The sequence below is a fragment of the Pseudomonas sp. NPDC088890 genome (assembly GCF_044900155.1).
Taxonomy (GTDB): Bacteria; Pseudomonadota; Gammaproteobacteria; order Pseudomonadales; family Pseudomonadaceae; genus Aquipseudomonas; species Aquipseudomonas urmiensis.
This window is the reverse complement of sequence record NZ_JBJDNG010000014.1, coordinates 30,499-88,169: the sequence shown is the minus strand read 5'-3', so window position 1 is coordinate 88,169 and position 57,671 is coordinate 30,499. Positions and strand designations below refer to the sequence as shown.

Sequence of the window (57,671 nt, the reverse complement as noted above, 5' to 3'; positions counted from 1 at the left end):
GGAACACCACTTTGTCAGCGTCCTTGGAGTTGGCGATGAGCTGCGCCGACTTGAAGCTTGTCATGGTCTTGCCCGAGCCGGTGGTGTGCCAGATGTAGCCGCCTAGGCGGTTTGGGTTTTTCCAATCGGTCTTGGCCACCTTGTCGGAAATGGCGTGCGCGGCGTAGTACTGGTAGCTGCGCATTACCTTCAGCACGCCGTCGGCCTCGTCGGCTACGGTGTAGAAGCCGATCAGCTGGTGCGCCATCGGGATGGACAGCAGGCTGGAGGTGAAGCTCTTCCAGTTGTTGATGGGCTCGTTGTTGAAGTCAGCCCAGTGGAAGGCGTAGTCCTTGTTGAACTTGCCGTCCGGACCAGGGTTAGCGAAGTACAGCGCCTCACCCGGCTCCATGGCCACAAAGATCTGAACCAGCGAGAACAACCCGGTGAATACGCCCTCGCGCGCATACTTCTGAGTCTGGTTGTAAGCCTGGCTGACCGGCACACCGCTCTTCTTCAACTCGATGTGAATCACCGGCATGCCGTTGATGAGCAACAGCAGGTCACCCCGGCGGTCATGCTGTAGCTCAGAAGCGCGGGCGTAGCGTGGCTGCTGGGCAATCTGGTAGCGACTCTGCCCGGCGGCAATCTCGTGTCGATCATATATCTTCAGGCTCACCTCCTTGCCGAAGTGCAGCATGTCGGCCGGGTTGTCCCTCGTGATGGCCACTGTCTTGCCGTTGATGAAGCCGTTGAGCTTCAGCGGCGTGCGCAGAGCGACGATCTGCTCCACCACCTGCTGCATCTCGCTTTCGGTCAGAGGCACCTCGTTGAGTCGGTCCTTGCTCCGGTTGTTCTCGAAGAGGATCTGCCTCCAGTTCGCCAGCAGGTCTGCCTCGCTAGGGCACTTGATAACCTCTAGCTCACCCCAGCCGCGCTGACGCAGCTCGCAGATGACAGCCGCTTCGAAGTCGGACTCTTTGGTAAAGTTAGTCATAAGTGATGGGCTCAAAATCAGGCGAACATTTCTTCCATACAAGCGGATTCGATCTGCTTGAGTTTCTGGAGCTGGACCGCATGCTTGGAAACCAAGGCATCCAGCTGCTTGAAATAGGCACCAATCTTATTTTGTTCCTGCTTGTCTTTCGGCCTATGAACGGCTATACCCTCAATGTCGGCCCCGTTGTACGAAGGAAGAGCGCCGACCTGTGCGTATTTTGGAAGATAGATCGTATCGAACAATGCCTTGCCAAAATCTTCATCCCAAGTGGAATCAAAGATGTATGCCATTGAATTGTTGTCGATGAAAAAGGGAGTCCTAACCATTCTCTTGCGATTTAGCATGAGCGCAGCCCCAACCTTGGCAAATACTACTGCAGGAACATCGCATATTGGCACCCATCTCCTTCGGCGCAGCTGGGCATCACTTACATAGTTGTTGGCGACGAGCATCTCATGCTCGTTTCCAGTCAGGCTCATGTCTGAAATCTTGAAGAATGGAATACCGACCTTGCCTCCCTGTTCAGCCTCAGGAAAACCAATCCCCGACTGCGTTCTTCCGATTTGGCCCAAACGCTCAGTCATCCAATCATCTGAGAACCCCTTGAAGCGCAGTTCCGGTATCGCAGCGCCAGCACGCGGAAACATCCTCTGAAGCATTGCCTTCTTTAGTTTGACGAGTTTGTCATACTTGCGCTGGTGTAAGGAAATCAGTGAACTGAGATTAGAGAAGTATGAGGTGATTCTCTGTTGCTCTGCTACAGAAGGGACAGCGAATTTAACGCGAACAAATGAATCCCAGTACAGCCGTTTTCTGAAGTCCGTGACGCCATAAGACAGCTTGTTCATTTGGGCCACAACTTGAGGGCGCCTCAAACCGCAGTCCATGAACAACGGGTAGGTGGTTTCATCTGGCGCTGCTGTGAGATAGGCCGGGCTGACCATCCCCTCAATTTGCGCGACGCCAAGGGCCCCCTGCCACGCGCGCATCATGTTCAATACGAGATCCCCCGATTGAACGCGCTTGTACAGCGACTTGTCTTCGCTTCGACGCACCTTCTTTCCGAGGGTTTCGGTGCTCAATTCGCCATTCGATATCCCGCTATGAATGGAGACTGACAAGATGGGCAGAGAGTCATTACCACGTTCGTTTCGCTCCGTGTATATCTGCCCAAGCTTCTTCCGCTCCCATGCCGCGTCAAACCCCTTGAAACGAATCCTTGGTACGCCGCCTGCGGTCCGATTGATCATCTCAGTCCCCGGCCAGCAAAGTCTTTAGTTCCTCAATGCCCTTGAGGTCGAATTCGCCGCCATCCAGTTCTCCGAGCATGCCCACCAAGGCTTCCTCGGCTTGCTGGATGTCACGAGCGTTGTCTGCATAAGTGATCTGGTACTTCTCAACCAAAGCTTGCAACTTGGCCACGAGGCTAGATGTTACCAGGCCAGGCAAGCGATGCAGCTCGTCCACCAGTGGTGAAAGCCACTTGCTTTCGAGCAGGGCAATAATCTGTGCGTCGTTTAACGACTCGATGGTGGCCTTGGTCTTCAGGTGTAGCTCAGCTGCGTCCTTCTTGATGGCCGCTTTCAGTGACTTCTCTTTGGCCAGCACTTTGGCCGCCTGGATGATCTTGGCCTCATAGGACTCGGTGTCGAAGGTACCTGATTCTTGGGCCTCGGCTGCCAACTCTTTAGCTTCCTTGGCCACGGCCGCTGCAGCGAACTTGTCGCCGGCTTCGTTGAACGTGTCTTTGGCCTTGTCGTCGTCGCTGAAGCTCTCTAGCAGTTCGTCCAGCTGTGCTACTACCTCGGCCAGTTCGACCTCCTTCTTGCGGAGTGCGTCCACTTCCTTTTTGTGGTGTGCCAACTGCACAAGGTCAAAGGGCAGGATGCGACCTTTCCATCCGTCTTGCACCTCCACGTCCTTCCCATCCTTCTTCTTGACGACGAAGTTTGGGTCGACTACGCGGGTAGCACCAAAGCCCTCGGTCTGAAGGATTTCGAAATCCACCGCGATAGGTTGCCAGTGGTCATCGAGGACCTGATACGCCTGGTACTTGTCGATGAGCGTCACCGTGCCGAACTTGGCCAAGCGAGCAAACAGTTCCTCGCAGATCAGCGCTTCCTGACGAGGGACCTGCAGCGTCAGCATCCTGCCGATCAGCTCGCTGCGCAGCCAGGGCTTGAAACCGTCGAACGCGCGAGTGAAGGCGTCGTCGAACTTCGTCACGTCAGGGTGCTTGCGCACGGCTGCAGCTAGGTCATCCGCCTTCGGTTGGGCGTACGGCGTGCCGTCCAAGGTGAACAAAGCCGCGCGCAGGTTGGGGAAGGCACTCCAGTAATCGGTCAGCACATCCAGTTCGCGCAGCGGGATGCCGCCGAACATCGAGGCGTAGAGATCCCAATTTTCGAGTGGCTCGCACGAATCCACGTACCGCGGAATGTTGAGGTTGTAGTCGTTGGTCTCGCCTTGCAGCTCGGTCTTAGGCACCAAACGGCTGAAGCCGGGCACGGTGGCGCGGGCGATCACCACATCGGTGATTTTCTTGATGTCGCAAGCGCGGAGCTTGTTGTTCTTGCCCTCTTTGGCGAAACCCTTGGAGGCATCCACGAACAGCACATCGCTACCTTCGCGCTTTTGCCTAAGCACGAGGATGACAGTTGGGATACCAGTGCCGAAGAAGATGTTGGATGGCAGCCCGATGATGGTTTCGAGGTGGTCGTTCTCGATCAGCTGTTTGCGGATGACGCCTTCCTCTCCGCCCCGGAACAGCACGCCGTGCGGCAGGACGATGGCCATGATGCCGTTGGGCTTCAGGTGGTACAGGTCGTGCAGTAGGAAGGCGTAGTCGGCCTTGGACTTGGGGGCTACACCGAAGCGGGCGTAGCGCGGGTCAGCGTCCTTGTGTTGTGGATCCCACTTCTGCGAGTAAGGCGGGTTCGAGACCACCGCATCCAGGTACAGCGGATCGTAACTGTTGACCGGGTCTTGCTCGTCGAAGTACGGCCAGTCGTCTTCCAGCGTGTCAGCGTTGCGGGTGACGATGTTGCCCGGAAGGATGCCGCGCATGACCAGATTCATGCGCGTGAGGTTGTAGGTGTTCTCCTTCAGCTCTTGAGCGTAATACTTGATGCTGTCTTTGTCGCCCATGTGCTTGGCGATGGCTTGGCCGATGTTGAGCAGCAGCGATCCCGAGCCGCTGGTGGAGTCGTAGATCTGGATGGTTTGGCGATCCTTCAGATGATGCGCGATGACCTCAGACATCAGCACGGACACCTCGTGCGGGGTGTAGAACTCGCCCGCCTTCTTGCCCGCATTGGCGGCAAACATGCCAATCAGGTACTCATAGATGAAGCCGAGCACGTCGTAGCCCTGCTTGCCATCCATGGGGATGTCTTTGATTAGCTGGAGAAGCTCGCTGATCGCCTTGGTCTGTTTCGCTGCGGTATCGCCCAGCTTGCTCAGCCCGGTCTCCAGCGTCTTGAAGATGCCATCGAACAGGCGCTTGTGGTTCGGGTGGATCAGGCGGCCAAAGGCCGACAGGGCTTCGCGAACATCAGCAACATTGAAGTCGCTGGTTTGCTCAAGCCACGTCGAAAACAGGTGCTTGTGGGCGATGAAGTAGCCCAGGTTGGACTTGAAGTGGTCAACGGTTTCCGTGTCCTCGTCAGTCACCGCACTAAAGTCTTCGTCCGTGAAGCCCTCGGCGGAGGCGAAGGCCAACAGCTTGTCGGAGAGATACTTGTAGAAGATGAAGCCAAGGATGTAGTCCTTGTATTCGTTAGCCTCGATCTTGGATCGCATCTGGTTGGCAGATTCCCAGATCTTGGCTGCGAGCTGTTGCTTGTTCACGGCGAGTACTTTTAGCTAGTTGATCAGGCAAATTGAATGAAATTTTCTGCCTTAAGCAGGGCTGAGCCAGCAAAAGGATGGAATTTCAATAGTGCGGCGGAGTATCGCACCCACAGGGTGTACAGAAAAGCTATGAATACGGTTAGCGGGTGGGTGCCGTACCAAACTGCAGATGGGCGGAAGCAGACCTCCGTCGCCAAGCGGACTTCCTAACGTTCCCAGACCCTCGCCCCACTTCATCCCTCCAAGGATACTGAGTCTTATCAGGGGTCTAGGCTGCGCGGCCTGTCGGGGACCTCTAGCGCGGGACTGGCTGCTCCTTACGTCCGGGGGCAAGGGCATCTCATGATCTGGCCTCCTGAGCACTGTTACCGGTGGGCGGGTGGAGGCTGCATTGGCTGACGAGGACAGTGTCGCGAGATCCTGAGCCGGGTGAGCGCGGCGATGTGATCACTGGGGCATGCTTGACTGCCGCACACCAAAGCACTCAAGGAATGCCCCGTGCCCATCAAAACCGACGTTTGGACCGTTGGTTCAACCCCCCAAAAGCTCTACCAAAGCCAGTTACCAAGCGAGCAGCTTTTAGAGGACATGATCGTCCACTCGCCAAACATCCTGTCCGAAGAATGGATGCTGATAGGAAGGCAAGAATCCACCGGCATGGGCGGCCGGATCGACCTGCTCGCCGTCGCCCCCGATGGCAGCCTTGTACTGATCGAGCTCGAGCGAGACCGTACGCCGCGTGAGGCACAGACGCTTGATTACGCAGCCTGGGTAGATGGGCTGACGGGAAATGATATTGCTGCGGTCTATCAACGATTCCGCCCTGGCCGCAGCCTTCATGTCGACTTCCAAACCCGCTTCGGGCGTGTGCTGGACGACGATGAGCTGAACGCTAGCCATCAATTGATCATTGTCGCCACTGAGCTGGATGCGAGTACTGAACGAATCGTGCAGTACCTCAGTAAGCGGGACATTCCGATCAACGTGCTCTGCTTCCAGGTTTTTCAGGCCGGGGAGCAGCAATTGCTGAGTAGGTCTTGGCTGCTCGATCCCGTTCAAACACAGGTAAATGCCGCATCGACCAGTGCCATAACCGAAATTGCGACCATCGCGTCTACCTACCAATGCCATGTCGGTCACCTCATCTGCCGTTCTCCGATCCTCCCCCCACGTCATCCCGCCAAGAATGTTGAGTGTTATCAGGCATCAAGGCCCCTGCGACCTGTGGGGTGTCCTCTAACGCGGAACTAGCGGCTCCTTACGACCGGGAGCAAGGGCGTCTCATGATCTGGCCTCCTGAGCACCGATACCGGTGGGCGGGTGGAGGTTGCATTGGCTGACGAAACCAGCGCCTGAAGATCCTGAGTTGGATGAAGGCAGCGATGTGATGACCGGGGCATGCCTGACTGTCAGTCAGGTGCAGTCCATTCCCTGGTCTGCGGCACCATCATCTACAGCGCTGTTGCTGGTGACATCGGCGTTTGTCACGCCGATTGTCACGAGGGGGAATGCCGCAAAGCCTTGTGCGATCAGGGCTGCAGCAGCGGTAGAAGTGCCCGTCTCTTTCCAGAAGAAAGAGACGGGCACAGGTTGGCGCAGTATTCGGCCAAGCGGATAGGTTGCTGCAGGGCAGCGAGGTACGGTGTATCTGGCGCACGAGCGCTATATGTGTAAGAGCATCCATCACATGGGTAGTGACCGTACGAGCTGCCGGATGCGAATCGCCCTTGGGAAGAACCACCGCGTGAGCGGCGTGACCTTCAAGGTTCGGGTCACCTTGGGTGCTGTCATCGACAGCGCTTGCACGGTCAGTTCTACGCCTGTGTATAAACCCGGTCAAGGGCCGAAATTCAGCGCTCTTGGGGACGTGAAAAGCGGTTATCCATCGGTGGAGTTCTGTGGTAAATCCCGGACAAAGCCGTGGCTTTTAGCTCTTCAAAGTGAGGTCCATCCAAACAGGGCGGCTTTGCAGCCCTGTTTGGATGGACCCGTGTTAAAAAGCGGATAAGCGAGGCTGCCTGCCCCGAATCTTGAGCGCTCAAAGGTTGCTGCTGCCGTTCTTGCGCTGTACAGAGCTAGCGGATCGGCACCACGTTCTTGTCTCTGACTTGGCCGTATGCAGAGGCGAGCAGGCTGCCGGTGGCGGCTTTCTGGATGTGCTCACTCCACCAAGCCATCATGGGTCGCCGACGCTCAATGTAGTCGGCTCGGTTGTAGGCGCTGCGCACCTCATCCTTGTCGACATGCGCCAGTGCGACCTCAATGAGTTCCGGGTCCCACCCATGTTCATTCAAGATGGTGCTGGCCATCGAGCGCATGCCGTGGCTGACCAACCGCTCTTGGAAGCCCATACGTTTCAATGCCATGTTGGCAGTCTGGCTATTCGCGTGAGTGCGTGGATTTCTGTCTGCCGGGAAGACGTATTCGCGATGGCCGCTGTGAGTCTTCAATGACTCCAACAACGCGACGGCGTGATCACTCAACGGGATGCTGTGTGGGCGGCGCTTCTTCATCCGCTCCGGTGGGATCGTCCAGACACGCCTTTCAAAGTCGATGTCTGCCCACCGAGTGGTCGCCGCCTCGGCGGGGCGAGTCATCGTATGCAACTGCCATTCGATCAGGCAGCGGGTGGTGCGTTTGATGCTAGCGTTCGCGATCTCCAGCATGAGCTCGGGGAGTTCTTCTGGCGGAAGCGCGGCCATGTTCTCTTTCTTGGGCTTCTTGAATACCGCCCTGATGCCGGTGAGTGGGTTGGCGAAGATCAGGCCGGAGTTTACGCCGTAGGTCATGATCTCGTTTAGCCGCTGGCTAAGACGCTTGACCGTCTCCAGGCTGCCTTTCGCTTCGATTGGACGAAGCAATGCGATCACCATCGGCGCGGTGATTTTTGTGAGTGGTGTCGTCTTCAAATCGGGGAACACGTGCAGCGTGAGCGACCGCCAGATGTCCTCGGCGTAGGCTGGGGTGACCGAGTCTTCCTTGAGCTCGAACCAAGCGGTAGCCACGTTTTCGAAGGTGTGTTCCGTTTCTGCGCGCTTGGCTTCATTCTGCGTGTTGCGCTGCACCTTCGGATCGATGCCCTGTGCGAGCAGCTCGCGCGCTTCGACTGCCTTCTTTCGTGCATTCGCCAGTGACAGTTCGGGATAGGTCCCGAAGCCGATGTTGATGCGCTTCTCGGTCACCGGTTCGCGGTAGTTGAAATTCCACAGCAACGAGCCGTTGCTGCGTACTCGGAGCTGCAAACCGTCACCGTCCGTGAGGACATAATCCTTGGACGCGGGTTTGACTCGCTTGAGCTCTCATCGGAGAGGCAGAGGTTTTGAGCAGGCATGAGATTGTCCTCAGCCGCTGACTCGGTACTCCAAAGACCACTACCGGATGGGCTGGAATACCGCTTGGAATACCCAAATGGCTCGAACTCAAAAATGTTAAAAGACCGAAAAGCGCTGGAGGCCGCGTATTTACTAAATCCCACCCACAAAAAAAGACGCCCTAAGGCGTCTTCTTTCTTGGAATGTGGTGGAGCCGGGGGGATTTGAACCCCCGTCCGCCAGTACTCCGCTGTCGGTACTACATGCTTAGCCGTCTCTACTGAGTTAATCCGCAGCCGCCCGAGTGGCAGGGTGCTTTGGACGAGTTGGGTAAGTTTTAGTCGCTTTGCCCCCAACGTGCTACACGACGATCCTGTTCTGTATGACAATCACTTCGGGTTTACAGGCATCCCCTAGTGATTGCTGGAGCCGAAGCTACCAGGAGAGCGGGCTCAGCTGCTTACGCAGCGAGAGCGTAACCCTCGTAGTTTTCGTCATTGGCAACTATAGAAAGTTGCAACAGTGGATTTACGAGTTCTGTTACCAACTCGGCATGCACCTAGAGTTTCGTGACCGGCGTCGAATCCTAATCGGCCCCACACTCAGCTCTAGCTGAACGTGCTTTTCAGCACGCAAGGCGGAGTATACGCCTTTGCGCGGGCGACGTCGACAACTGGTCCTGTCGTCGCCCGTGCCGGGCCTCACGCGCCGCCGCTACCGCCGCTGGTGCCGCTGCCTTTGTCGGTTTTCTCCAGGCGTTCGAGCACTTTGCTGGTAATGGCGATGCATTCTTTGGTATCGCCGGAGGCCTGGGCGGCCTTGGCTTTGTCGACGTGCTCGGTGAGGGCTTTGTCGAGGCCTTCGGAGGTGGCGCCGGCGGTGGCCATGCTGTCGTCGATTTTCTGCAGGTTCAGGGCGCACAGGTCGTCGGCGGCGAACACGGGGGAAGCCAGCAGGGTGGCCGCCGCGAACAGGGCTGAGAGAGCAGTACCTTTCATGGGTGTCTCCTTCTGCAAGGCCTCTGGAAGGTGGGCCTGAAGGGTGGACTGTGGCGTTTGGGCGTGGGTTCAATCCAAGTGCTGGCTGGCGGATAGGGCGCGCTGTCAGGGCTGGGCGTTGGGGTAGAGCTTGCCCAGTTCGATGTCATCGGCCACGGCTTTGGCGAAGGCGCTGAGGTAGCGGGCTGCGCCGAGGGCCATGTGATCGCCGTTGATCTCGGCTTCGAGGGTGAGGTGGCGGATCAGGCCGAGCATGGTCGAGAGTTCTTCGAAGGCGCGTTCGGCGGGGACGCCGGGCAGGATGCCGTAGAGGTCGAGGAAGGTTTCGCTACCGGCGGTTTTCCAGTTTCTGAGGTCGTGGGTCATCTGATCATTCCTTGATAGCTGCAGGGGAGGGGGTGTTCGGGTTGGGGGTGGTCCGGGTGCAGGTGTCAGAGGGGGTGAGCAGTTTGAGGTGGGGTGGGTCGGGGACGAGTTTTTTCATGGTGCAACTCCTAGGGTCGGTCAGGAGCTCCCAGCGAAATCCCTCTCACAGGATTAGGGTGGCAGCTGTTCGCGGGGTGAGAGACCGGAGACCTAGGAACCCGGCCAGGACGAATCCTGCCCGCGCACAGCTGCCATATGGCTACAGCTAGGTCTCAGGCTCTCACACCCGGTCGCCTAAAACGACGACCCGAGGAAATTAGCCCTGATGCTCGTGCTCAACAACAGCGAAACGGCTGTAGCGGTCGTAGGGTAATTCCCAAGCGTGGTTGAGCTGAAGTATTTGGTTGCAGGTTCGGAAATGTCTTACGGCTGGAGGCCGTAGGCGAGGGCTTTGCCCTCGATCGCAGGCAAGCCAGCTCCCACAGGGTTCGCGGCGGCTATGGATGAACTGTTCATTCAGATCCACAGGGTTCGCGGCAGCTATGGATGAACTGTTCATTCAGATCCACGGGGTTCGCGGCGGCTATGGATGAAGTGTTCATTCAGATCCACGGGGTTCGCGGCGGCTATGGATGAAGTGTTCATTCAGATCCACGGTGTTCGCGGCGGCTATGGATGAAGTGTTCATTCAGATCCAAGGGGTTCGCGGCGGCTATGGATGAAGTGTTCATTCAGATCCACGGTGTTCGCGGCGGCTATGGATGAAGTGTTCATTCAGATCCCCGCAAAGGGCCCGGGGCGATCATGGATGATGTGATCATTCAGGTCGCCCCACAAACACCGCGCTCGATCAGATACTCCGCGCCCGGGTCACGCGGTCTACCAGATAGACCAGCCCGTGATAGTCGATCCCGCTGTGGCTCGACAGGCCAATCTCGCAGGTGCGGCTGGTCGAGATGCCTTCGCTGCAGTACTGCACCGCATCCTTGAGGCTGCGCAGCGAGTGGGCGTTGAGCTCTGGGGTGGTGAAGCCTTTGTCGCCGGCGAAGCCGCAGCAGTGAATGCCTTCGGGGATCACCACCTGTTTGCTGCAGCGCCGCGCCAGGTCGATCAGCGCCTGGCTTTCGCCCAGGTGCTGGGTGCTGCAGGTGACATGCACGGCCACCGGCTCCTCCTGGGGGGTGAACTCCAGGCGCTCGAGCAGGTGGGTGCGGATGAAGCGCACCGGGTCGTACAGGTCCAGGCGGGTTTCGCCCAGGTCTTGCACCAGGCGCAAGGTGCAGGGGCTGGTGTCGCAGTAGATCGGGTCAAGCCCGCCGCGGCTGGCATGCAGCAGGGCGTTGATCAGCTCCTGGCGTTTGTGCTCGGCCTGCTCGGCGTAGCCTTTGGAGGCGAACGGCTGGCCGCAGCACAGGCTGTCGGCGTTGTCGGGGAACACCACCTGGTAACCGGCTTTCTCCAGCAGGGCGCGGGTCTTGTCGAGCAGCGAACTTTGCTCGCGGTCGGCGTAGGCCGGGCCCATGACCCGCGATACGCAGGCGGCCAGGTACACCACCCGTGGCCGGGCGTCGTTGCTTGCCGGGCCGAAGTCGATGGCGCGCAGTGGCTGCGGCATCGCTGGGGTCCACTGCGGCAGGCGGCCGTTGCTGGCTTTGCTCAATGAGGCGCTGATCCGCCCCAGACGTGGCGCACCGAGTAGCTTGCGTGCGCCGTTGGCGGCGGCCAGGGTGAAGCGGGCGCCGCGTAGGGCGGTGTGGAAGTGCTCGGCCAGCCAGTCGGCGGTCTTCTCGTGCTCGGCGGCCTGGCCGCGCAGTTTCTTCACCAGCTCGCCGGTGTTGATGCCGACCGGGCAGCGCTGGGCGCACAGGCCAGTGGCGGCGCAGGTGTCGATGCCTTGGTATTGATAGCTGCGCAGCAGTTCGCGCACGTCTTCGCCGGCGCGCTTCTTGGCCTGGATGTCGCGCCACATGACGATGCGTTGGCGCGGGCTGAGGGTCAGGCCTTTGGACGGGCAGACCGGTTCGCAGAAGCCGCACTCGATGCACTTGTCGACGATCTCGTCGGCCGCCGGCAGGGGCTTGAGGTGCTTGAGGTGGATGGCTGGGTCTTCGCTCAGGACCACGTCCGGGTTGAGGATGCCGTTGGGGTCGAGCAGGCGTTTGAGCTGCCACATCAGTTGGTAGGCGTCATGCCCCCATTCCAGCTCGACGAAGGGCGCCATGTTGCGTCCGGTGCCGTGCTCGGCCTTGAGCGAGCCGCCAAATTCGACCGCCACCAGCTGCGCGACGTCATCCATGAACGCTTGATAGCGCGCCACTTCTTGCGCGCTGTTGAAGCCTTGGGTGAAGACGAAGTGCAGGTTGCCTTCCAGCGCGTGGCCGAAAATGATCGCCTCGTCGTAGTGGTGCTTGTCGAACAGCTGGATCAGCCGGTTGACGCCTTCGGCCAGTTGCTCGACCGGGAAGGTCACGTCTTCGATGATCACCGTGGTGCCGGTCTGGCGTACTGCGCCGACGGCAGGGAAGGTGTCTTTGCGGATCTTCCACAGCAGGTTGTACACGGCCGGGTCTTCGCTGAAGTCGACTTTCTGCTCCAGCGGGAAGTCGGCGATCGAGGCCATGATCAGTTCGAGTTGCTCGTGCAGCAGGCTCTGGCTGGCGGCGCGCGACTCGATCAGCAGGGCGCAGGCGTTGTCCGACAGCGCCTTGACCCACACCGGCATGCCGGGCATGTCCTGTACCGAACGCAGGCTGCGGCGGTCGAGCAATTCGACCGCAGAAACCGGCTGGCGCTTGAGCACCGTCACCGCCTTGCAGCAGCTTTCCACGGTCGGGAAGACGATCAGTGCCGAGGCCTTGTGCGGGTGGTCGAGCACCGTGTCGTAGGTCACCGCGCTGATAAAGCCCAGGGTGCCTTCGGAACCGACCAGCAGGTGCTGCAGGATATCCAGCGGTTGGTCGTAGTCCACCAGTGCGTTGAGCGACAGACCTGTGGTGTTCTTCAGGCGGTATTTGTGGCGGATCTTGGCCGCCAGTTCGCTGTTGGCGCGGGTCTCGCGGCCGAGCCGGGCCAGTTCGCCGAGCAGCTCGGCGTGGCTCTGTTCGAAGGCGGCGACGCTGGCCGGGTCTTCACTGTCCAGGCGGGTGCCGTCGGCCAGTACCAGGCGCAGGCCGGCGAGGGTGTGATAGGTGTTTTGCGCAGTGCCGCAGCACATGCCGCTGGCGTTGTTGGCGACGATGCCGCCGATCTTGCAGGCGTTGATCGAGGCCGGGTCGGGGCCGATCTTGCGCCCGAACGGGGCCAGCCAGGCGTTGGCCTGGGCGCCGATCACGCCGGGTTGCAGGCGGATCTGCTCGCCCTGGCGACGGATCTCTTTGCCGTTCCAGTTATCCCCCAGCACGATCAACACCGAGTCGCTGATGGCCTGGCCAGACAGGCTGGTGCCGGCGGCGCGGAAGGTCACTGGCACGCGCTCGCGCTGGGCCAGGTGCAGCAGGCCGACCACCTCGTCCTCGGACTCGACCCTCACTACCAGCTTGGGGATCAGCCTATAGAAGCTGGCATCGGTGCCAAAGGCCAGGGTCGAGGTCGGGTCGTCAAAACGGCGGTCTGCGGGGATCAGGCGCTCGGCATCTCTGAGGAACGCGGCGGGCAAGCTCATGCAATCTCCTCGCGGGGCCGTCGCGTCTGTTGCGCGAGGTGCCCCGGTGATTATCAGGCGGTATTGGGTGCAGGCGTTCAGGCGCCCAGTTCGCGCACCAGCGAATCGCGTGTGATCTCGCTGATCGACTTGGCGCCGGTGAGCACCATGGCGACGCGCATTTCTTTTTCGAACAGTTCGAGCAGGTTCTTCACCCCGGCTTCGCCATGGGTGGCCAGGGCCCAGAGGAAGGCGCGGCCGATCAGCACGCTGTCGGCGCCGAGGGCGATCATGCGTACGACGTCCAGGCCGCTGCGGATGCCGGAGTCGGCGAGGATCTTGATCTCGCCTTTGACCGCATCGGCAATCGCCGGCAGGGCGCGGGCGCTCGACAGCACGCCGTCGAGCTGGCGGCCACCGTGGTTGGACACGACGATGCCGTCGGCGCCGAACTTGACGGCGTCACGGGCGTCATCCGGGTCGAGGATGCCCTTGATGATCATCGGGCCGTCCCAGAACTCGCGGATCCACTCCAGGTCTTTCCAGGAGATCGACGGGTCGAAGTTGTTGCCCAGCCAGCCGATGTAGTCGGCCAGGCCCGTGGGGTTGCCCCGATAAGTGGAGATGTTGCCCAAGTCGTGCGGGCGGCCCATCACGCCGACATCCCAGGCCCACTCGGGGTGGGTCATGGCTTGCAGCACCCGGCGCAGCGGGCCGTTCTTGCCGCTCATGCCGGAGTGGGCATCGCGATAGCGCGCGCCGGGTACGGGCATGTCGACGGTGAACACCAGCGTCTTGACCCCAGCGGCCTTGGCCCGCTCCAGGGCGTTGCGCATGAAGCCGCGGTCCTTGAGCACGTACAGCTGGAACCACATCGGCCGGTTGATGGCCGGGGCGACTTCTTCGATCGGGCACACCGACACCGTCGACATGGTGAACGGAATGCCGTGGGCGGCTGCCGCACGCGCCGCCTGCACTTCGCCGCGGCGGGCGTACATGCCGGTCAGGCCGACCGGAGCCAGGGCGACCGGCATGCTCAAGGTCTCGCCGAACAGTTGCGTCTGAAGGCTCAGCTCGGACATGTTTTTCAGCACGCGCTGACGCAGGGCGATGCTGGCCAGGTCTTCGACGTTATGGCGCAGGGTGTACTCGGCGTAGGCGCCACCGTCGGCGTAGTGGAACAGGAACGGCGGCAGCTTGCGCTGGGCCGCGGCGCGATAGTCGGTGGAGGCAGAAATGATCATGGAATCTCGCTGCAAAGGTTGAAAGGGGCGGCTGCCGGATGCGCCGCGACGCATCCGGCCCCTGTCACTTTAGTGGTGAACCAGCATGCCGGTGAGCCAGTACGCCTGGACCAGGGTGATCAGGCCGACGATGGTGGCGAAGAACAGGCTGTGCTTGACGGTGAAGCGGAACAGGTCCGATTCCTTGCCGACCAGGCCAGTCGCGGCGCAGGCCACGGCGATCGATTGCGGCGAGATCATCTTGCCGGTCACGCCGCCGCTGGTGTTGGCCGCTACCAGCAGGGTGTCGCTGACCCCGATCTGGTGCGCAGTGGTGGCCTGCAGCGAGCCGAACAGGGCGTTGGACGAGGTGTCCGAGCCGGTCAGGAATACGCCCAGCCAGCCCAGGAACGGCGAGAAGAACGGGAACGCAGCGCCGGTGCCCGCCAGGACCAGGGCCATGGTCGAGGACATGCCCGAGTAGTTGGTGACGAAGGCGAAGGCCAGCACCATGCCGATCGACAGGATCGGCCAGCGCAGCTCCCAGAAGGTCTCTTTTAAAGTGGTCAGACCAGTTTTGAAGTTGATCTTCAGCACTGCCATGGAAATCAGTGCGGAGAGGAAGATCGCCGTGCCAGTGGCCGAGATCGGGTCGAGCTTGAACACTGCTGGCATTGCAGTCGGTGCAGCGACGATCGGAGCGGTCTTGATCACCAGCTGGTCGAGGTGCGGGATGGCGAAGTTGAACACGAAGTTGTACATCGCGCCGCCCGGGGCGAAGGCGGCCTTGAATGGCTTCAGGGTCCAGATGGTCACCAGCACGGTGAGGATCAGGAACGGCGACCAGGCCTTGAAGATTTCACCCAGGCTGTACGGCGAAGGCTGGCTGCCGCTGGACTGCACCACGGCGGCGCCGACGCTGCCCTTGGCTTCGGCGAACGAGCGCTTGGGCTGCCACACTTTCAGGAACAGGGTCAGCGCTACCAGGCTGGCCAGGGCCGAGGTGATGTCCGGCAGTTCTGGGCCGATGAAGTTCGAGGTGAAGTACTGGGTCACGGCGAAGCTCAGGCCGGCGACCAGGGCGGCAGGCCAGGTTTCTTTGACGCCGCGCAGGCCGTCCATCATGAACACCAGCCAGAACGGCACGAACAGCGACAGCAGCGGCAGCTGGCGGCCGGTCATGGCGCCGATGTGGAAGGCGTCGATGCCAGTCACTTGGCCGGCGACGATGATCGGGATGCCGAGCGCGCCGAACGCAACGGGCGCGGTGTTGGCGATCAGGCACAGGCCGGCGGCATACAGTGGGTTGAAGCCCAGGCCCACCAGCAGCGCGGCCGTGATGGCCACCGGGGCGCCGAAGCCGGCTGCGCCTTCGAGGAAGGCGCCGAAGCAGAAGCCGATCAGCAGCACTTGCAGGCGTTGGTCGTCGGTAATCGACAGCACCGAGCTGCGGATCACTTCGAACTGGCCGCTCTTGACCGTCAGTTTGTACAGGAACACCGCGGCAACGATGATCCAGGCAATTGGCCAGAGGCCGTAGAGGAAGCCATAACCAGCGGCGGCCAGGGCCATGTCCACCGGCATGTTGAAGGCGAAGATCGCTACCAGGATCGACAGCCCGAGCGTGATGCTACCGGCCACGTGGCCTTTGAGGCGGAACACGGCGAGGGCGAGGAAGAAGAATACGATGGGAATGACCGCCGCCAGTGCGGACAGGCCAAGGCTTCCCAGAGGGGTATAGAGTTGTTGCCAGGTTTGCATATGGGGTGGCCCCTAATTGTTGTTGGTCAGCACTGGCATTGGATAATTGGTAAGACCAATTTACAATGTCTGGACGCTAGGTTAAAAGCGTGGCTGCGGCTGTGTCAATTTGTCTCGCGGCAAACTTTGGTCGGATGCCGATGAACGGGCCGTTGTCGGTGGGCGAAAATCGCCAACTGATGCGTGTCGGTTGCGCCTGGATAGGCCAGAATAGGCGCCCCCGAAATCGGTACGGGGGTTTGTGGAGAGCATGTGATGGTTTTTGATCAGGTCCGCCAACGGCGCCTGTCCGACGACATTGTCGAGCGGCTGGAAGGGATGATTCTCGAAGGGACGCTGACCTCGGGTCAGCGCTTGCCGGCTGAGCGCGTTCTGGCCGAGCAGTTCGGCGTGTCGCGCCCATCGCTGCGTGAGGCGATCCAGAAATTGGTGGCCAAGGGCTTGTTGGTCAGCCGCCAGGGCGGTGGCAACTATGTTGCGGCCTCGCTCGGCGCGACCTTCAGCGACCCGCTGCTGCAGTTGCTCGAGCACAGCCCTGAGGCGCAGCGCGATTTGCTCGAGTTTCGCCACACGCTGGAGGCGTCATGCGCCTACTACGCGGCGCAGCGGGCGACCGAGCCTGATCGTGAGCGGCTCAAGGCAGCCTTCGATGCGTTGCAAGATTGCTATTCGCGCAAGGACGAAGTCAGCCGGGCGGAGGAGGGCGCGGCGGATGCCAGTTTCCACCTGGCGATTGCCGAGGCCAGCCACAACGCCGTGTTGCTGCATACCATCCGGGGGTTGTTCGACCTGCTCAAGCGCAACGTGGTGACCAACATTGGTGGCATGTATCAGCAGCGTTCAGAGACGCGCGACATGCTCATCAGCCAGCATCGCGAGCTGTATCAGGCGATTGTCGAGGGGCGGGCGGAAGAGGCGCGTGAGGTGTCGAGCCGGCACATTCTGTATGTGCAGGAGGTGCTCGAAGAGGCGCAGCAAGAGGCACAGCGCGTGGCGCGGGCAGAGCGGCGCAGCGGACGCTAAGAAACTGCGCCCCCACAAGCAGCGCATGACCCTGTAGGAGCGGGCTTGCCCGCGATGGCGGCGGTACATTCACCATCGCTATCGCGGGGCAAGCCCGCTCCCACAGCGGGTGAGCAGGAATTAGTCTTCCTTGCCCTTGTTGCGCACCGCACGCTGGATCTCGCGGTTGGAATCGCGCTCGCGCTGGGTATCGCGCTTGTCGAATTCCTTCTTGCCCTTACCTAGCGCGATCTCGCACTTGATCAGGTGCTTGCTCCAGTACAGCGCCAAGGCCACACAGGTGTAGCCTTTCTGCGCCACAGCTGCTTCCAGGCGCTCAAGCTCGCGCTTGTTCAGCAGCAGTTTGCGCGTACGGATCGGGTCGGCGATCACGTGGGTGCTGGCGGCGGTCAGCGGGGTGATGTGGCTGCCGAACAGCCAGGCTTCGCCATCCTTGAGCAGCACGTAGCTGTCGGTCAGGTGCGCCTTGCCGGCCCGCAGGCTCTTTACTTCCCAGCCGGACAGGACCAGCCCGGCCTCGAACTTGTGTTCGATGAAGTAATCGTGTCGCGCTTTCTTGTTTTGCGCGATGGTCCCGGTCGGATGTTTCTTTTGCTTAGCCATAGGGGCCGCATTATAGGCAGTCGTCGCGTCGTCGGCTATGGGATTTCGGTGTGCTTGAGCCTGCGGATCGAATCCCGGACAATGCAGGCGCTGTGCAATGCGCAGAACCTGTTTTCGGTGCGCTGAGAAGCGCCGCCGCCCAGCCTTGGAAGTGACGCCTGGATGACAACCCATATTCAACGTTCCGCCCTGCTGCCGTACCCTGCCCAGGCGCTCTACGATCTGGTCAACGATGTGGCCAGCTACCCGCAGTTTCTGCCTTGGTGCTCGGCCTCGACAGTGATCGAGAGCAGCGAAACCCACATGCGGGCGCGGCTGGAAGTGGCCAAGGGCGGCATGAGCCAGCAGTTCGTGACGAGCAATGTGCTGGTGCCGGGGCAGTCGATCGAGATGAACCTTGAAGAAGGCCCGTTCAGCCAGTTGCATGGTGTATGGGTGTTCAAGGCGCTGGGCGACAAGGCCTGCAAGATCAGCCTCGATCTCTCTTTCGACTATGCCGGGCCTCTGGTGCGAGCGACCCTCGGCCCGCTGTTCAACCAGGCGGCCAATACCCTGGTCGATGCCTTCTGCCAGCGCGCCAAGCAGCTCAATAGCTGAAGCTTCGGTAAATAGCAGGCACAAAAAAGCCCGGACCTTGCTCCGGGCTTTTTATTAACGCCGGCGTTATTGCGGGTTGGTGTCCAGCGGGGCTGGGGTCGGCACCGGCGTGGTTTCGATGGTGTCGATCTCGCGCTGAATCGACTCCTCGACCGAACCTGGCTTGGCCGGCTTCTCTTCTGGCTGAGTCGGCTGGCCTGGTTGGGCGTTCGGGCTGACAGTGGTGTCGCCGCTGCCACCCAGGATCTCCTGATCGCGGCTGACGCCTGGCATGAAGTCGCCGGACAGGCTCACCAGCTGATCGCTTTCGTTGAAGAAGATGCTCATACGCTCCTGCTGACGCTTACCGCCGCCAGGTTGCAGGCTGTAGAGATAATCCCAGCGATTGGTGTTGAACGTGTCCTGAATCAGCGGGTTGCCCATGATAAACCTTACTTGCCGTCGGGTCATTCCGGGGCGTAATTGGTCTATCATGTCCTGCGTGACGACATTGCCCTGCTGGATGTCGATTTTGTAAACCCCGGGAAACGAGCAACCGGCGAGTGCGAGCAGTCCCACAATGGTGAGGCTGGTTAGCAAGAGCTTGGACTTTTGCATCGGTGGGCGACTTCCACTATCTTGGCTGGACAACGTAAACCCCGATCATACCCGTATTAAGAGAAGCTGCGAAGCAGCATCGGCGAGAAAGCTGACCATGGTTGAAAATAGCGAACTGCGCAAAGCTGGTCTCAAGGTGACACTGCCTCGAGTAAAGATCCTTCAGATGCTGGACTCCACCGAGCAGCGTCACATGAGTGCCGAGGATGTCTACAAGGCGCTGATGGAAGCAGGTGAGGACGTCGGTCTGGCGACCGTCTACCGCGTATTGACTCAGTTCGAAGCGGCGGGTTTGGTTGTTCGCCACAACTTCGACGGCGGTCACGCGGTGTTTGAATTGGCTGATGGCGGCCACCACGACCATATGGTCAACCTGGACACCAATGAAGTCATCGAGTTTTTCGATTCGGAAATCGAAAAGCGCCAGAAAGAGATCGTGGCCGAGCACGGCTACGAGCTGGTGGACCACAATCTGGTCCTGTATGTACGTAAGAAGAAGTAACGATTTCGATCGTTATCAAGCACAAAGGCGACCCTCGGGTCGCCTTTGTGCTTTCTGGCTGAGCTGAAACTGTCAGGGTCCCTTTAGGGCGCCGCTGAACCCTGTGGGAGCGGGCTTGCCCGCGAACGAGGGCGAAGCCCTCGCCGTGCACTGAGGGTGCTGCAACAGGCCTCTTCGCGGGCAAGCCCGCTCCCACAGGAATGGCGTTGATCTGGTGGGTTGCGGTGTGTCTGGCACATCGGACCCTGTGGGAGCGGGCTTGCCCGCGAAGGGCCGCACAGCGGCCCCAATACGCCTATTTCAGGCCTTACCGCTGACCACCATCTTGCGCGCATGCGCCAGCGATTCCTTGGTCAGGTCAATCCCGCCCAGCATCCGCGCCACTTCCTCGACCCGTTCACGCTTGCCCAGGTTGGCCACTGCGGTATGGGTGGTCTCGCTGTTGCGCACCTTGTGCACGAACAGGTGATGATGCCCCTGCGCCGCCACCTGCGGCAGGTGGGTCACTGTCAGCACCTGGCCGCGTTCGCCGAGCCGCCGCAGCAGCTGGCCCACGATCTCGGCGGTAGGCCCGCCAATCCCTACGTCCACTTCATCGAACACCAGGGTCGGAATTCGCGAGGTCTGGGCGGTGATCACCTGAATCGCCAGGCTGATCCGCGACAGTTCACCACCCGAGGCCACCTTGGCCAGGCCCTTCAATGGCTGCCCGGGGTTGGCGCTGACCAGCAGTTCGATCTGCTCCAGGCCGTGCGGTGACGGCTCGGGGCTGTCGAACGGCGTGAGCTCGATACAGAAGCGCCCGCCAGGCATACCCAGGCGCTGGACTTCCTGCTCTACCGCTGTGGCCAATTGTTTGGCGGCCTGCTGGCGCAGTGCGCTCAACTCGACAGCTTTGTCCTGATAATGTTGGGCGTAGGCTGCCAGTTCTTCGCCCAGGCGTTCGATGGATTCGTCGCTGGCATTGAGCCCTTCGAGCTCCTCCATCAGGCGCTGCTGCAGGTGCGGCAGCTCAGTGGGGTGCACACGGTGTTTGCGCGCCAGCGTATAGATAGTATCGAGCCGCTCTTCCAGGGCTTGTAGGCGCATCGGGTCGGCGTCGAAGTTATCGAGGAAGCGGTTGAGTTCGCCAACCGCTTCCTCTACCTGGATCTGTGCGCTGGCGATCAGGGTGGCGGCCTCGCCCAAGGCCTTGGGGGCGCTGGCTACTGCAGTGAGACGGTTGAGGCTGACGGTCAGTGCGTTGAGCACATTGCCCGAATCGCTTTCGCTGCATTGATCGATGACCTGGCGGCAGATGCCGAACAGCGCTTCGGCATTGGTCAGGCTTTTATGTTCCTGCTCCAGCTGCTCCAGTTCGTTCTCGCCCAGGCCGAGGTTGTCCAGCTCCTCGAGCTGATAGCTGAGCAGTTGCTGGCGTGCGCGTTGCTCGTCGCCCGAGTTGGACAGGCGCTCGAGCTCCTGGCGGGTCTGGCGCCAGCGCTGTGCGGCCAGTTGCACCTGGCGGGACAGGTCGATCGCGCCGGCATACTCATCGACCAGGCGGCGGTGGGTGTCGGTCTTGAGTAGCGATTGGTGTTCGTGCTGGCTGTGGATGTCGATCAACAGCTCACCCAGCGCCTTGAGGTCGCCAAGTGGGCACGGCGTGCCGTTGATATAGCCGCGGCTGCGCCCTTCGGCGGTGATCACCCGGCGCAGGATGCACGGGCCGTCGCTTTCCAGGTCGCGCTCGCTCAGCCATACGCTGGCTTCGGGGATGTCGACCAAATCGAAGGTGGCGAGGATGTCTGCCTTGTCCGCGCCGGGGCGCACCACGCCGCTGTCGGCCCGGTCACCCAGGGCCAGGCCCAGGGCGTCGAGCATGATCGATTTACCGGCGCCGGTTTCGCCGGTGATCACACTCATGCCGCGAGCGAGCTCGAGGTCCAGGTGTTCGACGATGGCGTAGTTATGAATGGACAGGTGGACCAGCATGAGGGCGCTCCCGAAGGTCATGTCTGGATATTTATACAGTGCTTTTTGCCTGGCTGACAATGCCCGTTTGGAGATTGATTTGTCACCACGGAAAGCTGTCTGCCCCTTGAACCTGATTTTTACGACCCCATATAGCCGACAGACAAGGCGAGTACGTCTCGCATACCAGAAATTGCGGAGGAGATAGCCAATGGCTGACGAACAGCTGGATCCACAAACCCCTAACACCGAAGAGGCAGGTTCTGAGGATCTCGGTACCCGCGTCCAGGTGCTCGAGGAGCAGCTGGCCGCCGCCAAGGACCAGTCCCTGCGCGTTGCCGCAGACCTGCAGAACGTGCGTCGCCGCGCTGAGCAGGATGTCGAGAAGGCACACAAGTTCGCCCTGGAGAAGTTTGCCGGCGACCTGCTGCCTGTGATCGACAGCCTGGAGCGTGGCCTGGAGTTGTCCAGTGCCGACGACGAAACCATCAAGCCGATGCGCGAAGGTATCGAGCTGACCCTGAAGATGTTCCACGACACCCTCAAGCGCTACAACCTTGAGGCTGTCGACCCGCACGGCGAGCCGTTCAACGCCGAGCACCACCAGGCCATGGCCATGGAAGAAAGCCACGAGGTCGAGCCCAACAGCGTGCTCAAGGTGTTCCAGAAGGGTTATCTGCTCAACGGCCGCCTGCTGCGCCCCGCCATGGTGGTGGTCAGCAAGTCGCCTGCTGCAGCTCAACCTTCGATCGATGAAAAGGCTTGAAATCCTCTGGGGCGTCCCCATTTAGGTGTCAAGCATTCAAGTATTACCGCAGTTGGCCAATGTAGTCGCTGCTAGCTAATTCAAAGTTTCGGGAGAGTTAACATGGGTAAAATCATCGGTATCGACCTGGGGACCACCAACTCGTGCGTCTCCATCCTGGAAAACGGTAACGTCAAGGTTATCGAGAACGCCGAAGGCGCGCGTACTACCCCTTCGATCATCGCCTACGCTAACGATGGCGAGATCCTGGTGGGTCAGTCGGCCAAGCGCCAGGCGGTCACCAACCCGCACAACACCCTGTACGCGGTAAAGCGTCTGATCGGTCGCCGCTTCGACGAAGAAGTCGTGCAAAAAGACATTCAGATGGTCCCGTACAAGATCGTCAAGGCTGACAACAACGACGCCTGGGTCGAAGTCAACGGCCAGAAAATGGCGCCGCCACAGATCTCTGCCGAGATCCTGAAAAAGATGAAGAAGACCGCCGAAGACTACCTCGGCGAGCCTGTCACCGAAGCGGTCATCACCGTTCCGGCTTACTTCAACGACAGCCAGCGTCAAGCCACCAAGGATGCCGGTCGCATCGCCGGTCTTGACGTAAAACGTATCATCAACGAACCAACCGCAGCTGCACTGGCTTACGGTATGGACAAGGCCAAGGGCGATCACACCGTGATCGTTTATGACCTGGGTGGTGGTACCTTCGACGTTTCGGTCATCGAAATCGCCGAAGTCGATGGCGAGCATCAGTTTGAAGTTCTGGCCACCAACGGTGACACCTTCCTTGGTGGTGAAGACTTCGACATTCGCCTGATCGACTACCTCGTCGACGAGTTCAAGAAAGAAACCGGCATGAACCTCAAGGGTGACCCGCTGGCGATGCAGCGCCTGAAAGAAGCTGCGGAAAAGGCCAAGATCGAGCTGTCCTCGAGCCAGCAGACCGACGTCAACCTGCCGTACATCACTGCAGATGCCACCGGTCCTAAGCACCTGAACGTGAAGATCTCCCGCGCCAAGCTGGAGTCGCTGGTAGAAGACCTGGTGCAGCGCACCATCGAGCCTTGCCGTATCGCTCTGAAAGATGCCGGTATCGACGTGGGTTCGATCAACGACGTGATCCTGGTCGGCGGCCAGACCCGTATGCCGCTGGTGCAGAAAGCGGTTACCGATTTCTTCGGCAAAGAAGCACGTAAAGACGTCAACCCGGATGAAGCGGTTGCCATGGGTGCTGCCATCCAAGGCGCGGTTCTGGCTGGCGATGTCAAGGACGTACTGCTGCTGGACGTCAGCCCGCTGACCCTGGGTATCGAAACCATGGGCGGCGTGATGACTGCGCTGATCGAGAAGAACACCACCATCCCGACCAAGAAGTCGCAGGTGTTCTCCACCGCTGACGACAACCAAAGCGCTGTGACCATTCACGTGCTGCAGGGTGAGCGTAAGCAGGCTGCGCAGAACAAGTCGCTGGGTAAATTCGACCTCGCCGACATCCCACCAGCACCACGTGGCGTGCCGCAGATCGAAGTGACCTTCGACATCGACGCCAACGGTATCCTGCACGTAGGTGCCAAGGACAAGGCGACTGGCAAGACTCAGTCGATCGTGATCAAGGCCAACTCCGGTCTGTCTGATGAAGAAATTCAGCAGATGATCCGCGACGCTGAGGCGAACTCGGAAGAAGACCGCAAGTTCGAAGAGCTGGCCGCTGCCCGTAACCAGGGTGATGCGCTGGTCCACTCGACGCGCAAAATGGTCGCTGACGCCGGTGACAAGGTTACCGCTGAAGAGAAAACCGCGATCGAAGCTGCCCTGGTTGCCCTGGAAGCCGCTGTCAAAGGCGACGACAAGGCTGCGATCGAAGCCAAGGTCGAGGAGCTGTCCAAGGTCTCCGCCCCGGTTGCTCAGAAGATGTACGCCGAGCAGGCAGCTGAGCAGCCTCAGGGCGGCGCCCAGCAGCAGGCTGAGCCGGAAGCCAAGCACGATGACGTGGTTGACGCCGAGTTCGAAGAAGTGAAAGACAACAACAAGCAGTAATCCCTGCAAGTTGTCGCCCAGCCACCGCCGTATGGCGGTGAGCTGGTAGGATGTCGCCGCGCGGGGGCTTGCTCCCGCGTTGGCGTATCTGTAATTCGAGAATTTTTACAGCATCTGTCAGCGGCCATTTTAGTTGGCGGCAGACAGGAGCTGATGGCGCGGCGCGGATGCCGAACGCCCAACAAGGTGCAAATGACCTATGTCCAAGCGTGATTATTATGAGGTCCTGGGTGTCGAGCGCGGCGCCAGCGAAGCAGACCTCAAGAAAGCTTATCGCCGGCTGGCGATGAAGTACCACCCGGACCGTAATCCGGGCGATAAAGAGTCCGAAGACATGTTCAAGGAGGCCAACGAGGCCTACGAAGTGCTGTCTGATGCGAGCAAGCGCGCAGCGTTCGACCAGTATGGTCACGCCGGTGTCGATCCGAGCATGGGCGGCGGCGGTGCAGGCTTTGGCGGCGCCAACTTCTCCGACATCTTTGGCGATGTGTTCAGTGACTTCTTCGGGGGTGGTCGCGGCGGTGGACGTGGCGGCGCGCAGCGCGGCAGCGACCTGCGCTACACCCTGGAGATCAATCTGGAAGAAGCGGTGCGCGGTACCACGGTCAATATCCGGGTGCCGACACTGGTCAACTGCGAGCCATGTGACGGCAGTGGCGCGAAGAAGGGTTCGACCCCGTCGACTTGCCCAACCTGCGGTGGTATCGGCCAGGTGCGCATGCAGCAGGGCTTCTTCTCGGTGCAGCAAACCTGTCCGCGCTGCCATGGCCAGGGCAAGATCATCACCGATCCGTGTAATTCCTGCCATGGCGAAGGTCGGGTCGAGGAATACAAGACCCTGTCGGTCAAGGTGCCGGCTGGCGTCGATACCGGCGACCGTATTCGCCTGTCGGGCGAAGGCGAGGCGGGTGCTCACGGCGGCCCGACTGGCGATCTGTATGTGGTGATCAACGTGCGTGAGCACGCGATCTTCCAGCGCGACGGCAAGCACCTGTACTGCGAAGTGCCGATCAGCTACACCGACGCTGCCCTGGGTGGTGAGCTGGAAGTACCGACCCTCGACGGTCGGGTCAAGCTGAAGATCCCGGAAGGTACCCAGACCGGTAAGCAGTTCCGTCTGCGCGGCAAGGGCGTAGCCCCGGTACGTGGTGGCGCGGCCGGCGACCTGCTGTGCCGCGTGGCGGTGGAAACCCCGGTCAACCTCAGCCGTCGTCAGCGTGAGCTGCTCGAAGAGCTGCGTGACTCGCTCGAAGGTGACAGCTCTCATTCGCCCAAGGCCAGCGGTTGGTTCGAGGGTGTGAAGCGCTTCTTCGGCGATCTCTGAGAAGGAATAGGCTATGCGACGTATTGCGGTAATGGGTGCAGCGGGGCGGATGGGCAAGACCCTGATCGAGGCTGTGCAGCAAACTCCGGGTGCTGGGCTGACGGCGGCGATCGATCGCCCAGATAGCTCGCTGGTCGGCGCCGATGCGGGTGAGCTGGCGGCGCTGGGTCGGATTGGCGTGTTGCTGTCCGACGACCTGGCCAAGGTCGTTGAAGAATTCGACGTGCTGATCGACTTCACTCACCCTTCGGTGACCCTGAAGAACCTGGCGTTCTGCCGCAAGCACGGCAAGGCGATGATCATCGGCACGACCGGCTTCTCTGTCGAAGAGAAGCAGCTGCTGGCCGAGGCGGGCAAAGAGATTCCGATCGTATTCGCGGCCAACTTCAGCGTTGGCGTCAACCTCAGCCTCAAACTGCTGGATATGGCAGCGCGGGTGCTGGGCGATGAGGTCGATATCGAGATCATCGAAGCTCACCACCGGCACAAGGTCGATGCGCCTTCGGGTACCGCCCTGCGCATGGGTGAAGTGGTTGCCAATGCGCTGGGTCGTGACCTGCAGGAAGTGGCGGTGTATGGCCGTGAAGGCCAGACCGGTGCGCGTGATCGCAAGACCATTGGCTTCGCCACTGTGCGCGCTGGCGATGTAGTGGGTGATCACACTGTGCTGTTCGCGGCTGAAGGCGAGCGCCTGGAAATCACCCATAAGGCTTCCAGCCGGATGACCTTCGCCAAGGGCGCGGTGCGTGCCGCGCTGTGGCTGGATGGCCGCGAGCCGGGGCTGTACGACATGCAGGACGTGCTCGAGCTGCGTTGAATCAATTGGGTCGGTGGTGCCTGCTTCGCGGGCAAGCCCGCTCCCACAAGGTGCGCGTCGTACCCACATATGTGGGTGTGCAGGGTCCTGTGGGAGCGGGCTTGCCCGCGAATGGGTCGACTCGGTATGAGGGCAGCTGTCGCAATCCTGTGTTTTAGAGACACATATGCGGTAGACCGAAAACCCTCATTCCTGTAAGCTACAGCTTTAGTGTGTCCACTAAAAGCGCGCAGAGAAATTCAGCACATGAAGCGGGGTGACGTGTCCATACGTCACTCCGCTTTTTTGCAACCTGCGATCGCCCTTTCAGGCTTGATTTACGGGAGGTCTTCTTGACTAAGCCAGCCATACTCGCCCTTGCCGATGGCAGCATTTTTCGCGGTGAAGCCATCGGAGCCGACGGGCAGACCGTTGGTGAGGTGGTGTTCAACACCGCTATGACCGGCTACCAGGAAATCCTTACAGACCCTTCCTACGCCCAGCAAATCGTTACCCTGACTTACCCGCACATCGGCAACACCGGTACGACTCCGGAAGACGCCGAATCCAACCGCGTCTGGTCTGCCGGCCTGGTCATCCGTGACCTGCCGCTGGTGGCGAGCAACTGGCGTAAGACCCAGTCGCTGTCCGAGTACCTGAAAGAACACAACGTCGTCGCCATCGCCGGCATCGACACCCGCCGCCTGACCCGCATCCTGCGTGAAAAGGGCGCCCAGAACGGTTGCATCCTCGCCGGTGATAACATCAGCGAAGAAGCCGCTATCGCTGCTGCTCGCGGCTTCCCAGGCCTGAAGGGCATGGACCTGGCCAAGGTCGTTTCCACCAAGGAACGCTACGAGTGGCGCTCCAGCGTGTGGGAGCTGAAAACCGACAGCCACCCGACCATCGAAGCTGCCGACCTGCCGTACCACGTGGTTGCCTTCGACTACGGCGTCAAACTGAACATCCTGCGCATGCTGGTCGCCCGTGGCTGCCGCGTGACTGTGGTGCCAGCCCAGACCCCGGCCAGCGAAGTGCTCGCGCTCAATCCGGATGGCGTGTTCCTGTCCAATGGCCCTGGTGACCCCGAGCCGTGCGACTACGCCATCCAGGCAATCAAGGAAATCCTCGAAACCGAGATTCCGGTATTCGGCATCTGCCTCGGCCACCAGCTGCTGGCCCTGGCGTCCGGCGCCAAGACCGTGAAAATGGGCCACGGTCACCACGGTGCCAACCACCCGGTCCAGGACTTGGACACCGGCGTGGTCATGATCACCAGCCAGAACCACGGTTTTGCTGTTGACGAAGCCACCCTGCCGGGCAACGTGCGCGCCATTCACAAGTCGCTGTTCGATGGCACCCTGCAGGGTATCGAGCGCACCGACAAGAGCGCGTTCAGCTTCCAGGGCCACCCTGAAGCGAGCCCTGGCCCGACCGACGTCGCGCCACTGTTCGATCGTTTCACCGATGCCATGGCCAAGCGCCGCTGAGCATCCTGCTTCAAGGCCCCGGGCCGGCTCGCGCCGCGCCCGGATGCGCCTGACCCAGATTGTTCAAAGCGGCTTGCCGACTGACCCCGGATTTGAGTGACCACCATGCCAAAACGTACAGACATCAAAAGCATCCTGATTCTCGGTGCCGGCCCGATCGTGATCGGCCAGGCCTGCGAATTCGACTACTCCGGCGCCCAGGCCTGCAAGGCCCTGCGCGAGGAAGGTTTCCGCGTCATCCTGGTGAACTCCAACCCAGCCACCATCATGACCGACCCGGCCATGGCCGACGCCACCTACATCGAGCCGATCAAGTGGCAGTCGGTGGCCAAGATCATCGAGAAAGAGCGCCCGGACGCCGTTCTGCCGACCATGGGTGGCCAGACCGCACTGAACTGCGCCCTGGACCTGGAGCGCCACGGCGTTCTGGAGAAGTTCGGCGTAGAGATGATCGGTGCCAACGCCGACACCATCGACAAGGCTGAAGACCGTTCGCGCTTCGACAAGGCCATGAAGGACATCGGCCTGGAATGCCCGCGCTCCGGTATCGCCCACAGCATGGAAGAGGCCAATGCGGTCCTCGAGAAGCTCGGCTTCCCATGCATCATTCGCCCGTCGTTCACCATGGGTGGCACTGGCGGTGGTATCGCTTACAACCGTGAAGAGTTCGAAGAAATCTGCACCCGTGGTCTGGACCTGTCGCCGACCAAAGAGCTGCTGATCGACGAATCGCTGATCGGCTGGAAAGAGTACGAGATGGAAGTGGTCCGCGACAAAAAGGACAACTGCATCATCGTCTGCTCGATCGAAAACTTCGACCCGATGGGCGTGCACACCGGTGACTCGATCACCGTTGCTCCAGCGCAGACCCTGACCGACAAGGAATACCAGATCATGCGCAACGCCTCGCTGGCGGTGCTGCGTGAAATCGGTGTCGAAACCGGCGGTTCCAACGTGCAGTTCGGTATCTGCCCGAACACCGGCCGCATGGTCGTCATCGAGATGAACCCGCGCGTATCGCGTTCGTCCGCCCTGGCTTCCAAGGCCACCGGCTTCCCGATCGCCAAGATCGCCGCCAAGCTGGCCATTGGTTACACCCTCGACGAGCTGCAAAACGATATCACCGGCGGCCGCACCCCGGCTTCCTTCGAGCCGTCGATCGACTACGTCGTCACCAAGCTGCCACGCTTTGCCTTCGAGAAATTCCCGAAAGCCGACGCGCGCCTGACCACCCAGATGAAATCCGTGGGTGAAGTCATGGCCATCGGCCGTACCTTCCAGGAGTCCCTGCAGAAAGCCCTGCGTGGCCTGGAAGTCGGTGCCTGCGGCCTGGACCCGAAAGTCGACCTGGCCAGCCCGGAAGCTGCCGGCATCCTCAAGCGCGAGCTGACCGTGCCGGGCGCCGAGCGTATCTGGTACGTCGCCGATGCCATGCGTTCGGGCATGACTTGCGAAGAAATCTTTGCCCTGACCGGTATCGACATGTGGTTCCTGGTGCAGATGGAAGATCTGATCAAGGAAGAAGAGAAGGTCAAGACCCTGGCCCTGTCGGCCATCGACAAAGACCTGATGCTGCGCCTCAAGCGCAAAGGTTTCTCTGACCAGCGTCTGGCCAAGCTGCTGGGTATCACCGACAAGAACCTGCGCCGTCACCGCCACAAGCTGGAAGTGTTCCCGGTATACAAGCGCGTCGACACCTGCGCCGCCGAGTTCGCCACCGACACCGCCTACCTGTACTCCACCTACGAGGAAGAGTGCGAGGCTAACCCGTCCACCCGCGACAAGATCATGATCCTGGGTGGCGGCCCGAACCGTATTGGCCAAGGTATCGAGTTCGACTACTGCTGCGTACACGCCGCCCTGGCGCTGCGTGAAGACGGTTACGAGACCATCATGGTCAACTGCAACCCGGAAACCGTCTCCACCGACTACGACACCTCCGACCGTCTGTACTTCGAGCCACTGACGCTGGAAGACGTGCTGGAAGTGTGCCGCGTCGAGAAGCCAAAAGGCGTGATCGTCCACTACGGCGGCCAGACCCCGCTGAAACTGGCGCGTGCCCTGGAAGAAGCCGGCGTACCGATCATCGGTACCAGCCCGGATGCCATCGACCGTGCCGAAGACCGTGAGCGCTTCCAGCAGATGGTTCAGCGTCTGAACCTGCTGCAGCCGCCAAACGCCACCGTGCGCAGCGAAGAAGAAGCCATCCGCGCTGCTGGCAGCATCGGTTACCCGCTGGTTGTGCGCCCGTCGTACGTACTGGGCGGCCGCGCCATGGAAATCGTCTACGAACTGGACGAGCTCAAGCGCTACCTGCGTGAAGCGGTACAGGTGTCGAACGACAGCCCGGTACTGCTCGACCACTTCCTTAACTGCGCCATCGAGATGGACGTGGATGCCGTGTGCGACGGCACTGACGTGGTGATCGGCGCGATCATGCAGCACATCGAGCAGGCCGGCGTTCACTCCGGCGACTCGGCGTGCTCGCTGCCACCTTACTCGCTGAGCAAGGAAGTGCAGGACGAAGTCCGCGTACAGGTCGCCAAAATGGCCCTGGAGCTGGGCGTTGTCGGCCTGATGAACGTGCAGCTGGCCCTGCAGGGCGACAAGATCTATGTGATCGAAGTCAACCCGCGCGCCTCGCGTACCGTGCCGTTCGTGTCCAAGTGCATTGGCACTTCCCTGGCCATGATCGCTGCCCGGGTAATGGCCGGCAAAACCCTGAAAGAGCTGGGCTTCACCCAGGAAATCATCCCGAACTTCTACAGCGTCAAGGAAGCCGTCTTCCCGTTCGCCAAGTTCCCGGGGGTTGACCCGATCCTCGGCCCTGAGATGAAATCGACTGGTGAAGTCATGGGCGTCGGTGACACCTTCGGTGAAGCGTTCGCCAAAGCCCAGATGGGTGCCAGCGAAGTGCTGCCGACCGGTGGTACCGCGTTCATCAGCGTGCGTGACGACGACAAGCCACAAGTGGCTGGCGTTGCCCGCGACCTGATCGCCCTGGGCTTCGAAGTGGTTGCAACTGTCGGCACCGCCAAGGTTATCGAAGCGGCTGGCCTGAAGGTGCGCCGTGTGAACAAGGTGACCGAAGGTCGTCCTCACGTGGTCGACATGATCAAGAACGACGAAGTGTCGCTGATCATCAACACCACCGAAGGCCGCCAGTCGATCGCTGACTCCTACTCGATTCGTCGCAATGCGCTGCAGCACAAGATTTACTGCACAACTACCATTGCGGCCGGTGAAGCCATCTGTGAAGCGCTGAAATTCGGCCCTGAAAAGACCGTTCGTCGCTTGCAGGATCTGCATGCAGGACTCAAAGCATGAGCATTACCAAGTACCCGATGACCGTCCAGGGCGCTCGCGCCCTGGAAGAAGAGCACCTGTTCTTGAGCAAGACCGAGCGTCCGCGCTTGAGTCAGGCTATTGGCGAAGCCCGCGAGCTGGGCGATCTCAAGGAAAACGCCGAATACCATGCCGCTCGTGAGGAGCAGGGCATGGTCGAAGCGCGCATCCGCGACATCGAAGGCCGTCTGCAGAACTCGGTAGTCATCGATGTAACCACCATTGCCCACACTGGCAAGGTCATCTTCGGCACTACTGTCGACTTGGAAAACACCGAGACCGGTGACCAGGTGACTTACCAGATCGTTGGTGAGGATGAAGCGGACGTCAAGCAGGGCAAGCTCTCGGTCGTCGCCCCAATCGCTCGTGCCATCATTGGCAAGGAAGAGGGTGATACCGTGGTGATCAAAACGCCAAGCGGCACGGTCGAGTACGAGATTGTCCAAGTCAAGCACATCTGACCGGCGCCAGCGCGCGCCATCCCTCGAGGGGATCCTCTGGCAGCTGGCCCAGGTATTCTGGGTCGGCGGCTTGTGGGTATTCCATGTGGGCTTGGTGCCGGCGCTCAAGGTCAGTGGCCTGGCGCCGTTGCTGGTGCACGACGTGGCTGGGCAGATCGACCGTTGGTTGATTGGCGTGGCTTGGCTCGGGTTGATGACCCAGCTGGCGGTGTTGGCGAGGGTGGAGGGCCTGGCGGCCTGGTGGCGGCAATTTCGCGGCCAGATGCTGCTGCTCGGCTTTGCTGCCTGCGTCAGCTACTACACGCTACGCTATGGGATGTCCGTGGGCGAACGTTGGCAGATGTTCTGCTTTTTGGTGCTGGGTTTCTCCGGCATCGTGCTGGTGGCCCAGCCGGTACCGGTCAGGGCGCGCAAGGCGCGCCACTGATCGGAGCCACCGTTACTTGAAGCGGTGGATGTTCGACAGCTGCTTGTTCGGTTGCGGATTCTTGCGGTAGATCAGCGCTTTTTTGCCGATGGTCTGCACCAGTTCGGCGCGGCCGGCCTTGCACAGCCCGGCGATGGCAGCGGCACGTTCTTCGCGATCCTCGGAGCGAATTTCGACCTTGATCAGCTCATGGTCGGCCAGGGCGCGTTCCAATTCGGCGATAACGCCTTCGTTCAGGCCGTTGCCGGCAACGATCAAGACCGGCTTCAGGTCGTGACCAATAGACTTGTACTGCTTCTTCTGCTCGTTATTGAGCGGCATAATCTGACCCTTTTCGTCTGATTCTGTAAAATTGGTAGCCATTTTACCCGAGGGCCTGTGGCTCCGCCCAGTCAATCACGACGCTAATCATCGAGGTGCCCCGTGGTACAGCGTTCTAAAAGCAGCCATAACTGGCTGAGAGAGCATTTCAACGATCCTTTCGTCAAGCAGGCGCAGAAGGATGGCTATCGCTCGCGTGCGAGCTACAAACTGCTGGAGATCCAGGAAAAGGACAAGTTGATCCGTCCTGGCATGAGCGTAATCGACCTGGGCGCGGCCCCGGGTGGCTGGTCGCAGGTGACCAGTCGTCTGATTGGTGGCCAAGGTCGGCTGATCGCCTCCGACATCCTGGAAATGGACTCGATTCCGGATGTGACCTTCATTCAGGGCGACTTCACCGAGGAGGCGGTGCTGCAAAGCATCCTTGAAGCGGTCGGCAATTCACACGTGGACCTTGTGATTTCCGATATGGCCCCCAATATGAGTGGTACGCCTGAGGTGGACATGCCGCGGGCCATGTTCCTCTGCGAGTTGGCACTGGACCTGGCGACCCGGGTTCTGCGTCCAGGCGGAGATTTCCTGATCAAGATCTTCCAGGGTGAAGGTTTTGATGTGTACCTCAAGGACGTGCGCAGCAAGTTCGACAAGGTGCAGATGCGCAAGCCGTCCTCCTCGCGGGATCGATCCCGTGAGCAATACCTGCTCGGCAGGGGCTTCAAAGGGGCGTGAAATGGCACTTCGCGTGGTGGGTGATAGTTAATTCCAATCAGCCGCCGCGTCAGGATTGTCCGAACTTCGTGTAGTCTAGGTTTCACAAAGGGTTACAGACGGCACCTGCGGATGCGTGGGTAATGTAGTAAGTTAGGGCGGTGAATATCATGCGAGGCACGGCTGCGTCGTGCGCCGACCTCAGAGGGTAGCTAATTGAACGACATGGCAAAGAATCTGATCCTGTGGTTGATCATCGCGGCCGTCCTGGTGACGGTGATGAACAACTTCTCCAGCCCGAACGAGCCGCAAACCCTCAACTACTCTGACTTCATCCAGCAGGTCAAAGACGGTAAGGTCGAGCGAGTCACGGTCGACGGCGCCGTCATTACCGGCAAGCGCACCGATGGCGACAACTTCAAGACCGTACGTCCGGCCATTGCCGACAACGGCCTGATTGGCGACCTGGTCAACAACAACGTTGTTGTCGAAGGTAAGCAGCCTGAGCAGCAAAGCATCTGGACCCAACTGCTGGTAGCCAGCTTCCCGATCCTGGTGATCATCGCGGTGTTCATGTTCTTCATGCGCCAGATGCAGGGCGGTGCGGGCGGCAAGGGCGGGCCGATGAGCTTTGGCAAGAGCAAGGCGCGCCTGCTTTCCGAAGACCAGGTCAAGACTACCCTGGCTGACGTCGCCGGTTGCGACGAGGCCAAGGAAGAAGTTGGCGAGCTGGTCGAGTTCCTGCGTGATCCGGGCAAATTCCAGCGCTTGGGCGGTCGTATCCCGCGTGGCGTGCTGATGGTTGGCCCACCAGGTACCGGTAAGACCCTGCTGGCCAAGGCCATCGCCGGTGAAGCGAAGGTGCCGTTCTTCACCATTTCCGGTTCCGACTTCGTCGAAATGTTCGTGGGTGTTGGTGCAAGCCGCGTCCGTGACATGTTCGAGCAAGCCAAGAAGCACGCGCCGTGCATCATCTTCATCGATGAAATCGACGCCGTCGGTCGCCACCGTGGCGCCGGCATGGGCGGCGGTCACGACGAGCGCGAGCAGACCCTCAACCAGTTGCTGGTCGAGATGGATGGCTTCGAGATGAACGATGGCATCATCGTTATCGCTGCCACCAACCGTCCAGACGTGCTCGACCCGGCGCTGCTGCGTCCTGGTCGCTTCGACCGCCAGGTGGTGGTGGGGCTGCCGGATATCCGTGGTCGCGAACAAATTCTCAAAGTGCATATGCGCAAGGTGCCGATTGGCGAGAACGTCAACCCTGCCGTTATTGCACGTGGTACTCCGGGCTTTTCCGGTGCCGACCTGGCCAACCTGGTCAACGAAGCGTCGCTGTTCGCTGCTCGTTCGAGCAAGCGGGTAGTTGAAATGAAGGAGTTCGAGCTGGCCAAAGACAAGATCATGATGGGCGCCGAGCGCAAATCCATGGTCATGTCCGAGAAAGAAAAGCAGAACACCGCTTACCACGAAGCAGGTCACGCCATCGTTGGTCGTGTCGTGCCTGAGCATGACCCGGTCTACAAGGTCTCGATCATTCCGCGCGGTCGTGCGCTGGGTGTGACCATGTTCCTGCCTGAGGAAGACCGTTACAGCCTGTCCAAGCGTGCGCTGATCAGCCAGATCTGCTCGCTCTACGGCGGTCGTATCGCCGAAGAAATGACCCTGGGCTTCGATGGCGTCACCACCGGTGCCTCCAACGACATCATGCGTGCCAGCCAGATTGCGCGGAACATGGTCACCAAGTGGGGCCTGTCCGAGAAGCTGGGGCCGCTGATGTATGCCGAGGAAGAAGGCGAGGTGTTCCTGGGTCGCAGTGCAGGTTCCCAGCACGCCAGCGTGTCGGGCGAAACCGCCAAGCTGATCGACTCCGAGGTACGTAGCATCATCGACCAGTGCTATGCCACGGCCAAGCAGATCCTCACCGAGAACCGCGACAAGCTTGACGCAATGGCCGAGGCCCTGATGAAGTACGAAACCATCGATGCCGACCAGATCGACGACATCATGGCCGGTCGTACACCACGCGAGCCTCGTGACTGGGATAACGATGCCGGCACCTCCGGCAACCAGGCTTCCCAGGGTGATCGACCGGAGTCGCCGATCGGCGGTCCTGCGGCTCAACACTAAGGGTTATCATGACCTCACAGCTGTACCCGACCCGGTTGCCTTGCGGCAACCGGGTTCTTGATTTGTCCCGTACCCATGTCATGGGTATTCTCAATATCACCCCTGATTCCTTCTCCGACGGTGGCCGGTTCAGCCAGCGCGACGAAGCCCTGCGCCATGCCGAAGCCATGGTCGCGGCAGGTGCGACCTTGATCGACATCGGCGGCGAGTCCACTCGTCCAGGTGCCCGGGCAGTGTCTGTCACCGAGGAGCTCGAGCGCGTGGCGCCGATGGTCGAGGCGATCAACAGTCGCCTGGATGTGGTTATCTCGGTCGATACCTCTACCCCGGCAGTGATGCGCGAGTCGGCCCGTCTGGGCGCTGGCCTGATCAACGACGTGCGCGCGCTGGAGCGTGATGGCGCGTTGGACGCCGCCGCGGCGACCGGCTTGCCGGTGTGCTTGATGCACATGCGCGGTGACCCGGATAACATGCAGGACAACCCCCGCTACGACGATGTCACCGTCGACGTGACGCGCTATCTTGAACAGCGTATGGCGGCCTGCGTGGCGGCCGGAATCAGCGCCGAGCAGATCGTCCTCGACCCGGGCTTTGGTTTTGCCAAGACCCTCGAGCACAACCTGAGCCTGTTCAAGCACATGGAGGCGCTCTATTGCCTCGGTCGCCCGCTGTTGGTGGGCGTGTCGCGCAAGAGCATGATCGGCCTGACCCTGGATCGTCCGGTCGGTGAACGGTTGTATGGCAGCTTGGCCCTGGCAGCCCTGGCCATGACCAAGGGTGCAAGCATCCTGCGTGTGCACGATGTGGCTGAGACCGTCGACGTGGTGCGCATGATCGCCGCCGTGCAGAACGCCGAATAAGAACACTGGAGTTCCTATGAGCAGAAAATATTTTGGTACCGATGGTATCCGTGGCCGCGTTGGCGAATATCCGATTACTCCGGATTTCATGCTCAAGCTGGGCTGGGCGGCAGGCATGGCCTTCCGCAAGCAGGGTGCTTGCCGAGTGTTGGTGGGCAAGGACACGCGGATTTCTGGCTACATGTTCGAATCTGCGCTGGAGGCTGGTTTGTCTGCGGCCGGTGCCGATGTGATGTTGCTCGGGCCGATGCCAACTCCGGCGATCGCCTACTTGACTCGCACCTTCCACGCCGAGGCGGGGATCGTTATCAGTGCTTCGCACAATCCTCATGATGACAACGGCATCAAGTTCTTCTCCGGTCAGGGCACCAAGTTGCCCGACGAAGTCGAGATGATGATCGAGGAGCTCCTCGACCAGCCGATGAATGTGGTCGAATCGAGCAAGCTGGGCAAAGTTTCCCGGATCAACGATGCCGCGGGTCGCTACATCGAGTTCTGCAAGAGCAGTGTCCCGAGCAGCACCAGCTTCGAAGGTCTGAAGCTGGTGATCGATTGTGCTCACGGTGCTACCTACAAGGTCGCGCCAAGCGTGTTTCGCGAGTTGGGCGCCGATGTCACGGTGCTGCATGCACAGCCCGATGGCCTGAACATCAACCTGAACTGTGGCTCGACCCATATCGAGTCGCTGCAGGCTGCGGTGTTGGTCGGTCATGCCGATTTGGGCATCGCCTTCGATGGTGATGGCGATCGGGTGCTGATGGTTGACCATACCGGCGCTATCGTCGACGGCGACGAACTGCTGTTCATCATCGCCAGGGACCTGCAGGAGCGCGACAAGCTGCAGGGTGGGGTGGTGGGTACCCTGATGAGCAACTTGGGCCTGGAACTGGCCTTCAAGGAGCTTGATATCCCCTTCGTGCGCGCCAAGGTCGGCGACCGCTACGTGATGGCCGAGTTGATCGAGCGTGAGTGGATCCTCGGTGGGGAAAACTCCGGGCACGTGGTGTGCTGTAACCACACCAGCACCGGTGATGCGATCATTGCCGCGCTGCAGGTGCTGATGGCGCTCAAGCGTCGTGGCGAGAACCTGGCCCAGGCGCGTCAGGCGGTGCGCAAGTGCCCTCAGGTGCTGATCAATGTGCGCTATGGTGCCGGGGCCGACGATCCGCTGGAAAACCCTGCGGTGAAAGAAGCCAGTGCCAAGGCAACCGAGGCGATGGCCGGTCGCGGCCGGGTGCTACTGCGCAAGTCCGGTACCGAGCCGCTGGTGCGGGTGATGGTCGAAGGCGATGATGAGCATCAGGTCCGTGGCCATGCCGAAGCCTTGGCCAAGCTGGTTGCCGAAGTTTGTGCGTGAAAGACCCTTGCCAGCGCAGTTCGGGTTGGGTAAGATCTGCGCCCACTTTGACCGACGAGGTAAAGCATGCGTCGCCCCATGGTAGCTGGTAACTGGAAGATGCACGGTACCCGCGCCAGCGTCGCTGAGCTGACCCAGGGCTTGAGCAATCTGTCCCTGCCGAGCGGTGTAGAAGTTGCGGTTTTTCCTCCCGCCTTGTTCATCAATCACGTGATTGATGGATTGGCTGGTAAAGGAATTATCGTTGGAGCACAGAATTCTGCTGTACAGTCCGAACAGGGCGCGCTGACCGGCGAAGTTGCACCGAGTCAGTTAGCTGAAGTGGGTTGCAAGTTGGTGCTGGTCGGGCACTCTGAGCGTCGCCAAATCATTGGTGAAAGCGATGAAGTGCTCAACCGCAAGTTTGCAGCCGCTCAGGCAAGTGGTTTAACGCCAGTGCTCTGCGTAGGGGAAACCCTCGAAGAGCGTGAGGCAGGCAAGACGCTCGAAGTTGTAGGGCGTCAACTAAGCAGTATCATCGATGAGTTCGGTGTTAAGGCTTTTGCCAATGCTGTAATCGCCTATGAGCCTGTATGGGCCATTGGTACGGGTTTGACGGCCTCGCCTCAACAAGCTCAGGATGTGCATGCTGCCATCCGTAAGCAGTTGGCGGCAGAGAACGCCGAAGTTGCCGAGCATGTGCAGCTTCTCTACGGCGGCAGCGTGAAGGCGGCCAATGCGGCCGAACTGTTCGGCATGCCGGATATCGATGGGGGGCTCATTGGTGGAGCGTCCCTGAACGCAGACGAATTCGGTGCAATTTGTCGCGCCGCAGGAAACTGAACAAATGATGGAAACAGTCGTAGTTGTTTTTCATCTGTTGGCTGCACTGGCACTGGTAGTGCTGGTATTGCTGCAACAGGGTAAAGGTGCGGAAGCAGGTGCATCTTTCGGCGCAGGTGCTTCTAATACTGTGTTCGGAAGTCAAGGTTCTGCTACCTTCCTGAGTAAATTTACTGCTATACTCGCTGCCACTTTCTTTTTAACTGCACTTGGGTTAGGATACTTCGCGAAAGAGCAAGCTCACCAGCTGACTCAGGCAGGTCTGCCAGATCCAGCAGTTTTGGAAGTTAAAGAGCAGAAGCCGGCAGTAAATGATGATGTACCGGTGCTCCAGGAGCAGAAGAGCGAAACCACCAACACTGGTGATGTACCTCCTCCGAGCCAAGAGCAGAAGTAACGGGTTTCAAGAAGTAGTATTGCCGAGGTGGTGGAATTGGTAGACACGCAACCTTGAGGTGGTTGTGCCCATAGGGTGTAGGGGTTCGAGTCCCCTTCTCGGTACCAATTGAAGCAAGAGAGCCCGCTTTAGCGGGCTTTCTTGTAGGTGGAGGTCGGATTGACCCAGTAGCGGGTTCAGTCTTATACTTTCGCCCCAGCTTTGTCGCGGGGTGGAGCAGCTTGGTAGCTCGTCGGGCTCATAACCCGAAGGTCGTTGGTTCAAATCCAGCCCCCGCAACCAGCTTCAGCGGAGCCCCTTTTCAGGGGCTTTTTGCTAGCCGAACAGTTTTAGGCGTCGTTGTCCAACGGCGCTTTCAGGGATGGGCGCTTTGCCCATTTTTTATTTGCACAGCATGCACGAGGGGGTTCAGGTGTCGAGCAAGCTAGAACAGTTGCAGGCCTTGTTGGCCCCGGTTGTCGAGGGTCTGGGCTATCAGTGCTGGGGGATCGAGTTCATCTCCCAGGGCAAGCATTCGGTGCTGCGTATCTACATCGACAAGGAAGGCGGAATCCTGGTGGACGACTGCGAAGCAGTCAGCCGACAGGCCAGCGCGATCCTCGATGTGGAAGATCCGATTACTTCCGAATACACCCTTGAAGTGTCCTCTCCTGGCATGGATCGCCCGCTGTTCACGCTCGAACAGTTTGCCTCGCATGCCGGCGAGCAAGTGAAGATCAAGCTGCGTTCACCCTTCGAGGGTCGTCGTAACTTCCAGGGCCTTCTCCGCGGCGTGGAGGAGCAGGATGTGGTCGTCCAGGTAGACGATCAAGAGTTCCTGTTGCCGATCGACTCGATCGACAAGGCCAATATTATTCCCAGTTTTGACTGAGACGTGCCGGACCCGGCGGACTATCCGGGCCCAATGGCTTGCGCAAGGCGAGGCGTACGATGAGCAAAGAAGTACTGCTGGTTGTTGAATCGGTATCCAACGAAAAGGGTGTACCGCCCGGCGTCATTTTCGAGGCGCTGGAAGTGGCTCTGGCCACTGCAACCAAAAAACGTTTTGAGGACGAAGTCGACCTGCGTGTGGAAATCAACCGCCACACCGGTAGCTACGAGACCTTCCGTCGCTGGACCGTGGTCGACGAAGCCGATCTTGATGATCCGGCGATCGAGACCTGGCTGGACAAGATTCGCGAGACCCACCCTGAAGCCAAGGTCGGTGACGTGATCGAAGAGAAGATCGAGTCTATCGAATTCGGTCGTATCGCCGCTCAGACCGCCAAGCAGGTCATCGTGCAGAAGGTCCGCGAGGCCGAGCGTGCGCAAGTGGTCGACGCTTACCGCGAACGTGTTGGCGAGATCATCTCCGGTACCGTGAAGAAGGTCACCCGCGACAACGTCATCGTCGACCTGGGCAACAACGCCGAGGCGTTGCTGGCTCGCGAAGACATCATTCCACGCGAGACTTTCCGGGTTGGCGTGCGCCTGCGTGCGCTGCTCAAGGAAATCCGCACCGAGAACCGCGGTCCGCAGCTGATCCTGTCGCGTACCGCGCCGCAGATGCTGATCGAACTGTTCCGCATCGAAGTGCCGGAAATCGCCGAAGGCCTCATCGAGGTCATGGCCGCTTCCCGTGATCCGGGTTCGCGCGCCAAGATCGCCGTTCGCTCCAAGGACAAACGCATCGACCCGCAAGGCGCCTGCATCGGCATGCGTGGTTCGCGTGTCCAGGCGGTGTCCGGCGAGTTGGGCGGTGAGCGTGTGGATATCGTCCTGTGGGACGAGAACCCCGCGCAATTTGTCATCAACGCCATGTCGCCGGCTGAAGTCGCGGCGATCATCGTTGATGAGGATGCCCACGCCATGGATATCGCCGTGGCCGAGGACAACCTGGCCCAGGCCATCGGTCGTGGTGGTCAGAACGTTCGCCTGGCAAGCCAGCTCACCGGCTGGACCCTGAACGTGATGACCGAGAAGGACATCCAGGCCAAGCAGCAAGCCGAGACTGGCGACATCCTGCGCAACTTCATCGACGAGCTGGAAGTCGACGAAGAACTCGCCCAGGTGCTGGTCGACGAAGGCTTCACCAGCCTGGAAGAAATTGCCTACGTACCGTTGGAAGAAATGCTCAACATCGATGGCTTCGACGAGGATATCGTCAACGAGCTGCGCGCTCGTGCCAAGGACCGCCTGTTGACCAAAGCCATCGCTACCGAGGAAAAACTGGCAGACGCCCATCCGGCCGAAGACCTGCTCTCGCTTGAGGGCATGGACAAGGACCTGGCGGCCGAACTGGCGGTGCGCGGCGTGGTTACCCGCGAAGACCTGGCCGAGCAGTCGATTGACGACCTGCTCGACATCGACGGCATCGACGAAGAGCGTGCCGGCAAGTTGATCATGGCCGCCCGAGCCCACTGGTTCGAGTAATTAGGCGCGGCCTGAGGAGAGAAGTGCATGACGCAAGTCACGGTGAAAGAATTGGCCCAAGAGGTCGCTGCACCGGTTGAGCGCCTGCTGCAGCAGATGCGTGAGGCAGGTCTGCCGCACACCGACGCCGGTCAGGTAGTGACCGACAATGAGAAGCAGGCTTTGCTGGCTCATCTGAAGAGCAGCCACAAGGCAAAAGTGGAAGAGCCACGCAAGATCACCTTGCAGCGCAAAACCACCAGCACCCTGCGTGTCGCCGGTAGCAAGAGCATCAGCGTAGAAGTACGCAAGAAGAAAGTTTTCGTTCAGCGCAGCCCGGAAGAGATCCAGGCTGAGCAGAACCGCGAGCTGGAAGAGCGCCGCGCCGCTGAAAACGCTGCACGCGACAAGGCTAACGCCGAAGCGCGTCAGCGCGCCGAGGAGCAATCCCGTCGCGAAGCGCCACAAGCCGCTGTTGCCAGCAAGCCTGAGGCCGCGCCTGCCGCTGCCCCGGTGGCTGCTGCCCCAGCTGCGGCCCAGGAGCCTGTGAGCGAAGAAGCCGCAGTCCGCGCAGCCGAGCGCAAGAAAGAAGAAGCGCGTCGCACCGAAAACCGCACCCGCGATGAAGATCGTCGTGGTGGTCGTGGCGAAGCGCCGCGCGTCTCGATCAAGGTCAAGGTCAAGGAGAAAGAAAAAGCTCCGACGCCTCGTGCCGCTCCGCGTACCACCGAAGAAGAAAGCGATGGCTTCCGTCGCGGTGGCCGTGGCAAGGGCAAGCTGAAAAAGCGCAACGCGCATGGCTTCCAGAGCCCGACCGGTCCTGTCATCCGTGACGTGACCATCGGCGAGACCATCACGGTTTCCGACCTGGCCAACCAGATGTCCGTCAAGGGCGCTGAAGTGGTCAAGTTCATGTTCAAGATGGGTACTCCGGTCACCATCAACCAGGTGCTCGATCAGGAGACCGCTCAGCTGGTCGCCGAAGAGCTCGGCCACAAGGTCACCCTGGTCAGCGACACTGCCCTGGAAGATTCCCTGGCCGAATCGCTGAAGTTCGAAGGTGAGAGCGTACCGCGTGCTCCGGTTGTGACCGTCATGGGTCACGTTGACCACGGTAAGACCTCGCTGCTCGACTACATCCGTCGTGCCAAGGTTGCCGCTGGCGAAGCCGGTGGTATCACCCAGCACATCGGTGCCTACCACGTCGAAACCGACCGCGGTATGGTCACTTTCCTCGACACCCCAGGTCACGCTGCGTTTACCCAGATGCGTGCCCGTGGTGCCAAGGCGACCGACATCGTCATCCTGGTGGTGGCGGCGGACGACGGCGTAATGCCGCAAACCCGCGAAGCCGTTCAGCATGCCAAGGCAGCTGGCGTTCCGCTGGTCGTTGCAGTGAACAAGATCGACAAGCCGGGTGCCGACCTCGATCGCATTCGTAACGAGCTGTCCGTCGAAGGCGTGACCTCCGAGGACTGGGGTGGCGACACTCCATTCGTCAAGGTTTCGGCGAAGATGGGTACCGGTGTCGACGAGCTGCTCGAAGCCGTACTGCTGCAAGCCGAGATCCTCGAGCTCAAGGCCACCCCAACCGCGCCTGGCCGTGGTGTCGTGGTCGAATCGCGCCTGGACAAGGGCCGCGGCCCAGTTGCCACCATCCTGGTTCAGGACGGTACGCTGCGTCAGGGCGACATGGTCCTGTGCGGTTCGAACTATGGCCGCGTTCGCGCCATGCTCGACGAGAACGGCAAGCCTGTGAAAGAAGCCGGTCCGGCCATTCCAGTCGAGATCCTCGGCCTGGACGGCACGCCGGAAGCCGGTGACGAGCTGTCGGTAGTGGCTGACGAGAAGAAGGCCCGTGAGGTCGCTCTGTTCCGTCAAGGCAAATACCGTGAGGTCAAGCTGGCCCGTGCTCACGCTGGCAAGCTGGAAAACATCTTCGAGACCATGGGTCAAGAAGAGAAGAAGACCCTCAACATCGTCCTCAAGACCGATGTTCGGGGTTCTCTCGAAGCGCTGCAGGGCTCGCTCGGCGGCCTGGGCAACGACGAAGTGCAGGTGCGCGTGATTGGTGGTGGCGTCGGTGGTATCACCGAGAGCGACGCCAACCTGGCCCTGGCGTCCAACGCGGTGCTGTTCGGCTTCAACGTGCGTGCCGATGCCGGTGCACGCAAGATCGTCGAGCAGGAAGGTCTGGATATGCGTTACTACAACGTGATCTACGACATCATCGAAGACGTCAAGAAAGCCCTGACCGGCATGCTCGGCAGCGATGTTCGCGAGAACATCCTGGGCGTCGCCGAAGTGCGTGACGTGTTCCGTTCGCCGAAGTTCGGCGCCATCGCTGGCTGTATGGTCATCGAGGGTACCGTTCACCGCAACCGTCCAATCCGCGTTCTGCGCGAGGACGTGGTGATCTTCGAAGGCGAGCTGGAATCGCTGCGTCGCTTCAAGGACGACGCGGCCGAAGTCCGCTCGGGCATGGAGTGCGGTATTGGCGTCAAGAGCTACAACGACGTCAAGGTCGGCGACAAGATCGAAGTCTTCGAGAAAGTCCAGGTGGCTCGTACCCTGTAAGGGTCGAGCTGGCAGAAGCCCCGCCCCAGGGCGGTTGGCAACGCCTCTGCAGGTAGCGCCCGGTCCGGCTTAAAGCCTGGCCGGGCGTTTGCCGCTTTAAGTTACAGGTAGCAAAGAATGGCAAAAGAATATAGCCGTACCCAACGCATTGGCGATCAGATGCAGCGTGAGCTGGCCGAGCTGATCCGCCGTGAAGTCAAAGACCCGCGCGTCGGCCTGGTGACCATCACCGCCGTCGACGTCAGCCGTGACCTGGGCCATGCCAAGGTGTTCATCACGGTCATGGGCCAGGAAGATGCCCCCGACGCGATCAAGCAGTCGGTCAAGGCGCTGAACAGCGCCGCCAGCTTCCTGCGCCTGCACCTGGGGCGCTCGATGCAACTGCGCAGCGTGCCGCAACTGCATTTCCATTTCGATGAAAGCGTCAGCCGCGGTGTGCACCTGTCGGCACTGATCGAGCGTGCAGTGGCTGAAGACCGTCTGCATCAGGGTTCCAACGAGCCGGACACCAAGGAGTAACGGGTGGCCCAGGTCAAACGAATCCGCCGCAACGTCAGCGGCATCATCCTGCTCGACAAGCCATTGGGGTTCACCTCCAACGCCGCCTTGCAGAAGGTCCGCTGGTTGCTCAATGCCGAGAAGGCCGGCCATACCGGCAGTCTCGATCCCCTGGCCACCGGCGTGTTGCCGCTGTGCTTCGGTGAAGCGACCAAGTTCTCCCAATACCTGCTCGATTCCGATAAAGGTTACGAGACGGTCATGCAGTTGGGGCAGACTACCAATACCGCCGATGCCGAAGGCGAAGTCTTGCAGACTCGCGAGGTGACCGTTGGTCGCGCCGATATCGAGGCCTTGCTGCCACGTTTTCGCGGCCCGATCAGCCAGATCCCGCCGATGTACTCGGCGCTCAAGCGTGACGGTCAACCGTTGTACAAATTGGCCCGTGCAGGAGAGGTAGTGGAGCGCGAGGCGCGTTCTGTTACTATTAACCGCTTGGAGCTGCTCGAGTGCGAAGGCACCCGTGCGCGCCTGTCGGTTGGTTGCAGCAAAGGCACCTATATCCGCACCCTGGTGGAGGATATCGGTGAGGCGCTGGGCTGTGGTGCCTATGTCGCCGAACTGCGTCGAACCCAGGCTGGCCCCTTCGAGTTGGCACAGACCGTGACCCTCGAGGAGCTCGAACAAGCCCATGCCGAAGGTGGCAATGAAGCGCTCGATCGCTTCCTGATGCCGTCTGACAGCGGGTTGCAGGACTGGCCGCTGGTGCATCTATCCGAGCACAGTGCGTTCTACTGGCTGCATGGCCAGGCAGTACGTGCGCCGGATGCGCCGCAGTTCGGCATGGTCCGGGTACAAGATCACAATGGTCGCTTCATCGGTATCGGTGAAGTGAGCGAAGACGGGCGCATTGCGCCGCGTCGTTTGATTCGGTCGGAATGACCGATACCAACTGCGAAAGCTTCGGCTGACACAGGTGGATACGAGGATGGCTGTCAGTAGGCACGGTCACACCTCTTTTTATTAATACAGGGTTCGTCCCTGGCCTATTGGACCCCGCTTGCGGGATCCGTTTATCTGGAGATGCCAAATGGCCCTCAGCGTTGAAGAAAAAGCTCAAATCGTTGCCGACTATCAGCAAGCCGCCGGCGACACCGGTAGCCCGGAAGTGCAGGTTGCTCTGCTGACCGCCAACATCAACAAACTGCAAGGCCACTTCAAGGCCAACGGTAAAGACCACCACTCGCGTCGTGGCCTGATCCGTATGGTTAACCAGCGTCGTAAGCTGCTGGACTACCTGAAGGGCAAAGACACCACTCGTTACAGCGCCCTGATCGGTCGTCTGGGTCTGCGTCGCTAATAGCGGCCTGGCCAGTGGTGTGCATGGCGTTGTCGCATTCTTCGGCAGTGCTGCTTGGCAGCGCTACCGTCGGACACGCTACGCGTATCTTCGAGGTTGGCAGCCTGGCATCGCTGAGCGGTTTATCCGCTCAGTAGCCAGGCTCCCAGCCTCGATTTGTATCTGGACGGTCAATGGGGCCGATTCCCCGTTCTGCCCAAGAATTCGTAAGAAACCAGTTCCCCCAGAGCCACTGAAAAGGTAGGAAACCGTGAACCCGGTAATCAAGAAATTCCAGTTCGGTCAATCGACCGTTACGCTCGAAACCGGCCGCATTGCCCGTCAGGCATCCGGCGCCGTGCTCGTCACCGTCGACAACGACGTCACCGTGCTGGTGACCGTGGTCGGTGCCAAGCAAGCTGATCCAGGCAAGGGCTTCTTCCCGCTGTCTGTTCACTACCAGGAAAAGACCTACGCCGCAGGCAAGATCCCAGGTGGTTTCTTCAAGCGTGAAGGCCGTCCTTCCGAGAAAGAGACCCTGACTTCGCGCCTGATCGACCGTCCGATCCGTCCGCTGTTCCCTGAAGGCTTCATGAACGAAGTGCAGGTTGTCTGCACCGTCGTTTCCACCAGCAAGAAGACCGATCCGGACATCGCTGCGATGATCGGTACCTCGGCTGCCCTGGCGATCTCCGGCATTCCATTCGAAGGCCCGATCGGCGCCGCCCGTGTTGCTTTCCATGAGAGCACCGGCTATCTGCTCAACCCAACCTACGAGCAACTGGCCGCTTCGAGCCTGGACATGGTCGTCGCCGGTACTGCCGACGCCGTGTTGATGGTTGAATCGGAAGCCAAAGAGCTGACCGAAGACCAGATGCTGGGCGCTGTGCTGTTCGCTCACGATGAATTCCAGGCCGTTATCCAGGCTGTCAAAGAGCTGGCTGCCGAAGCTGCCAAGCCGACCTGGGACTGGAAACCTGCCGTTGCCAACACCGAGCTGCTCAACGCTATCCGCGCTGAGTTCGGCGACGCCGTTTCCCAGGGCTACACCATCACCGTCAAGGCCGACCGTTACGCGCGCCTGGGCGAGCTGCGCGATCAAGCGATCGCCAAGTTCTCCGGCGAAGAAGGCCAGCCTTCTGCCGCCGAAGTCAAAGAGATCTTCGGTGAGATCGAGTACCGCACCGTTCGCGAAAACATCGTTAACGGCAAGCCACGTATCGACGGTCGCGACACCAAGACTGTACGTCCGCTGAACATCGAAGTCGGCGTTCTGCCAAAGACTCACGGTTCGGCCCTGTTCACCCGTGGCGAAACCCAGGCCCTGGTCGTTGCGACCCTGGGTACTGCCCGTGACGCCCAGCTGCTGGACACCCTCGAAGGCGAGAAGAAAGACCCCTTCATGCTGCACTACAACTTCCCACCGTTCTCGGTAGGTGAGTGTGGTCGTATGGGCGGTGCTGGCCGTCGCGAAATCGGCCACGGCCGTCTGGCTCGTCGTTCGGTTCAGGCCATGCTGCCTGCTGCTGACGTGTTCCCGTACACCATCCGTGTCGTTTCGGAAATCACCGAATCCAACGGCTCGAGCTCCATGGCTTCGGTCTGCGGCGCTTCGCTGGCCCTGATGGACGCTGGTGTACCGATGAAGGCGCCGGTTGCCGGTATCGCCATGGGTCTGGTCAAGGAAGGCGAGAAGTTCGCCATCCTCACCGACATCCTCGGTGACGAAGACCACCTGGGCGACATGGACTTCAAGGTAGCCGGTACCGCCAAAGGTGTTACCGCGCTGCAGATGGACATCAAGATCAACGGCATCACCGAAGAGATCATGGAAATCGCCCTGGGCCAGGCCCTGGAAGCGCGCCTGAACATCCTCGGCCAGATGAACCAGATCATCGGTCAATCGCGTACCGAGCTGTCGGCCAACGCTCCGACCATGATCGCGATGAAGATCGACACCGACAAGATCCGCGACGTGATCGGCAAAGGTGGCGCGACCATCCGTGCCATCTGCGAAGAGACCAAGGCTTCGATCGATATCGAAGACGACGGCTCGATCAAGATCTTCGGCGAAACCAAGGAAGCGGCTGAAGCAGCACGCCAGCGCGTTCTGGGTATCACCGCTGAGGCCGAGATCGGCAAGATCTACGTGGGTAAAGTTGAGCGCATCGTCGACTTCGGCGCGTTCGTCAACATCCTGCCTGGCAAAGACGGCCTGGTGCACATCTCGATGCTCAGCGATGCGCGTGTCGAGAAAGTCACCGACGTGCTCAAAGAAGGTCAGGAAGTTGAAGTACTGGTACTGGACGTGGACAACCGCGGCCGTATCAAGCTGTCGATCAAAGACGTTGCCGCGGCCAAGGCTTCGGGCGTTTAACAGCACAGCTGTAGCGTAAGAAAAGGACCCTTCGGGGTCCTTTTTTTTGGCCTGGGTTTTACCGCTGGTTCTCTGGCAACAAACCCTTGGTGTACTTGCATCTTGCACGCAGGTTTATCCCGCTACATGCAAAATGCACGATAGCTACTCCTGAGTATAAATCTTAACCTATTGATTTATAACGATTTTATTGAATGTAAAAACCTGGCACAGCCCCTGCAATAGTATCTTCACCTGACGCCAAAAGACCTGGCGCAGACCTTTCGAACAACAGGAGTGTCTCGTATGAAGAAGTTCGCCATTGCTGCCGCTGCTGCAACCGCTCTGACCCTGACCATGGCTAACGCGGCCTTTGCCCAGCAGCCAACCCAGGCGCCTATGATGCTGGCGGCTGGTGAAGTCACCAAGGCCAAGGAAGAGACCAAGGACACCTGGATCACCACCAAGGTGAAAGCTGATCTGCTGACTGAAAAAGGCATTCCAGGCAGTGACATCAAGGTCGAGACCAACAAAGGGGTTGTTTCGCTGTCCTCGGACGTCGCTATCACCGAAGCCCAGAAAACTACCGCTGTTGACATCGCCAAGAAAATCAAAGGCGTTCAAGCCGTTTCGGCTGACGGCCTGAAAGCCGAATAAGGATTGTCCCGACGGCCACAAGGATTTGGCCACCCACACAAAAACCCCGGCTCAGGCCGGGGTTTTTATTTGCCTGGGGGACTTTCAACTCACCGGGTTACGCGCCACCACGTCACTTTCGAAACACGCCTGATCGACAATCAACGGCTCTACCAGTGGGCGGCTATTGCGAAAGTGCGCGGTCTGCGTGTGCGCTTCATAAGCGGCGTCGTCGCGATAAATCTCGTAGAGATAGATCACATCTGGGTCGAGGCGATCCTGGGATACGTCGAACACTAGGCAGCCAGGTTCAGTCGCCACGGAAGCAGCGGCGTTGGCTGTGATTGCGCTCAGGAAAGCATCGGCGCTGCCGGGTTTGACACGGGTCTTGATGAACAGGCTGTACACAGGGCGTCCTTTTTGTTTTAAATTCTGTTTTGAATTGTATACAAAAATGGAGCCCTGCCAATGTCCGAATTACCTGCACGCCCTGGTCGACTCAACGGTCTGCGCCACATTGCCCTGTTGGTACCCAATCTGGAGGAGTGCGAGCGCTTTTATGTCGATGTACTCGGTATGGAAGTGCTGCACCGAGCCAACGAAGACCTGATTTATCTCACTTGCGGCAACGACAACCTATCGCTGGGGCGTGGCGCTGGGGCTGCCAACGGGCTGCAGACCTTGGACCACTACGGGTTCATTGTCGACAGCGTGGAAGAGTTGGACGCCTGGTACCAGTATTTCAAAGCGCACGGCGTCACCCTGCTCGATAGGCCTTTCAATCATGGCGATGGCGCGCGCAGTTTCCATTTGCTCGATCCTGCGGGCAATAAAGTGCAGCCGCTGTATCACCCGGCAGTATCAGGGCAGCGGTTGGTCTAGGCGGGGGGGCAGTTGCAGGGTTGCGATTTGAGTTGTCTGTTTTGGGCCTGCTTTGCAGCCCTTCGCGGGCAAGCCCGCTCCTACAGGGACCGCGCCGCTCTGTAGATGCGGGCTTGGTGGAGCACCGGGACGCCGCGAAGGGCTGCCCAGCAGCCCCAAAACAGACGATACAAGCTTGAGAGCTACTCAGCGTCTAGATGCATCGGCGTGATCACCCGCCCATCGCTCTCGGCATTACCCAGGGTGGTATCGATGAAGTACACCCGGTCATCCTCAAGCTTGCCCTTGTCCACCAGGTAATCCTTGATAGTGCCGGCGCGCTCTTGGCCCAATTGACGCAGCAGCGCAGCGCTTTCCGCCCACGACTTGATCACCGCTTCGCGCAGCTTGGCCGTACGTTCATCGCGGCTCAGTTCCTGCCATTCGCCCGGGGGCTGCTGTTTCAAGCGCGTGCGGTAGATGCCTTCGAGCATGGCCGGCTTGTCGCTGTCATCTACCACCAACATGGAGGCGTTGGCCGGCACCTTGTCACCGCGGCGCTGGAGGATCTTGTACCAAGTAGCCTGGTACTCGCGCTCCAGACGCTGTTCGGCGATCAGGGGGCCGTCGCTGGTCTGGGCGCTGGTGCCTTCGATTTCCAGGCGCAGTTCCGGGCGCTCTTTAAGGGCGGAGGCCAGCTTGTCCAGGGCCGACTGCGCGTCGCCACTCAGGTCGCTGGAACCTGGAGCAAAGGCCACGGTGCCGAGGTCTTCCGAGCCACCGCCGGCGACCAGCCCACCAATGAACTTGAACGGCGCCTGGGCTGCACGCAGCACCAGGTTGCGCAGGGTCTGCCAGACGATCGGCATGACGCTGAACTGGGGATTATTAAGGTCGCCGGTGACCGGCAGCTCGATCGAGATTTTGCCTTCGGTATCCTTGAGCAGCGCCACCGCCAGGCGGATCGGCAGATCCACGGCATCCGGGCTGTCGACTTTCTCACCCAGTTGCAACTGCTCGACCACCACTTTGTTCTCGGCTTTGAGCTGGCCGTTGGTGATCAGGTAGTGCAGGTCGAGGTTCAGCCGCCCCTTGCGGATGCGGAAACCTGCGAACTTGCCGGAGTAGGGCGTCAGGGTGGTCAGCTCGACCCGTTTGAAGCTGGTAGCGATGTCCAGGCTGGCCATCGGGTTGAATGGATTGAGCGCACCTTTGATGGTGACCGGGGCATAACGGTCGACCTTGCCCTTGATGTCGACTTTCGCCGGAGCCGGCTTGCGGTTGTCGATGGTGCCAACCTGGCCATTGAGCTGCTGCACCGCCGTGGCGAAGTTGGGGGTCAGGGTCAGGTCGGCGAAATTCGCCGAGCCATCGTTGATGTCGATCTGCCCGATGTGAATCCCCAGCGGCTTGTCGTTACTGGCCGCTGCCGGCTTGGATTGGGCTGTGCTCGCGCTACCGGCCGGTTGTGGAATCAGCAGGTCATCGACGTTGGTGGTGCGATCTTCGTTGATGATGAAGCGCGCATACGGCTGCAGCAGATTGACCTTGTCGATCGACAGGGCATCACCATGCACATAGGACAGACCGTCGAGGTTCAGTTGCTGCCATTTGACGAAATCACGGTTCTTGATCGTATCGAGGGTGTGCAGTTGGTTGACCTGGGCCTTGCCGCCGACGCTGAAAGCCAGCGGCTCGGTGCTCTTGAGGTCGACCTTGAGGTTGCTCGAGAGCATGCCACTGCGCAGTTCCAGGCGAATGAACGGGCTGATGTAGGCCTGGGCCACCCGCAGGTCGATATCGCTGGTAGTGACATCGAGCTTGGCCGTTACCGGTGCCAGGTTGACCTGGCCTGCGGCCTGCAGCTTGCCTTGCTTGCCGACGCCAGTGTCGAGCTTGAGGGTGAAGGGCGACTGGTTGAGGCTGTCGAAACCCTGCAGGTCAACATTGAGCGGACCGACGTCCAACGCTACCGGCTCTTTCTGGCTGCGGTCAGCCAGGTGAATCATGTAGTTGCGCGCCTGTACATCCTTGAGCAACACCTGCCAAGGCTTGCTCGGCTCTGCCGCGGCTTTTTCCTCGCTGCTGGGTTCAGCAGCAGCAGGCTCGGCTTTTTCTTTTGGACTGGCCTTGGCCGGCTGGCTGGCGAACAACTTCTGCCAGTCGAGCTGGCCATCTTTTTCCAGTGCTGCCCAGGTTTCCAGTTTCTCACTACGGATTTTGCCGACGGTGACCAACTGCTTGGCCAGGTCGATAGAGGTGTCGCTGACCTCAAGGTTCGCCAGGCGGGCCAATGGGCGGCCGTCCGGGGCCTTGATGGCGAACGGGGCGATGCGCACCGAGGTGTTGTCCAGCAACAGCTCGGTTTCCTTCGCCAGGTTGAGCTTGTAGTGGGTGTCGAGGCTGATTACGCCGTCTTCCAGGACCAACGGCACAGCATCGCGCACATAGGGCCACCAGGCTTTCATTTTGCCGTCGGTGATCTTCAGGGTGCCTTCGGAGGCGATCGGGGTCAGACTCAAGGTGCCTTTCCAGTCGATGCGGCCACCGGCCGGGCCATTGGCGACCAGGCTCATGTCGGCGTTGTCCTCGGGCAGGGTGCTGAGGTTCTTCAACTCAAGGTTCATCGAGTCGTAAAGAAATTCGATTGGCTCGCTCGGACGCAAATCCTTGAAGTGCAAGTAGCCTTCGTTGAGCTTGATGCTGCCAATGCGCAGCGGGAAAGGATCACTCGCCGGCTCTTCGGCTTTCGGCTCGCTGGGCGGCAGTTTGAACAGCTGGGTGAGGTTGAGGCTGCCGTCTTTGGCGAACAGCACTTCGCTGCGCGCCTTGTCCAGCTCCACTGCATCCAGGTGCAGCGCGCCGCTCCACAGGCTGTCGAGCGAGAGGTTGGCGTAAAGGCGTTCGAAGCCGACCTGCTCTTTACCCTGCTCGCCAATCTGCAAGCCCCAAAGCGTCAGTTCAAGGCTGAAGGGGTTGAGCTCGATACGCGTCAATTGGGCCGGCACCGTGGCGTACTTGGCCAACTGCTGGTTGGCAATACGCAGGCCGACGCCGGGGAGAATGAGGAAGCCGAGCAGGCTATACAGGGCCACGAGGGCCAGCAAGGCGCCGATGGCGCGAGTCAATCCTTTGGGCATGTGCAGCTTCGTCTATCCAAGCGGGAGTGCTTGGAGTATGGCACGTTAAATCGGTTCCGCAGAACCAGCCAAATTACCTTAGTCGATGCCCATGCGCCGCCTGGCCCGATGCGCCGAGCTATCGCGCATGGCCCAGCGCAAGACCGGCGCGGTGCGGGCAATGCCCAGGCGGATCATGCGACTGCGCAATTGCCCCTGGTGCAGACCGAGCATGTCCCGGCCCCAGTCCGGCAGCAGGTCGATGCCCGCTTGCAGCATGAGTTTGCCCACAGGCTCAGCCAGGCGGCTGGGGGCAGGGGCCTCAAGCAGAATGCTCACTACCTCAAGGCTACGGGCGTCGCATTGCAGGTGCGGGCGCATGCGTTGCAGGTAGTCGTCGATCTGCTGGCAGGAGCGAGGCACGTTGCGTGCGCCAAGGCGCTCGGCGATCAGTGCGATCTCATCGTAATAAGCGTCCTGGTCGGCGCGCGACAGATGGGGGTTGCGGTAACGCAGGTGCGCGGCAAGAAAACTGCTGACTTCGGCCACATGCACCCAGGTCAGCAGGTCGGGATCACTGGCGGCATACGGGCGGCCATCGGCAGCGGTGCCGACCACTTGCAGGTGGATAGTGCGCACCTTGTCGATCAACCATTGGGCATCGCGGGTCGAGCCAAAGGTGGTGCCGGAGATGAACTGGCTGGTGCGGCGCAAGCGACCCAGCAAGTCCTGACGAAAGTTGGAGTGATCCCACACCCCGGCCAACGCCAGCGGATGCAGCAGTTGCAGCATCAGCGCACTAATGCCGCCAACCAGCATGCTAGGGAAGTCGCCATGCACCTGCCAACTGATGCTCTTTGGTCCAAACAAGCCAGGGTCGCCTTTGGGCGATTCCAGGTCGAGCTGGCCGAGGGCCAGCCCGGTGAGGCTCATGACCTGGGTTTCGATACGACGGCGTAAGGCTTCCATGGCGACCTGCTGTTGGGGGCAGCCCGCCATGGGCCGCCGTCATTGGTTGAGGCGTTTGTCGATCAAGCCCTGGACCACGCTGGGGTCGGCCAAGGTCGAAGTATCGCCCAGGCTGTCCAGCTCGTTGCAGGCGATCTTGCGCAGTATACGCCGCATGATCTTGCCCGAACGTGTCTTGGGCAGGGCCGGCGCCCACTGGATCAGCTCGGGCTTGGCGAAGCTGCCGATCTCCTTGCTGACCAGTGCCAGCAATTCGGCCTTGAGGCCATCGTCAGGGCTCACCCCATTCATCGGCGTGACAAAGGCGTAGATGCCTTGACCCTTCAGGTCGTGAGGGTAACCGACCACAGCCGCCTCAGCGATGCTGTCGTGCAGCACCAGCGCGCTTTCCACCTCGGCAGTGCCGATGCGGTGGCCAGAGACATTGATCACATCGTCGACCCGCCCGGTGATCCAGTAGTCGCCATCGGCGTCGCGACGGGCGCCGTCACCTGTGAAGTAGTAGCCGGGCAGCGGTTTGAAATAAGTGTCGACCATGCGCTGATGATCGCCGTACACACTGCGAATCTGTCCAGGCCAGCTGGCCTTGATCGCCAGCAGCCCAGCGCCTGCGCCCTCGATCAGCTTGCCCTGGTCGTCCAGCAGCACCGGCTGCACTCCAAACAGCGGCTGAGTGGCGCAGCCTGGCTTGAGCTGCGGGTTGCCTGGCAGCGGGCTGAGCATGATGCCGCCGGTTTCGGTCTGCCACCAGGTATCGACAATCGGGCAGCGCTTCTGCCCAACCTCCTCGAAGTACCACTCCCAGGCTTCCGGGTTGATCGGCTCGCCGACGCTGCCAAGCAGCCGCAGGCTTTGCCGCGAGGTGCTTTGCAGTGGGCCTGAGCCTTCGCGCATCAGCGCGCGCAGGGCGGTTGGCGCGGTGTAGAAGATGTTCACCTGGTGTTTGTCGACCACCTGCCAGAACCGCGAGGTGTCCGGGTAGTTGGGCACGCCCTCGAACATCAGCGAGATCGCCCCATTGGCCAATGGGCCGTAGACGATATAGCTGTGGCCAGTGACCCAGCCGACATCGGCGGTGCACCAGAACACCTCGCCGTCACGGTAATCGAACACCACCTTGAAGGTCAGCGTGGCTTGCAGCAGGTAACCGCCGGTAGTGTGCAGCACGCCCTTGGGTTTGCCGGTGCTGCCGGAGGTGTACAGGATGAATAGCGGCTCTTCAGCTGCCATTGGCTCGGGCGGGCAGTCGTCGCCGGCCAGTTCGGTCGCGGTGTGGTACCAGAGGTCGCGGTTGTTGTCCCAGGCGACTTCGCCACCGGTGCGCCGCACCACGAACACGCTGCTGACGTTGGGGCAACTGGCCAGTGCCTTGTCGACGTTTTGTTTGAGCGCGATGCGTTTGCCACCACGTACGCCTTCGTCGGCGGTGATCACGGTGCGACAATCGGCATCGAGGATGCGGTCGCGCAGGGCGTCGGGGGAGAAGCCGCCGAAGACCACCGAGTGAATCGCGCCGATGCGAGCGCAGGCGAGCATGGCGTAGGCAGCTTCAGGGATCATCGGCATATAGATGCATACCCGATCGCCTTTTTTCACGCCGCGGGCCTTGAGCGCGTTGGCCAGGCGGCAGACTTGCCGGTGCAGTTCGCGGTAGCTGATGGCTTTCGAGTCTTGCGGATCGTCACCTTCCCAAAGCAGTGCGGTCTGCTTGCCGCGCGTGGCCAAGTGACGGTCGATGCAGTTGTAGCTGACATTCAATTGGCCACCGTCGAACCAGCGCGCCTCGCCGGTTTTCAGGTCCGACTGCTGCACGCTGGTCCAGGGCTTGATCCAATCCAGGCGTAGTTTGGCCTGCTCGGCCCAGAAGCTGTCTGGGTCGTCTACCGACTGGCGGTAGAGGCGTTGGTAATCGTCCACAGTCAGCTGCGCGGACTGGCTGACGGCCAAGGCGGTGGGGTATTTGCTGAGATCGAACATGGCGGGCTGTCCTGCTCTTGTCGTGGCAATCATTCGATGGACAGTGTAGTTAGCGAACGTGTTCCACGAATTGGGCAGGGCAGAAACCATCGCGGGGCAAGCCTGCCCCCACGCCCTTCAAGGCTGCGTGAGAGCGGGCTTACCCCGCGCTGGTGAGTGGGCAGCGGCGGATCAGCCGCGGTGACGCCCACGGAAGTAGTTGATCAAGCCCTGGGTAGAGCCGTCTTCGGCGGACTCTTCCTGAGCGCCCACCAGACGCTGGTAAACACCCTTGCCGAGCTCTTTGCCCAGTTCCACGCCCCACTGATCGAAGGCGTTGATGCCCCACACCACGCTTTGCACGAACACCTTGTGCTCATACATCGCCACCAGTGCGCCGAGGCGGCGCGGGCTGATGCGCTCGACTACCAAGGTGTTGCTCGGGCGGTTGCCCGGGATCACCTTGTGCGGCGCGAGCTTTGCGATGTCCGCTTCGTTTAGGCCTTTGCCGCGCAGTTCGGCCTCCGCCTCTTCGCGGGTCTTGCCGAGCATCAGCGCCTGGCTCTGCGACAGGCAGTTGGCGTACAGCCACTGGTGATGGTCGGCGACCGGGTTGAAGCTCACCACAGGGACGATGAAGTCCGCCGGGATCAAGTGGGTGCCTTGGTGCAGCAGCTGGTGATAAGCGTGCTGACCATTGCAACCCACGCCACCCCAGATCACCGGGCCGGTCTCGGTTTTCACCGGGGTGCCGTCTTGCAGCACGCTCTTGCCGTTGGATTCCATGTCCAGCTGTTGCAGGTGCTTGGTGATGTTACGCAGGTAGTGGTCGTACGGCAGGATCGCGTGGCTGTTGGCGCCCCAGAAGTTGCCGTACCAGACGCCGAGCAGGGCCAGCAGGACCGGCATGTTCTTGTCGAACGGCGCGGTTTGGAAGTGCTGGTCCATGGTGTAGGCGCCAGACAACAGCTCCTTGAAGTTGGCGGTGCCGATGGCCAGGGCAATCGGCAAGCCGATGGCCGACCACAGCGAGTAGCGCCCGCCGACCCAGTCCCACATGGGGAAGATGTTCTCTTCACGAATACCGAAGGCCACGGCGGCGGCCTTGTTGCTCGAGACGGCGATGAAGTGGCGATACAGCTCGGCCTCGGAGCCGCCTTGGGCCAGGTACCAGGTCCGGGCGGCCATGGCGTTCTTCAGGGTCTCGAGGGTGTTGAACGACTTCGACGAGACGATGAACAGCGTGGTTTCGGCGCGCAGGTTGGCCGACAGCTCGTGGAACTCGCTGCCGTCGATGTTCGCCAGGTAATGGCAGCGTACCCCGCGCTGGGCGTAGGGCAGCAGGGCTTCGGAAACCAGCTCCGGGCCGAGGAACGAGCCACCGATCCCGATGTTGACTACGTCGGTGATCGGCTTTTCGCTGTACCCGCGCCACAGGCCATCGTGGATGCGGCCGACCAGCTCGGTGATCTGGTTGAGGACCTTGTGCACCTCCGGCATCACGTTGACGCCATTGACGCTGAGCTTGTCGCCCACCGGGCGGCGCAGCGCGGTGTGCAGCACCGGGCGACCTTCCGAGGCGTTGATGATTTCGCCGTTGAACATCGACTCGATGGCCTGGGCAAGATCGACTTCATTGGCCAAATTGACCAGTAGTTCGCGGGTCTGCTCGGTAATCAGGTTTTTCGAGTAGTCGAGGAACAACCCGCAACTGCTCAGGGAAAACTGGTCGAAGCGCTTGGAATCGGCAGCGAAGGCTTCGCGCATGCTGAAGCCCTGCATGGCGTCGCGGTGTTGCACAAGCGCCTGCCAAGCGGGCAGCGCCGTCACATCATGGGGGGTACGGTAATACGCCATTGCGGATGGTTTCCTTGATGCATGATCGTGCCTTGGACAACGGGCAGTCGCTGCCGGTTGCAGGCTGGGGATCATTATAGGCATTGCTTGCGTGGGGGGAATGGGGGCAGGCAGGGAGAATTTGGGCCGCTGCGCGGCCTTCGCGGGCAAGCCCGCTCCCACAGGGATCGAGATGACCTTGAGGGATTCGCTAAGACTCACGGCAAACAGTGGGCCTCACAGGCACAACAATGATCGCGTGAAACATGCAAGTCCCTGTGGGGGCCGGCACAGGGATTGAGATGACCTTGAGGGATTCGCTAAGACTCACGGCAAACAATGGGCCTCACAGGCACAACAATGATCGCGTGAAACATGCAAGTCCCTGTGGGGGCCGGCACAGGGATTGAGATGACCTTGAGAGATTCGCTAAGACTCACGGCAAACAATGGGCCTCGCAGGCACAACAATGATCGCGTGAAACATGCAA

At 60.4% G+C, this 57,671-nt stretch carries 43 protein-coding genes, 2 tRNA genes, 1 other RNA gene and 2 pseudogenes (1 of these 48 running past the window's edge); 29 read left to right on the top strand and 19 right to left on the bottom strand.

Annotated elements, in window-relative coordinates; genetic code table 11:
* The 3 genes in view from ACI2JX_RS22685 to ACI2JX_RS22675 are tightly spaced (at most 17 nt apart) and all read right to left on the bottom strand, a layout consistent with a single transcriptional unit that may run on beyond the window.
* A protein-coding gene (locus ACI2JX_RS22685; protein ID WP_404691024.1) for a type I restriction endonuclease subunit R crosses the window boundary here: on the bottom strand, nt 1–976 show its start. Its footprint begins 2,159 nt before the window's first position; only the first 976 of its 3,135 coding nucleotides appear in the window; it begins with the start codon at nt 974–976; the stop codon falls past the left edge of the window.
* A gap of 17 nt (nt 977–993) precedes the next feature.
* Nucleotides 994–2,229, bottom strand: a complete 1,236-nt coding sequence (locus ACI2JX_RS22680) for a hypothetical protein (RefSeq protein WP_404691023.1) — start codon at nt 2,227–2,229, stop codon at nt 994–996.
* Nucleotide 2,230: 1 nt separating this feature from the next.
* Complete coding sequence (locus ACI2JX_RS22675; RefSeq protein WP_404691022.1) at nt 2,231–4,828, bottom strand: type I restriction-modification system subunit M; 2,598 nt, start codon at nt 4,826–4,828, stop codon at nt 2,231–2,233.
* 501 nt (nt 4,829–5,329) lie between these two features.
* Here ACI2JX_RS22675 and ACI2JX_RS22670 point away from each other — a divergent pair.
* Nucleotides 5,330–5,917 (top strand): annotated as a pseudogene (locus tag ACI2JX_RS22670) (nuclease); the annotation flags it as partial.
* Nucleotides 5,918–6,906: 989 nt separating this feature from the next.
* Here the strand turns inward: ACI2JX_RS22670 and ACI2JX_RS22665 are convergent.
* The 7 genes and pseudogenes from ACI2JX_RS22665 to ACI2JX_RS22635 form a co-directional block, all read right to left on the bottom strand.
* A pseudogene (locus ACI2JX_RS22665) lies at nt 6,907–8,162 on the bottom strand (integrase domain-containing protein).
* A gap of 186 nt (nt 8,163–8,348) precedes the next feature.
* Nucleotides 8,349–8,740, bottom strand: a transfer-messenger RNA (tmRNA) gene (gene ssrA / locus ACI2JX_RS22660).
* Between the two features lie 103 nt (nt 8,741–8,843).
* On the bottom strand, nt 8,844–9,140 hold the full coding sequence (locus tag ACI2JX_RS22655; protein ID WP_186556518.1) for a hypothetical protein: 297 nt from the start codon (nt 9,138–9,140) through the stop codon (nt 8,844–8,846).
* Nucleotides 9,141–9,245: 105 nt separating this feature from the next.
* Nucleotides 9,246–9,506, bottom strand: coding sequence for a DUF3077 domain-containing protein (locus ACI2JX_RS22650; RefSeq protein WP_404691021.1), 261 nt, complete (start codon nt 9,504–9,506; stop codon nt 9,246–9,248).
* 850 nt (nt 9,507–10,356) lie between these two features.
* Nucleotides 10,357–13,167 (bottom strand): FAD-binding and (Fe-S)-binding domain-containing protein, encoded by a 2,811-nt coding sequence (locus ACI2JX_RS22645; protein WP_404691020.1) that lies wholly within the window; start codon nt 13,165–13,167, stop codon nt 10,357–10,359.
* A gap of 77 nt (nt 13,168–13,244) precedes the next feature.
* Complete coding sequence (gene lldD, locus ACI2JX_RS22640) at nt 13,245–14,390, bottom strand: FMN-dependent L-lactate dehydrogenase LldD (protein ID WP_404691019.1); 1,146 nt, start codon at nt 14,388–14,390, stop codon at nt 13,245–13,247.
* Between the two features lie 69 nt (nt 14,391–14,459).
* Nucleotides 14,460–16,130, bottom strand: coding sequence for a lactate permease LctP family transporter (locus ACI2JX_RS22635; protein ID WP_368972100.1), 1,671 nt, complete (start codon nt 16,128–16,130; stop codon nt 14,460–14,462).
* Between the two features lie 255 nt (nt 16,131–16,385).
* Here ACI2JX_RS22635 and ACI2JX_RS22630 point away from each other — a divergent pair, with 255 nt between their 5' ends.
* The gene (locus tag ACI2JX_RS22630; protein ID WP_186556513.1) at nt 16,386–17,153 is read left to right on the top strand and encodes an FCD domain-containing protein; all 768 of its coding nucleotides are present in this window, start codon (nt 16,386–16,388) and stop codon (nt 17,151–17,153) included.
* Between the two features lie 120 nt (nt 17,154–17,273).
* Here ACI2JX_RS22630 and smpB read toward each other — a convergent pair whose 3' ends face one another.
* Nucleotides 17,274–17,756 (bottom strand): SsrA-binding protein SmpB, encoded by a 483-nt coding sequence (smpB, locus tag ACI2JX_RS22625; protein ID WP_186556512.1) that lies wholly within the window; start codon nt 17,754–17,756, stop codon nt 17,274–17,276.
* A gap of 162 nt (nt 17,757–17,918) precedes the next feature.
* On the opposite strand from smpB, the gene ACI2JX_RS22620 reads away from it, so the two are divergent.
* On the top strand, nt 17,919–18,353 hold the full coding sequence (locus ACI2JX_RS22620; RefSeq protein WP_264236903.1) for a type II toxin-antitoxin system RatA family toxin: 435 nt from the start codon (nt 17,919–17,921) through the stop codon (nt 18,351–18,353).
* A gap of 66 nt (nt 18,354–18,419) precedes the next feature.
* On the opposite strand, the gene ACI2JX_RS22615 is transcribed toward ACI2JX_RS22620, so the two are convergent.
* The gene (locus ACI2JX_RS22615; protein WP_264236904.1) at nt 18,420–18,950 is read right to left on the bottom strand and encodes an outer membrane protein assembly factor BamE; all 531 of its coding nucleotides are present in this window, start codon (nt 18,948–18,950) and stop codon (nt 18,420–18,422) included.
* A gap of 97 nt (nt 18,951–19,047) precedes the next feature.
* Here ACI2JX_RS22615 and fur point away from each other — a divergent pair, with 97 nt between their 5' ends.
* On the top strand, nt 19,048–19,452 hold the full coding sequence (gene fur / locus ACI2JX_RS22610; RefSeq protein ID WP_186556509.1) for a ferric iron uptake transcriptional regulator: 405 nt from the start codon (nt 19,048–19,050) through the stop codon (nt 19,450–19,452).
* Nucleotides 19,453–19,752: 300 nt separating this feature from the next.
* On the opposite strand, the gene recN is transcribed toward fur, so the two are convergent.
* Nucleotides 19,753–21,426 (bottom strand): DNA repair protein RecN, encoded by a 1,674-nt coding sequence (recN, locus tag ACI2JX_RS22605; protein ID WP_264236905.1) that lies wholly within the window; start codon nt 21,424–21,426, stop codon nt 19,753–19,755.
* Between the two features lie 190 nt (nt 21,427–21,616).
* Between recN and grpE the strand changes: the two genes are divergently transcribed.
* The 8 genes from grpE to ACI2JX_RS22565 all read left to right on the top strand — a co-directional run bounded on the left by grpE (nt 21,617) and on the right by ACI2JX_RS22565 (nt 32,045).
* Complete coding sequence (gene grpE / locus ACI2JX_RS22600; protein ID WP_264236906.1) at nt 21,617–22,171, top strand: nucleotide exchange factor GrpE; 555 nt, start codon at nt 21,617–21,619, stop codon at nt 22,169–22,171.
* Between the two features lie 102 nt (nt 22,172–22,273).
* Nucleotides 22,274–24,202 (top strand): molecular chaperone DnaK, encoded by a 1,929-nt coding sequence (gene dnaK / locus ACI2JX_RS22595; RefSeq protein ID WP_186556506.1) that lies wholly within the window; start codon nt 22,274–22,276, stop codon nt 24,200–24,202.
* A gap of 199 nt (nt 24,203–24,401) precedes the next feature.
* Entirely contained in the window at nt 24,402–25,526 is a 1,125-nt protein-coding gene (gene dnaJ / locus ACI2JX_RS22590) for a molecular chaperone DnaJ (RefSeq protein ID WP_186556505.1), read from the top strand.
* Between the two features lie 13 nt (nt 25,527–25,539).
* Nucleotides 25,540–26,343, top strand: a complete 804-nt coding sequence (gene dapB / locus ACI2JX_RS22585) for a 4-hydroxy-tetrahydrodipicolinate reductase (protein ID WP_312154695.1) — start codon at nt 25,540–25,542, stop codon at nt 26,341–26,343.
* Nucleotides 26,344–26,675: 332 nt separating this feature from the next.
* Nucleotides 26,676–27,812, top strand: coding sequence for a glutamine-hydrolyzing carbamoyl-phosphate synthase small subunit (carA, locus tag ACI2JX_RS22580; RefSeq protein WP_186556503.1), 1,137 nt, complete (start codon nt 26,676–26,678; stop codon nt 27,810–27,812).
* 105 nt (nt 27,813–27,917) lie between these two features.
* Nucleotides 27,918–31,139, top strand: a complete 3,222-nt coding sequence (carB, locus tag ACI2JX_RS22575) for a carbamoyl-phosphate synthase large subunit (RefSeq protein ID WP_264236908.1) — start codon at nt 27,918–27,920, stop codon at nt 31,137–31,139.
* Nucleotides 31,136–31,618 carry a transcription elongation factor GreA gene (gene greA, locus ACI2JX_RS22570; protein ID WP_404691018.1) on the top strand — a complete coding sequence of 161 codons (483 nt, stop codon included), beginning with the start codon at nt 31,136–31,138 and terminating at the stop codon, nt 31,616–31,618. The genes carB and greA overlap by 4 nt, the downstream gene beginning before the upstream one ends.
* Nucleotides 31,596–32,045 carry an MFS transporter gene (locus ACI2JX_RS22565; RefSeq protein ID WP_404691017.1) on the top strand — a complete coding sequence of 150 codons (450 nt, stop codon included), beginning with the start codon at nt 31,596–31,598 and terminating at the stop codon, nt 32,043–32,045. Before greA ends, ACI2JX_RS22565 begins: the two co-directional genes overlap by 23 nt.
* A gap of 12 nt (nt 32,046–32,057) precedes the next feature.
* Here the strand turns inward: ACI2JX_RS22565 and yhbY are convergent, their stop codons facing one another.
* Complete coding sequence (gene yhbY, locus ACI2JX_RS22560) at nt 32,058–32,366, bottom strand: ribosome assembly RNA-binding protein YhbY (protein ID WP_186556499.1); 309 nt, start codon at nt 32,364–32,366, stop codon at nt 32,058–32,060.
* Between the two features lie 102 nt (nt 32,367–32,468).
* Between yhbY and rlmE the strand changes: the two genes are divergently transcribed.
* The 16 genes from rlmE to ACI2JX_RS22480 all read left to right on the top strand — a co-directional run bounded on the left by rlmE (nt 32,469) and on the right by ACI2JX_RS22480 (nt 48,461).
* A complete protein-coding gene (gene rlmE, locus ACI2JX_RS22555) occupies nt 32,469–33,095 on the top strand; it encodes a 23S rRNA (uridine(2552)-2'-O)-methyltransferase RlmE (RefSeq protein ID WP_404691016.1) in 627 nt (208 codons plus the stop codon).
* 204 nt (nt 33,096–33,299) lie between these two features.
* Nucleotides 33,300–35,207 (top strand): ATP-dependent zinc metalloprotease FtsH, encoded by a 1,908-nt coding sequence (gene ftsH, locus ACI2JX_RS22550; protein WP_186556497.1) that lies wholly within the window; start codon nt 33,300–33,302, stop codon nt 35,205–35,207.
* Nucleotides 35,208–35,215: 8 nt separating this feature from the next.
* Nucleotides 35,216–36,067: a dihydropteroate synthase gene (gene folP, locus ACI2JX_RS22545; protein ID WP_404691015.1), complete on the top strand. Its 852-nt coding sequence runs from the start codon at nt 35,216–35,218 to the stop codon at nt 36,065–36,067.
* Nucleotides 36,068–36,083: 16 nt separating this feature from the next.
* Complete coding sequence (glmM, locus tag ACI2JX_RS22540) at nt 36,084–37,424, top strand: phosphoglucosamine mutase (RefSeq protein WP_186556495.1); 1,341 nt, start codon at nt 36,084–36,086, stop codon at nt 37,422–37,424.
* A 66-nt stretch (nt 37,425–37,490) separates the two neighbouring features.
* Complete coding sequence (tpiA, locus tag ACI2JX_RS22535; RefSeq protein ID WP_264236911.1) at nt 37,491–38,246, top strand: triose-phosphate isomerase; 756 nt, start codon at nt 37,491–37,493, stop codon at nt 38,244–38,246.
* A gap of 4 nt (nt 38,247–38,250) precedes the next feature.
* The gene (gene secG / locus ACI2JX_RS22530) at nt 38,251–38,643 is read left to right on the top strand and encodes a preprotein translocase subunit SecG (protein ID WP_264236912.1); all 393 of its coding nucleotides are present in this window, start codon (nt 38,251–38,253) and stop codon (nt 38,641–38,643) included.
* Nucleotides 38,644–38,664: 21 nt separating this feature from the next.
* A tRNA-Leu gene (locus ACI2JX_RS22525) sits at nt 38,665–38,750 on the top strand.
* A gap of 98 nt (nt 38,751–38,848) precedes the next feature.
* Nucleotides 38,849–38,925 (top strand) — tRNA-Met (locus tag ACI2JX_RS22520).
* Between the two features lie 130 nt (nt 38,926–39,055).
* Complete coding sequence (gene rimP, locus ACI2JX_RS22515; protein WP_186556492.1) at nt 39,056–39,514, top strand: ribosome maturation factor RimP; 459 nt, start codon at nt 39,056–39,058, stop codon at nt 39,512–39,514.
* A gap of 59 nt (nt 39,515–39,573) precedes the next feature.
* Entirely contained in the window at nt 39,574–41,055 is a 1,482-nt protein-coding gene (gene nusA, locus ACI2JX_RS22510; protein WP_368972097.1) for a transcription termination factor NusA, read from the top strand.
* A 27-nt stretch (nt 41,056–41,082) separates the two neighbouring features.
* Nucleotides 41,083–43,611: a translation initiation factor IF-2 gene (gene infB / locus ACI2JX_RS22505; protein ID WP_186556490.1), complete on the top strand. Its 2,529-nt coding sequence runs from the start codon at nt 41,083–41,085 to the stop codon at nt 43,609–43,611.
* A 117-nt stretch (nt 43,612–43,728) separates the two neighbouring features.
* Entirely contained in the window at nt 43,729–44,130 is a 402-nt protein-coding gene (gene rbfA / locus ACI2JX_RS22500; RefSeq protein WP_186556489.1) for a 30S ribosome-binding factor RbfA, read from the top strand.
* Between the two features lie 3 nt (nt 44,131–44,133).
* On the top strand, nt 44,134–45,051 hold the full coding sequence (truB, locus tag ACI2JX_RS22495; RefSeq protein ID WP_264236915.1) for a tRNA pseudouridine(55) synthase TruB: 918 nt from the start codon (nt 44,134–44,136) through the stop codon (nt 45,049–45,051).
* Between the two features lie 148 nt (nt 45,052–45,199).
* Nucleotides 45,200–45,469 (top strand): 30S ribosomal protein S15, encoded by a 270-nt coding sequence (gene rpsO, locus ACI2JX_RS22490; RefSeq protein ID WP_009404303.1) that lies wholly within the window; start codon nt 45,200–45,202, stop codon nt 45,467–45,469.
* Nucleotides 45,470–45,719: 250 nt separating this feature from the next.
* The gene (gene pnp / locus ACI2JX_RS22485) at nt 45,720–47,825 is read left to right on the top strand and encodes a polyribonucleotide nucleotidyltransferase (protein WP_186556487.1); all 2,106 of its coding nucleotides are present in this window, start codon (nt 45,720–45,722) and stop codon (nt 47,823–47,825) included.
* 285 nt (nt 47,826–48,110) lie between these two features.
* Nucleotides 48,111–48,461, top strand: a complete 351-nt coding sequence (locus ACI2JX_RS22480) for a BON domain-containing protein (RefSeq protein WP_264236918.1) — start codon at nt 48,111–48,113, stop codon at nt 48,459–48,461.
* 84 nt (nt 48,462–48,545) lie between these two features.
* Here ACI2JX_RS22480 and ACI2JX_RS22475 read toward each other — a convergent pair whose 3' ends face one another.
* The gene (locus ACI2JX_RS22475) at nt 48,546–48,848 is read right to left on the bottom strand and encodes a putative quinol monooxygenase (RefSeq protein WP_404691014.1); all 303 of its coding nucleotides are present in this window, start codon (nt 48,846–48,848) and stop codon (nt 48,546–48,548) included.
* A 60-nt stretch (nt 48,849–48,908) separates the two neighbouring features.
* On the opposite strand from ACI2JX_RS22475, the gene ACI2JX_RS22470 reads away from it, so the two are divergent.
* Nucleotides 48,909–49,322, top strand: a complete 414-nt coding sequence (locus ACI2JX_RS22470; protein ID WP_264236921.1) for a VOC family protein — start codon at nt 48,909–48,911, stop codon at nt 49,320–49,322.
* 182 nt (nt 49,323–49,504) lie between these two features.
* Here ACI2JX_RS22470 and ACI2JX_RS22465 read toward each other — a convergent pair whose 3' ends face one another.
* From ACI2JX_RS22465 to pgi, 4 genes are all read right to left on the bottom strand, one after another.
* On the bottom strand, nt 49,505–52,441 hold the full coding sequence (locus tag ACI2JX_RS22465) for a DUF748 domain-containing protein (RefSeq protein WP_404691013.1): 2,937 nt from the start codon (nt 52,439–52,441) through the stop codon (nt 49,505–49,507).
* Nucleotides 52,442–52,519: 78 nt separating this feature from the next.
* Nucleotides 52,520–53,389: an oxygenase MpaB family protein gene (locus tag ACI2JX_RS22460; RefSeq protein WP_264236924.1), complete on the bottom strand. Its 870-nt coding sequence runs from the start codon at nt 53,387–53,389 to the stop codon at nt 52,520–52,522.
* A 39-nt stretch (nt 53,390–53,428) separates the two neighbouring features.
* The gene (gene acs / locus ACI2JX_RS22455; protein ID WP_404691012.1) at nt 53,429–55,366 is read right to left on the bottom strand and encodes an acetate--CoA ligase; all 1,938 of its coding nucleotides are present in this window, start codon (nt 55,364–55,366) and stop codon (nt 53,429–53,431) included.
* A 171-nt stretch (nt 55,367–55,537) separates the two neighbouring features.
* On the bottom strand, nt 55,538–57,202 hold the full coding sequence (gene pgi, locus ACI2JX_RS22450) for a glucose-6-phosphate isomerase (protein WP_264236927.1): 1,665 nt from the start codon (nt 57,200–57,202) through the stop codon (nt 55,538–55,540).
* Between the last annotated feature and the right edge of the window lie 469 nt (nt 57,203–57,671).

Excerpts from the sequence above, each read along its gene's own strand:
- ACI2JX_RS22465 (WP_404691013.1), bottom strand. The coding sequence starts at position 52,441 with ATGCCCAAAGGATTGACTCGCGCCATCGGCGCCTTGCTGGCCCTCGTG.
- greA (WP_404691018.1), top strand. The coding sequence starts at position 31,136 with ATGAGCATTACCAAGTACCCGATGACCGTCCAGGGCGCTCGCGCCCTG.
- infB (WP_186556490.1), top strand. The coding sequence starts at position 41,083 with ATGACGCAAGTCACGGTGAAAGAATTGGCCCAAGAGGTCGCTGCACCG.
- rpsO (WP_009404303.1), top strand. The coding sequence starts at position 45,200 with ATGGCCCTCAGCGTTGAAGAAAAAGCTCAAATCGTTGCCGACTATCAG.
- lldD (WP_404691019.1), bottom strand. The coding sequence starts at position 14,390 with ATGATCATTTCTGCCTCCACCGACTATCGCGCCGCGGCCCAGCGCAAG.
- carB (WP_264236908.1), top strand. The coding sequence starts at position 27,918 with ATGCCAAAACGTACAGACATCAAAAGCATCCTGATTCTCGGTGCCGGC.
- ACI2JX_RS22645 (WP_404691020.1), bottom strand. The coding sequence starts at position 13,167 with ATGAGCTTGCCCGCCGCGTTCCTCAGAGATGCCGAGCGCCTGATCCCC.
- rbfA (WP_186556489.1), top strand. The coding sequence starts at position 43,729 with ATGGCAAAAGAATATAGCCGTACCCAACGCATTGGCGATCAGATGCAG.
- ACI2JX_RS22615 (WP_264236904.1), bottom strand. The coding sequence starts at position 18,950 with ATGCAAAAGTCCAAGCTCTTGCTAACCAGCCTCACCATTGTGGGACTG.
- ACI2JX_RS22680 (WP_404691023.1), bottom strand. The coding sequence starts at position 2,229 with ATGATCAATCGGACCGCAGGCGGCGTACCAAGGATTCGTTTCAAGGGG.
- folP (WP_404691015.1), top strand. The coding sequence starts at position 35,216 with ATGACCTCACAGCTGTACCCGACCCGGTTGCCTTGCGGCAACCGGGTT.
- recN (WP_264236905.1), bottom strand. The coding sequence starts at position 21,426 with ATGCTGGTCCACCTGTCCATTCATAACTACGCCATCGTCGAACACCTG.
- ACI2JX_RS22620 (WP_264236903.1), top strand. The coding sequence starts at position 17,919 with ATGACAACCCATATTCAACGTTCCGCCCTGCTGCCGTACCCTGCCCAG.
- ACI2JX_RS22630 (WP_186556513.1), top strand. The coding sequence starts at position 16,386 with ATGGTTTTTGATCAGGTCCGCCAACGGCGCCTGTCCGACGACATTGTC.
- ACI2JX_RS22480 (WP_264236918.1), top strand. The coding sequence starts at position 48,111 with ATGAAGAAGTTCGCCATTGCTGCCGCTGCTGCAACCGCTCTGACCCTG.
- ACI2JX_RS22650 (WP_404691021.1), bottom strand. The coding sequence starts at position 9,506 with ATGACCCACGACCTCAGAAACTGGAAAACCGCCGGTAGCGAAACCTTC.
- tpiA (WP_264236911.1), top strand. The coding sequence starts at position 37,491 with ATGCGTCGCCCCATGGTAGCTGGTAACTGGAAGATGCACGGTACCCGC.
- yhbY (WP_186556499.1), bottom strand. The coding sequence starts at position 32,366 with ATGCCGCTCAATAACGAGCAGAAGAAGCAGTACAAGTCTATTGGTCAC.
- fur (WP_186556509.1), top strand. The coding sequence starts at position 19,048 with ATGGTTGAAAATAGCGAACTGCGCAAAGCTGGTCTCAAGGTGACACTG.
- dnaJ (WP_186556505.1), top strand. The coding sequence starts at position 24,402 with ATGTCCAAGCGTGATTATTATGAGGTCCTGGGTGTCGAGCGCGGCGCC.
- ftsH (WP_186556497.1), top strand. The coding sequence starts at position 33,300 with ATGGCAAAGAATCTGATCCTGTGGTTGATCATCGCGGCCGTCCTGGTG.
- smpB (WP_186556512.1), bottom strand. The coding sequence starts at position 17,756 with ATGGCTAAGCAAAAGAAACATCCGACCGGGACCATCGCGCAAAACAAG.
- glmM (WP_186556495.1), top strand. The coding sequence starts at position 36,084 with ATGAGCAGAAAATATTTTGGTACCGATGGTATCCGTGGCCGCGTTGGC.
- secG (WP_264236912.1), top strand. The coding sequence starts at position 38,251 with ATGATGGAAACAGTCGTAGTTGTTTTTCATCTGTTGGCTGCACTGGCA.
- ACI2JX_RS22470 (WP_264236921.1), top strand. The coding sequence starts at position 48,909 with ATGTCCGAATTACCTGCACGCCCTGGTCGACTCAACGGTCTGCGCCAC.
- nusA (WP_368972097.1), top strand. The coding sequence starts at position 39,574 with ATGAGCAAAGAAGTACTGCTGGTTGTTGAATCGGTATCCAACGAAAAG.
- ACI2JX_RS22635 (WP_368972100.1), bottom strand. The coding sequence starts at position 16,130 with ATGCAAACCTGGCAACAACTCTATACCCCTCTGGGAAGCCTTGGCCTG.
- acs (WP_404691012.1), bottom strand. The coding sequence starts at position 55,366 with ATGTTCGATCTCAGCAAATACCCCACCGCCTTGGCCGTCAGCCAGTCC.
- dapB (WP_312154695.1), top strand. The coding sequence starts at position 25,540 with ATGCGACGTATTGCGGTAATGGGTGCAGCGGGGCGGATGGGCAAGACC.
- pgi (WP_264236927.1), bottom strand. The coding sequence starts at position 57,202 with ATGGCGTATTACCGTACCCCCCATGATGTGACGGCGCTGCCCGCTTGG.
- ACI2JX_RS22460 (WP_264236924.1), bottom strand. The coding sequence starts at position 53,389 with ATGGAAGCCTTACGCCGTCGTATCGAAACCCAGGTCATGAGCCTCACC.
- dnaK (WP_186556506.1), top strand. The coding sequence starts at position 22,274 with ATGGGTAAAATCATCGGTATCGACCTGGGGACCACCAACTCGTGCGTC.
- ACI2JX_RS22655 (WP_186556518.1), bottom strand. The coding sequence starts at position 9,140 with ATGAAAGGTACTGCTCTCTCAGCCCTGTTCGCGGCGGCCACCCTGCTG.
- grpE (WP_264236906.1), top strand. The coding sequence starts at position 21,617 with ATGGCTGACGAACAGCTGGATCCACAAACCCCTAACACCGAAGAGGCA.